Source organism: Staphylococcus gallinarum, from assembly GCF_029774255.1.
In the GTDB taxonomy this organism is placed as follows: Bacteria; Bacillota; Bacilli; order Staphylococcales; family Staphylococcaceae; genus Staphylococcus; species Staphylococcus gallinarum.
In genome coordinates, this window is sequence record NZ_CP069082.1 from 1,268,771 (window position 1) to 1,326,441 (window position 57,671).

59 protein-coding genes, 1 other RNA gene, 3 pseudogenes and 2 other annotated features (2 of these 65 running past the window's edge) are annotated in these 57,671 nt (G+C 31.7%); of the genes and pseudogenes, 56 read left to right on the forward strand and 7 right to left on the reverse strand.

The window, feature by feature from the left end:
• From JN168_RS05900 to JN168_RS05920, 5 genes are all read left to right on the forward strand, one after another.
• Window positions 1-546, forward strand: partial view of a uroporphyrinogen-III synthase gene (locus tag JN168_RS05900; RefSeq protein WP_107511960.1) — the 3' portion only. The gene continues 141 nt to the left of window position 1, outside the view; the window shows 546 of its 687 coding nt (coding positions 142-687); its start codon lies off the left edge, out of view; the stop codon is at window positions 544-546.
• A complete protein-coding gene (hemB, locus tag JN168_RS05905) occupies window positions 536-1,513 on the forward strand; it encodes a porphobilinogen synthase (protein ID WP_107511959.1) in 978 nt (325 codons plus the stop codon). The genes JN168_RS05900 and hemB overlap by 11 nt, the downstream gene beginning before the upstream one ends.
• 13 nt (window positions 1,514-1,526) lie before the next feature.
• The gene (gene hemL, locus JN168_RS05910; protein ID WP_232138592.1) at window positions 1,527-2,810 is read left to right on the forward strand and encodes a glutamate-1-semialdehyde 2,1-aminomutase; all 1,284 of its coding nucleotides are present in this window, start codon (window positions 1,527-1,529) and stop codon (window positions 2,808-2,810) included.
• Window positions 2,811-2,900: 90 nt separating this feature from the next.
• Window positions 2,901-3,977, forward strand: a complete 1,077-nt coding sequence (locus JN168_RS05915) for an AbrB family transcriptional regulator (protein ID WP_042738471.1) — start codon at window positions 2,901-2,903, stop codon at window positions 3,975-3,977.
• 347 nt (window positions 3,978-4,324) lie between these two features.
• Window positions 4,325-5,719 (forward strand): MFS transporter, encoded by a 1,395-nt coding sequence (locus JN168_RS05920; protein WP_042738472.1) that lies wholly within the window; start codon window positions 4,325-4,327, stop codon window positions 5,717-5,719.
• A 130-nt stretch (window positions 5,720-5,849) separates the two neighbouring features.
• On the opposite strand, the gene JN168_RS05925 is transcribed toward JN168_RS05920, so the two are convergent.
• Window positions 5,850-6,410 (reverse strand): DNA-3-methyladenine glycosylase I, encoded by a 561-nt coding sequence (locus tag JN168_RS05925; RefSeq protein ID WP_279526233.1) that lies wholly within the window; start codon window positions 6,408-6,410, stop codon window positions 5,850-5,852.
• 59 nt (window positions 6,411-6,469) lie between these two features.
• Window positions 6,470-6,710: a binding site (T-box leader), on the forward strand.
• Window positions 6,711-6,752: 42 nt separating this feature from the next.
• On the opposite strand from JN168_RS05925, the gene JN168_RS05930 reads away from it, so the two are divergent.
• Both JN168_RS05930 and JN168_RS05935 read left to right on the forward strand, forming a co-directional pair.
• On the forward strand, window positions 6,753-9,383 hold the full coding sequence (locus JN168_RS05930; protein WP_119624539.1) for a valine--tRNA ligase: 2,631 nt from the start codon (window positions 6,753-6,755) through the stop codon (window positions 9,381-9,383).
• 83 nt (window positions 9,384-9,466) lie between these two features.
• Window positions 9,467-10,657, forward strand: a complete 1,191-nt coding sequence (locus JN168_RS05935; RefSeq protein ID WP_371664061.1) for a bifunctional folylpolyglutamate synthase/dihydrofolate synthase — start codon at window positions 9,467-9,469, stop codon at window positions 10,655-10,657.
• Between the two features lie 592 nt (window positions 10,658-11,249).
• Here the strand turns inward: JN168_RS05935 and JN168_RS05940 are convergent.
• Window positions 11,250-12,068, reverse strand: coding sequence for an alpha/beta fold hydrolase (locus tag JN168_RS05940; RefSeq protein ID WP_042738476.1), 819 nt, complete (start codon window positions 12,066-12,068; stop codon window positions 11,250-11,252).
• 174 nt (window positions 12,069-12,242) lie between these two features.
• Here JN168_RS05940 and JN168_RS05945 point away from each other — a divergent pair, with 174 nt between their 5' ends.
• The 9 genes from JN168_RS05945 to JN168_RS14005 all read left to right on the forward strand — a co-directional run bounded on the left by JN168_RS05945 (window position 12,243) and on the right by JN168_RS14005 (window position 20,653).
• Window positions 12,243-13,223, forward strand: coding sequence for a ketoacyl-ACP synthase III (locus JN168_RS05945; RefSeq protein ID WP_232138596.1), 981 nt, complete (start codon window positions 12,243-12,245; stop codon window positions 13,221-13,223).
• 416 nt (window positions 13,224-13,639) lie between these two features.
• The gene (locus JN168_RS05950) at window positions 13,640-15,982 is read left to right on the forward strand and encodes a CDP-glycerol glycerophosphotransferase family protein (RefSeq protein WP_279526234.1); all 2,343 of its coding nucleotides are present in this window, start codon (window positions 13,640-13,642) and stop codon (window positions 15,980-15,982) included.
• 6 nt (window positions 15,983-15,988) lie between these two features.
• On the forward strand, window positions 15,989-16,951 hold the full coding sequence (locus JN168_RS05955; RefSeq protein WP_042738479.1) for an XcbB/CpsF family capsular polysaccharide biosynthesis protein: 963 nt from the start codon (window positions 15,989-15,991) through the stop codon (window positions 16,949-16,951).
• A 79-nt stretch (window positions 16,952-17,030) separates the two neighbouring features.
• Window positions 17,031-17,537, forward strand: coding sequence for a GNAT family N-acetyltransferase (locus JN168_RS05960; RefSeq protein ID WP_107642482.1), 507 nt, complete (start codon window positions 17,031-17,033; stop codon window positions 17,535-17,537).
• Between the two features lie 769 nt (window positions 17,538-18,306).
• The gene (locus tag JN168_RS05965; protein ID WP_158001719.1) at window positions 18,307-18,447 is read left to right on the forward strand and encodes a hypothetical protein; all 141 of its coding nucleotides are present in this window, start codon (window positions 18,307-18,309) and stop codon (window positions 18,445-18,447) included.
• A 14-nt stretch (window positions 18,448-18,461) separates the two neighbouring features.
• On the forward strand, window positions 18,462-18,872 hold the full coding sequence (locus JN168_RS05970) for a GNAT family N-acetyltransferase (RefSeq protein WP_232155054.1): 411 nt from the start codon (window positions 18,462-18,464) through the stop codon (window positions 18,870-18,872).
• Window positions 18,873-18,959: 87 nt separating this feature from the next.
• Window positions 18,960-19,445, forward strand: a complete 486-nt coding sequence (locus tag JN168_RS05975) for a DinB family protein (protein WP_232155053.1) — start codon at window positions 18,960-18,962, stop codon at window positions 19,443-19,445.
• 29 nt (window positions 19,446-19,474) lie between these two features.
• Window positions 19,475-19,831, forward strand: coding sequence for an MmcQ/YjbR family DNA-binding protein (locus JN168_RS05980; RefSeq protein ID WP_042738483.1), 357 nt, complete (start codon window positions 19,475-19,477; stop codon window positions 19,829-19,831).
• Between the two features lie 123 nt (window positions 19,832-19,954).
• The gene (locus tag JN168_RS14005) at window positions 19,955-20,653 is read left to right on the forward strand and encodes a prepilin peptidase (RefSeq protein ID WP_411841324.1); all 699 of its coding nucleotides are present in this window, start codon (window positions 19,955-19,957) and stop codon (window positions 20,651-20,653) included.
• 40 nt (window positions 20,654-20,693) lie between these two features.
• Here JN168_RS14005 and JN168_RS05985 read toward each other — a convergent pair whose 3' ends face one another.
• Complete coding sequence (locus tag JN168_RS05985) at window positions 20,694-21,173, reverse strand: GNAT family N-acetyltransferase (RefSeq protein WP_042738484.1); 480 nt, start codon at window positions 21,171-21,173, stop codon at window positions 20,694-20,696.
• A gap of 314 nt (window positions 21,174-21,487) precedes the next feature.
• Here JN168_RS05985 and JN168_RS05990 point away from each other — a divergent pair, with 314 nt between their 5' ends.
• From JN168_RS05990 to JN168_RS06040, 11 genes and pseudogenes are all read left to right on the forward strand, one after another.
• The gene (locus JN168_RS05990) at window positions 21,488-21,997 is read left to right on the forward strand and encodes a MepB family protein (protein ID WP_232155052.1); all 510 of its coding nucleotides are present in this window, start codon (window positions 21,488-21,490) and stop codon (window positions 21,995-21,997) included.
• A 406-nt stretch (window positions 21,998-22,403) separates the two neighbouring features.
• Window positions 22,404-22,625, forward strand: coding sequence for a VraH family peptide resistance protein (locus JN168_RS05995; protein WP_042738486.1), 222 nt, complete (start codon window positions 22,404-22,406; stop codon window positions 22,623-22,625).
• Between the two features lie 5 nt (window positions 22,626-22,630).
• Window positions 22,631-22,858 (forward strand): annotated as a pseudogene (gene elxI1 / locus JN168_RS06000) (epilancin biosynthesis-related protein ElxI1); the annotation flags it as partial.
• A gap of 1,181 nt (window positions 22,859-24,039) precedes the next feature.
• Window positions 24,040-24,288, forward strand: a complete 249-nt coding sequence (locus JN168_RS06005) for a hypothetical protein (protein WP_229367272.1) — start codon at window positions 24,040-24,042, stop codon at window positions 24,286-24,288.
• A 601-nt stretch (window positions 24,289-24,889) separates the two neighbouring features.
• Window positions 24,890-25,054 carry a hypothetical protein gene (locus tag JN168_RS06010; protein ID WP_229367271.1) on the forward strand — a complete coding sequence of 55 codons (165 nt, stop codon included), beginning with the start codon at window positions 24,890-24,892 and terminating at the stop codon, window positions 25,052-25,054.
• 278 nt (window positions 25,055-25,332) lie between these two features.
• Window positions 25,333-25,560, forward strand: a complete 228-nt coding sequence (locus tag JN168_RS06015; protein ID WP_229367270.1) for a DUF2089 domain-containing protein — start codon at window positions 25,333-25,335, stop codon at window positions 25,558-25,560.
• A 15-nt stretch (window positions 25,561-25,575) separates the two neighbouring features.
• Window positions 25,576-25,787, forward strand: a pseudogene (locus JN168_RS06020) (hypothetical protein).
• A 371-nt stretch (window positions 25,788-26,158) separates the two neighbouring features.
• Window positions 26,159-26,410, forward strand: a complete 252-nt coding sequence (locus JN168_RS06025) for a hypothetical protein (protein ID WP_279526235.1) — start codon at window positions 26,159-26,161, stop codon at window positions 26,408-26,410.
• Window positions 26,411-26,502: 92 nt separating this feature from the next.
• The gene (locus JN168_RS06030) at window positions 26,503-27,015 is read left to right on the forward strand and encodes a hypothetical protein (protein WP_232155049.1); all 513 of its coding nucleotides are present in this window, start codon (window positions 26,503-26,505) and stop codon (window positions 27,013-27,015) included.
• 15 nt (window positions 27,016-27,030) lie between these two features.
• On the forward strand, window positions 27,031-27,219 hold the full coding sequence (locus tag JN168_RS06035; protein WP_232138608.1) for a hypothetical protein: 189 nt from the start codon (window positions 27,031-27,033) through the stop codon (window positions 27,217-27,219).
• A 79-nt stretch (window positions 27,220-27,298) separates the two neighbouring features.
• Window positions 27,299-27,559: pseudogene (locus JN168_RS06040) on the forward strand (VOC family protein); the annotation flags it as partial.
• Between the two features lie 427 nt (window positions 27,560-27,986).
• Here the strand turns inward: JN168_RS06040 and JN168_RS06045 are convergent.
• Entirely contained in the window at window positions 27,987-28,439 is a 453-nt protein-coding gene (locus tag JN168_RS06045) for a 2-thiouracil desulfurase family protein (RefSeq protein ID WP_232138609.1), read from the reverse strand.
• Window positions 28,440-28,903: 464 nt separating this feature from the next.
• Here JN168_RS06045 and radC point away from each other — a divergent pair, with 464 nt between their 5' ends.
• The gene (radC, locus tag JN168_RS06050; protein WP_042738489.1) at window positions 28,904-29,581 is read left to right on the forward strand and encodes a RadC family protein; all 678 of its coding nucleotides are present in this window, start codon (window positions 28,904-28,906) and stop codon (window positions 29,579-29,581) included.
• A gap of 204 nt (window positions 29,582-29,785) precedes the next feature.
• A complete protein-coding gene (locus tag JN168_RS06055; RefSeq protein WP_279526236.1) occupies window positions 29,786-30,067 on the forward strand; it encodes a hypothetical protein in 282 nt (93 codons plus the stop codon).
• Between the two features lie 206 nt (window positions 30,068-30,273).
• On the opposite strand, the gene JN168_RS06060 is transcribed toward JN168_RS06055, so the two are convergent.
• Window positions 30,274-30,453 carry a hypothetical protein gene (locus tag JN168_RS06060; RefSeq protein WP_082039180.1) on the reverse strand — a complete coding sequence of 60 codons (180 nt, stop codon included), beginning with the start codon at window positions 30,451-30,453 and terminating at the stop codon, window positions 30,274-30,276.
• Between the two features lie 150 nt (window positions 30,454-30,603).
• Between JN168_RS06060 and JN168_RS06065 the strand changes: the two genes are divergently transcribed.
• The 24 genes from JN168_RS06065 (at window position 30,604) to JN168_RS06180 (ending at window position 54,271) form a co-directional block, all read left to right on the forward strand.
• On the forward strand, window positions 30,604-31,065 hold the full coding sequence (locus JN168_RS06065; RefSeq protein WP_042738491.1) for a DUF4930 family protein: 462 nt from the start codon (window positions 30,604-30,606) through the stop codon (window positions 31,063-31,065).
• 69 nt (window positions 31,066-31,134) lie between these two features.
• Window positions 31,135-31,287 (forward strand): hypothetical protein, encoded by a 153-nt coding sequence (locus tag JN168_RS06070; RefSeq protein WP_107527229.1) that lies wholly within the window; start codon window positions 31,135-31,137, stop codon window positions 31,285-31,287.
• 281 nt (window positions 31,288-31,568) lie between these two features.
• Window positions 31,569-32,411 (forward strand): rod shape-determining protein MreC, encoded by an 843-nt coding sequence (mreC, locus tag JN168_RS06075; RefSeq protein WP_229367264.1) that lies wholly within the window; start codon window positions 31,569-31,571, stop codon window positions 32,409-32,411.
• Entirely contained in the window at window positions 32,411-32,929 is a 519-nt protein-coding gene (mreD, locus tag JN168_RS06080) for a rod shape-determining protein MreD (protein ID WP_042738493.1), read from the forward strand. Before mreC ends, mreD begins: the two co-directional genes overlap by 1 nt.
• A gap of 35 nt (window positions 32,930-32,964) precedes the next feature.
• Window positions 32,965-33,038: a sequence feature (ribosomal protein L21 leader region), on the forward strand.
• Between the two features lie 12 nt (window positions 33,039-33,050).
• Window positions 33,051-33,359, forward strand: a complete 309-nt coding sequence (rplU, locus tag JN168_RS06085) for a 50S ribosomal protein L21 (protein WP_042738494.1) — start codon at window positions 33,051-33,053, stop codon at window positions 33,357-33,359.
• A gap of 2 nt (window positions 33,360-33,361) precedes the next feature.
• Window positions 33,362-33,682: a ribosomal-processing cysteine protease Prp gene (locus JN168_RS06090; protein ID WP_042738495.1), complete on the forward strand. Its 321-nt coding sequence runs from the start codon at window positions 33,362-33,364 to the stop codon at window positions 33,680-33,682.
• An 11-nt stretch (window positions 33,683-33,693) separates the two neighbouring features.
• Window positions 33,694-33,978, forward strand: a complete 285-nt coding sequence (gene rpmA / locus JN168_RS06095; protein WP_042738496.1) for a 50S ribosomal protein L27 — start codon at window positions 33,694-33,696, stop codon at window positions 33,976-33,978.
• Window positions 33,979-34,108: 130 nt separating this feature from the next.
• Window positions 34,109-35,401 carry a GTPase ObgE gene (gene obgE, locus JN168_RS06100; protein ID WP_042738497.1) on the forward strand — a complete coding sequence of 431 codons (1,293 nt, stop codon included), beginning with the start codon at window positions 34,109-34,111 and terminating at the stop codon, window positions 35,399-35,401.
• Between the two features lie 11 nt (window positions 35,402-35,412).
• Window positions 35,413-35,868, forward strand: coding sequence for an ACT domain-containing protein (locus tag JN168_RS06105; protein ID WP_042738498.1), 456 nt, complete (start codon window positions 35,413-35,415; stop codon window positions 35,866-35,868).
• A gap of 12 nt (window positions 35,869-35,880) precedes the next feature.
• Window positions 35,881-36,483: a Holliday junction branch migration protein RuvA gene (ruvA, locus tag JN168_RS06110; RefSeq protein ID WP_042738499.1), complete on the forward strand. Its 603-nt coding sequence runs from the start codon at window positions 35,881-35,883 to the stop codon at window positions 36,481-36,483.
• Between the two features lie 33 nt (window positions 36,484-36,516).
• On the forward strand, window positions 36,517-37,518 hold the full coding sequence (gene ruvB, locus JN168_RS06115) for a Holliday junction branch migration DNA helicase RuvB (RefSeq protein WP_042738500.1): 1,002 nt from the start codon (window positions 36,517-36,519) through the stop codon (window positions 37,516-37,518).
• Window position 37,519: 1 nt separating this feature from the next.
• Complete coding sequence (gene queA, locus JN168_RS06120) at window positions 37,520-38,545, forward strand: tRNA preQ1(34) S-adenosylmethionine ribosyltransferase-isomerase QueA (protein WP_042738501.1); 1,026 nt, start codon at window positions 37,520-37,522, stop codon at window positions 38,543-38,545.
• Window positions 38,546-38,566: 21 nt separating this feature from the next.
• Window positions 38,567-39,706 carry a tRNA guanosine(34) transglycosylase Tgt gene (gene tgt / locus JN168_RS06125; RefSeq protein ID WP_279526237.1) on the forward strand — a complete coding sequence of 380 codons (1,140 nt, stop codon included), beginning with the start codon at window positions 38,567-38,569 and terminating at the stop codon, window positions 39,704-39,706.
• Between the two features lie 16 nt (window positions 39,707-39,722).
• The gene (gene yajC / locus JN168_RS06130; protein WP_042738503.1) at window positions 39,723-39,983 is read left to right on the forward strand and encodes a preprotein translocase subunit YajC; all 261 of its coding nucleotides are present in this window, start codon (window positions 39,723-39,725) and stop codon (window positions 39,981-39,983) included.
• Between the two features lie 284 nt (window positions 39,984-40,267).
• The gene (gene secDF / locus JN168_RS06135) at window positions 40,268-42,544 is read left to right on the forward strand and encodes a protein translocase subunit SecDF (protein WP_042738504.1); all 2,277 of its coding nucleotides are present in this window, start codon (window positions 40,268-40,270) and stop codon (window positions 42,542-42,544) included.
• A gap of 474 nt (window positions 42,545-43,018) precedes the next feature.
• Window positions 43,019-45,298: a single-stranded-DNA-specific exonuclease RecJ gene (gene recJ, locus JN168_RS06140; RefSeq protein WP_042738505.1), complete on the forward strand. Its 2,280-nt coding sequence runs from the start codon at window positions 43,019-43,021 to the stop codon at window positions 45,296-45,298.
• A gap of 12 nt (window positions 45,299-45,310) precedes the next feature.
• Window positions 45,311-45,829 (forward strand): adenine phosphoribosyltransferase, encoded by a 519-nt coding sequence (locus JN168_RS06145; protein ID WP_042738506.1) that lies wholly within the window; start codon window positions 45,311-45,313, stop codon window positions 45,827-45,829.
• Between the two features lie 346 nt (window positions 45,830-46,175).
• Window positions 46,176-48,365, forward strand: coding sequence for a RelA/SpoT family protein (locus tag JN168_RS06150; RefSeq protein WP_042738507.1), 2,190 nt, complete (start codon window positions 46,176-46,178; stop codon window positions 48,363-48,365).
• Between the two features lie 13 nt (window positions 48,366-48,378).
• Window positions 48,379-48,831 carry a D-aminoacyl-tRNA deacylase gene (gene dtd, locus JN168_RS06155; protein ID WP_042738508.1) on the forward strand — a complete coding sequence of 151 codons (453 nt, stop codon included), beginning with the start codon at window positions 48,379-48,381 and terminating at the stop codon, window positions 48,829-48,831.
• Window positions 48,828-49,703, forward strand: a complete 876-nt coding sequence (locus JN168_RS06160) for an N-acetylmuramoyl-L-alanine amidase family protein (protein WP_042738509.1) — start codon at window positions 48,828-48,830, stop codon at window positions 49,701-49,703. The genes dtd and JN168_RS06160 overlap by 4 nt, the downstream gene beginning before the upstream one ends.
• Before the next feature lie 335 nt (window positions 49,704-50,038).
• The gene (gene hisS, locus JN168_RS06165) at window positions 50,039-51,301 is read left to right on the forward strand and encodes a histidine--tRNA ligase (RefSeq protein ID WP_042738510.1); all 1,263 of its coding nucleotides are present in this window, start codon (window positions 50,039-50,041) and stop codon (window positions 51,299-51,301) included.
• A 12-nt stretch (window positions 51,302-51,313) separates the two neighbouring features.
• Window positions 51,314-53,080, forward strand: a complete 1,767-nt coding sequence (aspS, locus tag JN168_RS06170) for an aspartate--tRNA ligase (protein ID WP_229367257.1) — start codon at window positions 51,314-51,316, stop codon at window positions 53,078-53,080.
• Window positions 53,081-53,151: 71 nt separating this feature from the next.
• A non-coding RNA gene (gene ssrS / locus JN168_RS06175) (6S RNA) lies at window positions 53,152-53,342 on the forward strand.
• 155 nt (window positions 53,343-53,497) lie between these two features.
• Window positions 53,498-54,271 carry a tRNA threonylcarbamoyladenosine dehydratase gene (locus JN168_RS06180; RefSeq protein ID WP_042738512.1) on the forward strand — a complete coding sequence of 258 codons (774 nt, stop codon included), beginning with the start codon at window positions 53,498-53,500 and terminating at the stop codon, window positions 54,269-54,271.
• An 86-nt stretch (window positions 54,272-54,357) separates the two neighbouring features.
• Here the strand turns inward: JN168_RS06180 and JN168_RS06185 are convergent, their stop codons facing one another.
• Window positions 54,358-55,641 (reverse strand): replication-associated recombination protein A, encoded by a 1,284-nt coding sequence (locus tag JN168_RS06185; protein ID WP_042738513.1) that lies wholly within the window; start codon window positions 55,639-55,641, stop codon window positions 54,358-54,360.
• Between the two features lie 86 nt (window positions 55,642-55,727).
• Between JN168_RS06185 and cymR the strand changes: the two genes are divergently transcribed.
• The 3 genes from cymR (at window position 55,728) to JN168_RS06200 (ending at window position 56,705) form a co-directional block, all read left to right on the forward strand.
• The gene (gene cymR / locus JN168_RS06190) at window positions 55,728-56,147 is read left to right on the forward strand and encodes a cysteine metabolism transcriptional regulator CymR (RefSeq protein ID WP_042738514.1); all 420 of its coding nucleotides are present in this window, start codon (window positions 55,728-55,730) and stop codon (window positions 56,145-56,147) included.
• Window positions 56,148-56,320: 173 nt separating this feature from the next.
• Window positions 56,321-56,503, forward strand: coding sequence for a CsbD family protein (locus JN168_RS06195; RefSeq protein ID WP_042738515.1), 183 nt, complete (start codon window positions 56,321-56,323; stop codon window positions 56,501-56,503).
• A 43-nt stretch (window positions 56,504-56,546) separates the two neighbouring features.
• Window positions 56,547-56,705 (forward strand): hypothetical protein, encoded by a 159-nt coding sequence (locus JN168_RS06200; protein WP_162846333.1) that lies wholly within the window; start codon window positions 56,547-56,549, stop codon window positions 56,703-56,705.
• Between the two features lie 137 nt (window positions 56,706-56,842).
• On the opposite strand, the gene JN168_RS06205 is transcribed toward JN168_RS06200, so the two are convergent.
• On the reverse strand, window positions 56,843-57,671 hold the 3' portion of the coding sequence (locus JN168_RS06205) for an LLM class flavin-dependent oxidoreductase (protein ID WP_279526238.1). 185 nt of this gene lie beyond the right edge of the window; 829 of the gene's 1,014 nt are visible here — the last part of the coding sequence; its start codon lies off the right edge, out of view; it ends in the stop codon at window positions 56,843-56,845.

The window sequence follows — 57,671 nt, forward strand, 5'->3', positions numbered from 1 at the left end:
TCGTCTAAAAAAGCAGTGGAGTACTTTTTACCATATTTTACACAAACACACGTTAACCATGTTGCAGTAATTGGTAAAAAGACTGCAGAATATTGCCAATCTAAAGGGATTCAAGTTGATTATTGCCCTAAAGATTATTCACAAGAAGGTTTTATTCAAGACTTCCAAGGTGAAAAACATAGTAAAATATTAATTCCTTCTAGCCAAGCTGCTAGGCCATACTTACAATATGCATTAGAAGATCAATCATTTTCAGTTCAGAAAATTGACTTATATCAGCCTATTCCACATACTGAAAATATAAATAATGTTATACAGCTTTTATCAAATAATGCAGTTGATGCAATTACATTTGCGAGCTCATCAGCAGTAGAATTTTTCTTTAATCAAGCCGGTGATATCGACTTTAATCATTATTATGTAATTGGAGATCAAACATTAGCAACAATTAATAAATTTGATATTCAAGCTACAAAAGCCAATATACAAACACTAGATTCACTAGTAAATAAAATCTTAGAAAGTTGGAAAGATAATGCAATTTGATAGACACAGAAGATTACGTAGTAGTAAGTCAATGAGAGATATCGTTCGTGAAACACACGTTCATAAAGAGGATTTAATATATCCGATATTTGTAGTAGAAAGAGATAACGTTAAGGAAGAAATCGTCTCAATGCCTGGTGTATATCAATTGAGCTTAAATTTAGTAGAAGAAGAAATTAAAGAAGCATATGAATTAGGTATTAGAGCCATTATGTTCTTTGGTGTACCCAATGAAAAGGACCATGTAGGTACAGGTGCATATGACCATAACGGAATTGTCCAAGAAGCAACACGCAAGGCTAAATCATTATATAGTGATTTACTTGTAGTAGCTGATACATGTCTATGTGAGTATACAGATCATGGTCACTGTGGTGTAATCAATGAACAGACAAAAGATGTGGATAATGATAAATCATTACCATTATTAGTGAAGACAGCAATTTCTCAAGTTGAAGCGGGCGCAGATATTATTGCACCAAGTAATATGATGGATGGATTTGTTGCTGCGATTCGTGAAGGATTAGATGCTGCTGGTTATCAAAATGTACCAATCATGAGTTATGGTATTAAATATGCATCAAGTTTCTTTGGACCATTTAGAGATGCTGCGGAATCAACACCACAATTCGGAGATCGTAAGACATATCAAATGGACCCAGCGAACCGAAGAGAGGCTATGCGAGAGCTTGACAGTGATTTAGCTGAAGGTGCTGATATGATGATTGTCAAACCGGCATTAAGCTTTTTAGATATTATAAGAGACGTTAGAAATACAACGAATATTCCAGTAGTAGCTTACAATGTAAGTGGTGAATATAGTATGACGAAAGCTGCTGCATTAAACGGTTGGATAGATGAAAAGGCTGTTGTTATGGAACAAATGATTTCTATGAAACGTGCAGGTGCAGATATGATTGTCACTTACTTCTCAAAAGATATTTGTCGTTATCTAGACGAACAATAAGGAGGATAAATTAATGAGGTATACGAATTCTGAACAGGCGATGCAAAAAGCTGAGACATTGATGCCAGGTGGTGTCAATAGTCCAGTTAGAGCTTTCAAATCAGTAGATACACCAGCAATATTTATGGATCATGGCAAAGGATCAAAAATTTATGATATTGATGGAAATGAATATATAGATTATGTCTTAAGTTGGGGACCGCTTATTCTAGGTCACCAAAATAAACAAGTGATTGATAGTATTCATCAAGTGGTAGATAAAGGTACTAGTTTTGGTGCTTCAACATTACAAGAGAACAAACTAGCTGAGCTCGTTATCGAACGTGTTCCTTCTATTGAAAAGGTAAGAATGGTGTCATCAGGCACAGAAGCAACATTAGATACTTTACGTTTAGCACGTGGATATACTGGACGAAATAAAATTGTTAAATTTATAGGCTGTTATCATGGGCACAGTGATTCTTTATTAATCAAAGCTGGTTCAGGTGTGGCGACCTTAGGTTTACCTGATTCACCTGGTGTACCTGAAGGTATTGCAAAGAATACAATAACTGTACCTTATAATGATTTAGATGCAATTAAAGTGGCTTTTGAAGAGTTTGGTGACGATATTGCAGGCGTGATTGTGGAACCTGTTGCTGGAAATATGGGTGTTGTACCACCAGTAGAAGGTTTCTTACAAGGATTAAGAGATATCACGACTGAATATGGTTCTTTATTGATTTTTGACGAAGTCATGACAGGCTTTAGAGTTGGATATAACTGTGCACAAGGTTACTTTAATGTTACTCCGGACCTAACTTGTCTTGGTAAAGTGATAGGTGGCGGATTGCCAGTTGGTGCATTCGGTGGTAAAGCAGAAATAATGGATCAAATTGCGCCACTTGGTGATATTTATCAAGCTGGTACGCTTTCAGGTAATCCATTAGCGATGACAAGTGGCTATGAGACATTAAGTCAACTTACACCAGAATCATATGATTACTTCAATGAACTAGGAGATATACTGGAAACAGGTTTAAAAGAAGTATTCAGTAAACATAATGTACCTATCACAGTTAATCGTGCTGGTTCAATGATAGGGTATTTCTTAAACCCGGGGCCAGTGACTAACTTTGACGAAGCAAATCGTAGTGATTTAGAATTGTTTAGCCAAATGTATAGAGAAATGGCTAATGAAGGCGTATTTCTACCCCCATCACAATTTGAAGGTACATTCCTTTCAACTGCACACACCAAAGAAGATATTGAACAAACAATTAAAGCATTTGATACTGCATTAAGCAGAATTGTATAATTTTCAACAATGTGCCCGGACAACAGAAGCGTTGAACGGGCATTTTTTATTGCTTGAAATGACAAAGAAAATAACGAAAGTTGTGAAGTCATGAATAAACATTTAAGAAACAATTTAATTGTTTTGGGTTTAGCCATTATACTCAGTTTGCTATTGCATTCAGCACACATTTTACTACCGTTTATGTTTGGCCCGATTATAGCAAGTGTAATCTGTATCAGGTTCTTTCATTTAGATATCAAATGGCCATTTTGGCTTAGTCAAATTGGACTCATTCTCTTAGGGGTACAAATTGGAAGCACATTTACTAAGAAAGTAATTTATGATATTAAAGACGATTGGTTAACAATTGTTTTAATTACCATTATGTTATTAGTCTTAGCATTAATAATTGCATATTTCTTTAAGAAAATTGCGAAAGTTAATACCGAGACAGCCATTTTAAGTGTAATACCTGGTGCATTAAGTCAAATGCTAGTCATGGCAGAAGAAGATAAAAAAGCAAATATCATGGTTGTTAGTTTAACACAAACGTCACGTATTATATTTGTCGTTGTATTGGTCCCATTTATTTCTTATTTTTTTAGAGACAGTGGTGGACATGCAGGTGCTGTTTCTACTGCTAGTCAGAAATTAACAGAAGCATTAAACTTACCTAATATAGCTTTATTAATTGTAGCTATTGCTGTTGTTTATTACTTAATGGGTAAAATCAACTTTCCAACTAGACAGTTACTTGCCCCAATTGTAGTATTAATTATTTGGAACATGATGACTGGAATAACATTTACATTAGATAATTACATCATTGCTGCTGCGCAAGTTATTTATATGATTAGAATTGGTGTTCAAATTGCTAATTTATTAAATCAAATGAAAGGTCGTATAGCAGTAGCTATCGCTTTTCAAAATGTAATGCTTATCCTATTAGCATTTGTAATGGTTTATATTATCTCATTGGTGTCAGATCATTCTATAAATGAGTTGTTCCTAGGTGCTGCACCAGGTGGAATGAGTCAAATTGTGTTAGTAGCTATAGAGACTGGAGCCGATGTAGCCATGATATCTAGTTATCATATCTTTAGAATATTCTTTATATTATTTTTAATTGCTCCTTTATTGAAGTATTATCTGCAATATAGAGCACATTCACGTACTAAAAATTAATTAATAATAACTCCTAATAACCATTCATTTTGTTATTAGGAGTTTGTTTTTAATTGTGATTGTTTCATGACATTTTATAGAAAAAATACATTTTGTACTATATAAGTTGATTACATTAAAATCAGGATACACTATTAATCTTGGTGTAAATATACTCATGATATGTTATTTTTTACCGATATAATATTCCGACTTTTCTGACTGTTAAAAAATTTTTAAACGTTTCTAACAACACGCCTCACTGTAAGTAACCGCTTACGCATTGATTTTTATTGTAAAATCAACTGTTGACGTTTAGTTGATACATGCTAAAATGACTTCTTGTAAATAAAAGGAGTGTATATGTCATGAAGTTTAACAAGCATAAAATTAACACCGTAGACATAAATCAGGCAAAGAAAAGTGTATTTGCGACTGGTATCGGTAATGCTATGGAGTGGTTTGATTTTGCTTTATATTCATATTTAGCCGTAATTATAAGTAAAAACTTTTTCAGTCAAGTTGAAAATGATGAAATCAAACTTATATTTACATTTGCCACTTTTGCGATAGCGTTCTTATTACGTCCTGTCGGTGGCATTGTATTTGGGAAAATTGGGGACAAATATGGACGAAAAGTTGTACTAACATCGACCATCATTTTAATGGCGATTTCTACATTTATCATTGGTATTTTACCTACATATGATCAAATTGGAATATGGGCACCAATTATTTTATTATTAGCTCGTATAATGCAAGGTTTTTCAGTAGGTGGAGAATATGCAGGTGCAATGGTTTATATTGCAGAATCGTCACCTGATAACAAACGTATTAGATTGGGAAGTGGATTAGAATTAGGTACTTTATCTGGTTACATTTTTGCTTCGGTATTAATCACTATTATGTTTTGGTTGATTCCATCTGAAAGTATGCAATCTTGGGGTTGGCGTATCCCATTTTTCGTAAGTATTCCAATTGGTTTATTCGGTTTATACTTAAGATCACACTTAGAAGAATCGCCAATATTTGAAAATGACTTAGCAAATCATCAAGAAGATGAACCTGGTTTCTTACAAATCATTAAAGAAAATAAACGTGACATTTTATTATGTGTAGTATTTGTTGCTTTCTTCAATATTACAAACTATATGTTACTAGGATATATGCCTTCATACTTAGATGAAATTGTCGGCATAAAAGATACAATCAGTACACCGATTACAGCAGTTGTACTAATTATTATGTTACCATTTGCTATTATGTTTGGTCGCTTAGGCGATAAGAGTGGTAACAAGAAAATTATCAGCGTTGGTTTAATTTTAGGTATTGTCTTCTCAATCATTTCGTTCCAATTTTTAAATGGCGGAAATTTAGGTTTCTTATTTATTGGTTTATTAATGATTGGAATTGTCTTATCCGTATATGAAGGAACAATGCCAGGAACATTGCCAACATTATTTTTTACAAATGTGAGATATAGAACATTATCATGGACGTTTAATATCGCCGTTTCAATATTTGGTGGAACAACACCATTAGTTGCTTCTTGGTTAGTACATGTTACAAATAATAACTTAGCACCTGCGTTTTACTTATTAGCAGTAAGTATTATTGGTTTATTGGTTGTATTGTTCTTATTTAAAGATACATCAAAACAATCATTAAAAGGTTCTTATCCAACAGTTGCTACAGAGAAAGAATTTGAAATGGCCGTAGAAAATCCAAAAGATTCACTATGGTGGAAATCAGAAGTTAAATAATCAATATAGTTAATGTTTATCAAGAATTAAGTAGAGCAGACCTGAAATTTTATTTCGGGTCTGCTCTTTATTGTATACTTATTATATTGTAGAAACGGTTGTTACATATCTTGTTTAATAGCTAAATTGATTATAGATATTTAGGGTTATTAGGGCATGATTGTAGATGTGCATTATACAAACCCGCAGCTTCAAGAAATGAAAATACAGTGACTGGTCCTAAAAACTTAAAGCCATAACGCTTTAAATCCTTAGATAATTGTCTTGCTCTATCGTCTATAGTAATACGATCAGAACTGTGTTTGTAGTTAAAATCAATAGGTTGATGATCCACATATGACCATAAGAAATCACTGAAATTACCAAATTCATTTTCTATTTTCAAAAAACCCTTAGCTTGCTCAACAATAGCTTCTAATTTTTTACGATGGTGAACGATATTTGGAAAGTCCATAAGGTTATCTATATCTTTAGATGTCATCTTTGATACGATTACTGGATCAAAGTTATGAAAAGCAGCTTCATATGCTTCTTTTTTCTTTAAAATAGTTAGCCATGATAAACCGGCATGTTGAGATTCAAGTGCTAACAATTTGAATAATGCATGACTATCGTATAGCGGTTGTCCCCATACTTCATCATGATATTGTATGTAAATTGGATCCTTTGTGCCAAAAGCGCATTCATTCATAAATTTTCCCCCTAGTGCATTGACTTATTGCTCTATCCATTATACTATAATTAAGGAAATAAATATTGTCTTTTGGGAAGAGTAAATAGAGTTAGATTTGACAGAGAGTACACGGTAAGCTGAAAGTGTATAGTTTAACTTATTGAAGGTAGCCCACATTGAACTTTTACTGAAATACGGCGTTTGTCGTTTGTAGATTAGGTTAAAGCGTGTTTGAGCGTTAATCATATAATGAGTGCATGGATTAAGTATAACTTGATTCATGAATTTAGGTGGTACCACGGAATATCCGTCCTATATTATTAGGACGGATATTTTTTATTTTAAGGAGGATTTTATCAAATGGAAATGAAACCAAAATATAATCCGAGCGAAGTTGAGTCAGGACGATATGACCAATGGGTAAACAATGGATATTTTAAAGCTGCAGAAGATAATTCAAAGGAAACATATACAATCGTTATTCCACCACCAAATGTAACGGGTAAATTGCATTTAGGACATGCATGGGATACGACATTACAAGATATCATCACACGTATGAAACGTATGCAAGGTTACGATACACTGTATCTACCAGGAATGGACCACGCAGGCATTGCAACACAAGCTAAAGTTGAAGCGAAGTTAAATGAACAAGGTTTATCTAGACATGATTTAGGTAGAGAAAAATTCCTTGAAAAAGCTTGGGAATGGAAAGAAGAATACGCAAGCTTTATCCGTAACCAGTGGTCTAAATTAGGATTAGGTTTAGACTATAGTAGAGAAAGATTCACTTTAGATGAAGGTTTAAGTAAAGCTGTTAAAAAAGTATTCGTTGATATGTACAATAAAGGCTTAATTTATCGTGGCGAATATATTATCAATTGGGATCCAGTTGCACGTACTGCGTTATCTGACATCGAAGTAATCCACGAAGATGTACAAGGCAAATTCTATCACTTTAAATATCCATATTCCGATGGTGAAGGATACATTGAAATTGCAACAACAAGACCAGAAACAATGCTTGGTGATACAGCAATTGTTGTAAACCCGAATGATGATAGATATAAAGATGTTATCGGTAAAAAGGTCATCCTACCAATTATAGGTAAAGAATTACCAATATTAGCTGATGAATATGTTGATATTGATTTTGGTAGTGGCGCAATGAAAGTAACGCCTGCACACGATCCAAACGACTTCGAGATAGGTAACCGACATGATCTTGAACGCATAATTGTTATGGATGAATCTGGTAAAATGAACGATAAAGCTGGAAAATATGAAGGCATGGATCGTTTTGAATGTCGTGAACAATTAGTTAAAGATTTGGAAGCAGAAGGCTTAGTAATTAAAATTGAAGAGCATGAACATTCAGTAGGTCACTCTGAGCGTTCTGGTGCAGTTGTTGAACCTTATCTATCAACGCAATGGTTTGTAAAAATGAAACCTTTAGCTGAGCAAGCATTAAATAATCAAGATACTGATAATAGAATTGATTTTGTACCAGCACGTTTTGAAAAAACTTTTAACCGTTGGATGGAAGAAATCAGAGACTGGACGATCTCTAGACAATTATGGTGGGGACATCAAATTCCAGCATGGTATCATAATGAAACAGGTGAAATTTACGTAGGTGAAGAAGCTCCTGACAATCCAGAAGAATGGACACAAGATGCTGATGTATTAGATACATGGTTCTCAAGTGCTTTATGGCCATTTTCAACTTTAGGTTGGCCAGACGTTGATGCTGACGATTTCAAACGTTACTTCCCAACCAATGCATTGGTTACTGGGTATGATATTATCTTCTTCTGGGTCGCACGTATGATATTCCAAGGCTTAGAATTTACAGGTGAGAGACCATTTAATGATGTATTATTACATGGCTTGGTACGTGCTGAAGACGGCCGTAAGATGAGTAAATCATTAGGTAATGGCGTTGATCCAATGGATGTTATTGATGAATATGGTGCTGATAGCTTGAGATATTTCTTAGCGACAGGCTCATCACCTGGTCATGATTTACGTTATTCTACGGAAAAGGTTGAATCAGTTTGGAATTTCATCAATAAAATTTGGAATGCAGCAAGATTTAGTATCATGAATATAGGTGAATCATTTAATGTTGATGATGTTGATCTTTCAGGCAATTTATCATTAGCAGATAAATGGATCTTAACACGCTTAAACGAAACAATTGCCAATGTTACAGAACTTAGTGAAAAATATGAATTTGGTGAAGTTGGGCGTGCATTGTATAACTTTATTTGGGATGAATTCTGTGATTGGTATATTGAAATGAGTAAAATACCAATGAACGGTGAAGATGAAACTCAAAAACAAGTGACAAGATCAGTATTAACTTATGTATTAGATAATACAATGAGAATGCTACATCCATTTATGCCATTTGTTACTGAACAAATTTGGCAAAACTTACCACATCATGGTGAAACAATTGTCAATGCAGCATGGCCAACAGTTGACGAATCACTTATTTTTGACGACAGTAAAGAAACAATGCAACAACTTGTTGAAATTATCAAATCTGTAAGACAATCTAGATTAGAAGTAGATACACCGTTATCAAAGGCTATTCCAATCTTTATTCAAGCAAAAAATGAAAACACAAAGGAAACATTAGTCAATAACTCTAATTATATCGACAGATTCTGCCATCCAAGCGAACTAACGATTGAAACTTCAATTGAAATACCTGAAAAGGCAATTACATCGATTACAACAGCTGGTGAAGTTGTATTGCCGTTAGAAGGACTCATTGATATGGATAAAGAAATTGCTCGTTTAGAAAAAGAGCTAGATAAATGGCAAAAAGAATTAGATCGTGTAAATAAGAAATTGGCAAATGAAAATTTCGTAAACAAAGCACCTGAGAAAGTAATCAATGAAGAACGAAATAAACAAACAACTTATCAAGAAAAATATGATGGTGTTAAGTTACGAATTAAACAATTAAAATCATAGGAGTCCTAAACATGAATTACCTTGACAGCTTATATTGGATACATGAACGAACTAAATTTGGTATCAAACCAGGCGTTAAACGTATGGAATGGATGCTAGAACGACTGAACAATCCACAATTTAATATAAATGGTATTCATGTTGGTGGGACAAATGGTAAAGGTTCTACAGTGGCTTATTTAAGATCAGCGTTAGTTGATAATGGATATGAAGTTGGAACCTTTACTTCACCATTTATTGAAACGTTCAATGAAAGAATTAGTTTGAATGGTGTTCCAATCAGCGATGACGAAATTGTTGAACTTGTTCAAAGGGTTAAACCTGTTAGTGAATTATTAGAAGTTGAGACGGATTTAGGAACGGCCACTGAATTCGAAATCATTACTACGATGATGTTTTTATACTTTGGCGAACTACATCCCGTCGATTTCGTAGTAATAGAAGCAGGGCTTGGAATAAAAAATGATTCAACAAATGTATTTAAACCAATATTATCAATTTTAACGAGTATCGGCTTGGACCACACGGACATTTTGGGTGACACATATGCAGATATTGCAAGAGATAAAGGTGCAATTGTTAAACCTGAAACACCTGTTATTTATGCCGTTAAGAATGAAGACGCATTGCATATTATTCGTGAATTGGTTGAACAGCAAAGTGCTGACGGTATTGAATTCGAAAGAGATATAAGTATTATTTCAGAAGACGAAGAATTTACTTACCGTTATAAAGACTATGAACTTGAAACATTGATGCTTAATATGTTAGGTGAACATCAAAAGGAAAATGCTGCACTTGCCATTACTGCTTTAATTGAATTAAATGAAGCGGGTATTGTTGATTTAGACTTTAACAAAATGATCGATGGTATAGAATCTGTAACTTGGACAGGTAGAATAGAACAGGTTAAAGAATCACCATTGATGATTGTTGATGGCGCACATAACAATGAAAGCATTGAAGCATTGATTGAAACGATTAGAAATTATTATCATAGAGATAAACTCGATGTATTGTTTGCCGCAACTAAAGGTAAGCCAATCACTTCTATGGTTGATCAATTGAAAGAAATCACAGATACTTTTTATGTTACGGACTTTGACTTTCACAAAGCGTTAGACAAACAAACAATTTTTGATGAAATTAAGGTAGATGATAAAGTATTAGTTGATGATTGTGTACGCTTTATTGAAAATTATGAAGGGGAAGGCCTGTTGATTACAGGTAGCCTTTACTTTATAAGTGAAGTTAAAGCAAAAGTGACATTTTAATTTTAAGTATTTAAAGCGAAATGCTAGTTTAAAGACTAAAATTTGTTCAAAACAAATAACTAAATAACTAGAGTCCAGAACATAACGTTTTTGGATATTTGAAAAATGGCAATTTCTATTTTAAATAATATAGGAATTGTCTTTTTCATTTTTAAAATTATGACTAGTTTGTTGCACTATTACTTTTCATATATTAAATATTATGAAAATAATGGCAGTTTAATTTTTGACTTGGTTTATAACTAGAGTCGATATTTAAATTAAACGCAAATTACTGTATAAAGCCAAAGCTTTTGTTTAAACTAGGTTTTGAAATATACTTAGTTCAAAATGCTGACTATTTTTTTTAATAATTTTATTGTGAAACATAATTATTTGGAAGTATTTTGACGAGATGCTTAATGTAGCACTAACAGTCGATGACCGAGATAGAGAAATACTCTAAGGTAGTGAGCGAATAATTCAAAATATATATAAAGCACTCAGATAAATTGAAAACAACTATCTGAGTGCTTTTTTCTAGGAATCATGTATATGTTATTGTTGTTAAATTTGAAATAGACTATGTCGTTGCATCTTTGTATAATATCTTTCATTCTGTTAATCTTTGTAAGAAATTATCTATAAACAATTTGTTAAAATCATATAGGTCTATAAAGAAATTGTGTCCCGCATCACTAAAGACGGTATAACTTGATTTAGGAAATGACGTAAAGAAATCTACTTGATCTTGATAACCAACGACATTATCATATTTACCTAGTAATAAAGTGATAACAGTATTGTTGGCAATATTTATGTCATCTTCAAAGCTAAATTTGTAATATTTATCATTGTCTCTTCTAATATTATCCATAAACGGTTCGTCAGCGCTTTGATATCCAGGCACTATCGTATTTATATAATAATCCCACGTTTTTTGATTGATTCTTGTAGTCGTATCGAGGTAGTCAGCTAAATAATCACTTTCTTCTGGTAAATCAAAATGTTGATCAATGATCTGCTTTCCTTCTGGTATGCGTCTTTGTTTATCTTCTGCATAGACTACTGGACACGTTAAATATAATCCCGCAACTTTTTCCTGTAATTTATGTGCTAAGCCAATACTTAAATAACCACCATAAGAATGACCGATTAATGCTAAAGGCTCAGTTAAATTTAAAGCATCAATAAACTTCATTATGTACGCTAACATTTCATCAGAATTTGTAATATTAGGTGTGGATGGGGATTCTCCCATACCAGGCAAATCTAGGTAGATTCTTTGAAATTGTTGACTGTCCTGTAATAATGGTTCATAAATCTTATCCATACTATCAATGTTAAGTGCATTTCCATGAATGAATAATAAAGGTCGACCTTCGCCATAGATTTTATAGTTTAATGATATATCGTTTATTTTAATTTTCATCAAAGTCCCCCTTTAAAGTAGTTGATTATTAAGCATTATAGCACTTAGAAATAATTTGCAAAACAAAATAGGTTTTAATATTTTGAAAATTCAAAATATAATATCATTATATTTGAATTAAAAAGAAATATCTATACAATAAGAGGTACTTAAAATATATAGGTAGGTGCAAATATGAAGTCTATGGCAAAAATAACGGCACAAGGTGCTTATGTGCCTGAAAAGGTGTTGACTAACTCAGATTTTGAAAAAATAGTTGAAACTACAGATGAATGGATACAACAAAGGACTGGTATTATTGAACGTCGTATTACAGCTGATGATGAATACACGAGTGATTTAAGTTATAAGGCAGTGCTTGATCTACAACAACGTTATAATGTAGACCTTTCTGATGTTGATTTAATAATTAATGCAACGATGACACCAGATTATAAAACACCTAGTGTTGCTTCATATGTTCAAAGTAAATTAGGTCTAAAAAATTGTGGTGCGATTGATATTAATGCGGCCTGTGCAGGATTTACATATGCATTAAACTTAGCAAATGGTATGATCACATCTGAACAAAATAAAAAGGTACTAGTCATTGGTGCAGAGTCATTATCTAAAGTTACAGATTATAGTGATAGAAGTACATGTATTTTATTTGGAGATGGCGCAGGTGCATTTCTAGTTGAGTTTGATAGTGAAACATCAAGCTTCATAACTAGTAAATCAGGTTCCGATGGAGATAAAGCATTGAATCTATATTGCTCTGATTTATCACAAGAAATGTTTAATGAGTCGTTGGATAATCCAGAATACATTGTACAAAATGGTCGTGGTGTATATAAATGGGCTGTAGGTAATATACCTAACATAATTGAACAAACTATGATGCAGGCCAATTACAATATTGATCAGTTAAATTGGTTGGTGCCACATAGTGCAAATGCGCGTATGATTGAATCGATTTGTAATCGTGCCAATATACCATTAGATAAGGCCTTAATGAGTTTACAATATTTTGGTAACACTTCTTCAGCAACCATACCCTTAGCTATTGATTTAGCTGTAAAACAAGAGAAAATTAAAAAAGATGATTTACTCTTATTAGTTGGTTTTGGTGGAGGTTTGTCTTACGCTTCAACATTAATAAAATGGACACTTTAACAAATAATAAATTTAGCTAGCTTATTCATTTACTTACAACAATTTTATAGAATTTAAAGAGAGATAATGGGCGATTGGTTGGCCTATTATCTCTTGTTTTTTAACTACTGTTTTATGTTTGGCAATGGGTTTGTTTTCTCATTTTTTTAAATTTATACAATCATATATTGTTTCGTTCTTTAAAGTATAATTTACAAAAATGTAAACTAATTTTAAAAATGTCGTTTATTTTTTATAAATTAGGAAATAAAATATATAAAAACTAATTATGGCAACCTAAATTTATACTTTGTTTATTTATATAGATTAAATAAATATTATATAGTATTATATAATTAGTCGATAATAATAATTGATAATTGGGGAATTAGTTATAACTTGAGAAATTGTAAATTTTAAAGGGGAGTTTTTAACAGATGCGGATAAACATACTCGGATACAATATTTTCTCTAAAGGTGGCACATCGAGAAGTAATATAAACTTAATCAAAACCTTTTTAGAAAAAGGACATATAGTACAGTACTTTAACAGTCAACCATTTGAAGATAGTGATATAACAAGACTGATTATTCATGAAGATATAAGTTCAGCAAATTTCACAATATTTAGTAGTCAATATGAAGCTAAATTATCGACAGGGGACGTTTTAATCATTACGCGTGAAGATTTATTTAAATATTCACGAATTATAAAACAACATAATAAAGAAATTAAAATTGTAGGCGAGATACATGGCCCACTTGAATACATAAACGACGAAATTGATTTGGCATTAGATTCAATAGATTGTATCAGAGTGAGCACTGAATCAATAAAGAAAAAGTTTCAAGAAAAATATAATTATGATGCAGTATTTAATAAATATGTAAATGCACAACATATCGATATAAATTGTAAGCCTGCGAATACCAAGCGCAATTTGTTGATTAAGTCTCGTTTTGAAGATGGTATTAAAGATATTTCATATGTTATAAAACTAATTAATTATATTAAGAAAAATACATATAAGACAGACATTCAATTATATATTGTTGGGTACGGACCATCTGAGAATTTATATAAAAATTTAGTAGCATACTATAACTTACAAGATAATGTGCATATTAATGAAAAGGAACCCCTAAATTATGTATATGTTTCAACATCTCCTTATGAAACATTAGGGTACTCTATATTGGAAACCATTGGAATTGGTAACCAAGCCTTGATATATGCAGGTAATGATAACGTATTAAAAGAAATATACGAAAAATATCATGGTATATCATTTTTAACCAAACATTTTCAAAAAGATAGTGAAAAGTTAATAGCTGTGTTAGATGGTAAGTATACGAAAGAGCAACGAAATGAAGATATAGAAAACTTGAAACTTGATTTTACTAATGAAAATTACGCAGATGATTACTTGAAAAAAATTAGTAAAATGAAGGTTAAACAGGCAAAAGAACATAAATTACCAATTTATAAATTTAAGAAAAAAAGAACTCATGTCAATAAAATACAAAAGTTAGATCGAAAGCGTGATTTGTATGAACAATTAAAGAAAACAGCGATGTTTAAATTATTATTAAATAATAATATCTTCTTTAATAGAATGAAAAAAATGTATAACTTTAGAAAAGAACGCTTAGAACGCAAATTAATGGAAGGTATTGAACCAGATAGTAACAAAGTGTTCATTGAATCATTCCATGGTAATAACTTTAGTGGTGACCCTAAATTTTTAGCTTTAAAAATTAAAGAGCAATACAAAAATAAAAAAATCTATGTTAGTTCAGTTAATTCTTTAGTAGATATTGAAGTTAGAAATGCAGGTCTCATTCCGATTCGGTTCGGTAGTACAATTTATAAAAAAATTTTCCGATCATGTAAATATGTCTTTATGAATGGAAATTCCTTAGACAAAGTTTATAAACATAAAAATCAAGTTTTTATACAAACTTGGCATGGATTTCCATTAAAGAAAATGGTTAACGACTTAGGAGATAAGAAAGAAAAACAATTGCAACTTAACAAATTCATTCCACGTATGAAAAAATGGGACTATTTAATTACTGCCTCGAATTTAAACACATTATTATTAAAATCTGCCTTTAAATTAGAGAAAAATGAAAATTTAACAGTATTAGAATTAGGATCTCCACGCAACGAATACTTGATTAATCACAATACGGAAATGGAATGGCTACGAATTCAACGCAAATATTTATTTACAAATGATAAAAATATAAAATATATCTTATATTGTCCTACTTGGAGACAAGGCGAGAGAGAGAGTCTAACGCAAATTGATTTAATTGAATTATTAAATCAACTACCAAAAAATTATAAAATTATTGTCAAACTTCATCCGAATGAAGCACGATTAAGAAATAAATATAATGCATTAGATGCAAGGATACATTGTTTTTACAATGAGTTTGTAGATATCCAAGAGTTATATATTTTATGTGCTGCCATGATTACTGATTATTCATCGACAATTTTTGATTATGCACATTTAAATAAACCCATTTTCTTATTACAAGAAGATAATTCACAGTATAAGAAAGATGTTGGGTTTTATTTTGATATTAATGAAGTAGGCCGTTTTCCTGAAGCGGCATTAAATGAAACGAAATTAGCAACTCAGTTAACTCGTGTAGGTGCTATTGATTATAGTCAAATGATTAGTCGATTAATGAAAAATGATAAGTCTAACAGTTCGGAAAATATATTAAAATATATCTTCACGGATAATATTGAAAAAAGTGGGTAAATCATCATGATAGAAAATAAAATTTTCAATTTAAATGATAAGATACCATTTAAGAATCAAAAGCGTATTATGATAGACACAGGTGATGCTGAAAATTATATACAAAAAGCAAGAACTTCAGCTGAAATATATGGAAAATATATTGAATTACTTAAACAAGATTATATTTTGTATTTTCATGAACATACTGTTTCAAAGTTTTATAAGCGTACACACGTTGAAGCACTATTTCAGCGCAAAGATTTGATTAGGCATCATGATATTTTCTATACATTAGATGCGCCTCAAGGTAGAAAATGTAACAAATTCGAATCCGAGAAATTATTAGTATTATTTACATGCATGCCAAACGCACAGAATTACGATAGTTCATTAATACCAAAACGTATGTTTCCTAAATTCTTTGATGGTATTGAACGAAATTTAATGAAAAATATAAATACCATGCGTATCATGGATTTAAATGCATCTCATGGCTCGCATTATATCAATACTGTTAATAATGACACATTTGAAGATGATATAGTCAGTGCAATTCGTCAAGTACAGAAGGAACTAGATATTTCAGATGAAAACACTGTATTATATGGGGCTTCAAAAGGTGGTACGGGTGCATTGAATTATGGTGCAAGACTAGATTTAAAGTGTTTAGCAGTTGATCCGATTATTAGTACAGAAGAGTATAACGTGTCTGATGAACATTTTTTAAAACATATTAGAGAAGAAGATTTGAGTAATAAAATAAATCAATATTTGGCCAAGGGGAGTAATCAAAGTAAATATGTGATCAGTTCAGAGAATGTAGTATTTAACTTTGCAAAAGCTCAAGAAATAAAGGGTGATAATCTACAGTTAATTAATAAGAAAGACACACATATTACAGCTCACCCCGAGGTATCAAGAAATACCGTTCCAGAACAAATGACAATTTTAAATATGCTTTTTTCTGGAGAAACATTGATAAAATAATAAAAATGAGCGCCGCAGTGATAATGACTGAGGCGCTTTAGTTTAGTTGTAATTTAAGCAACAAGTAAGAGGTGTTAAAATGTTAGAAACTGATAGATTACTCATTGTAAAACCATCATTTCAGTATACGCAAGAACTATTTGAAATCCATTCCAATATTTCCAGTACACTATATACTCCAGCCGGTAAGCACAATACAATTAATGATACTAAGTTAATGATAGAGTACTGGTTAGCAGATTGGAACAATTTTGGATACGGCTACTTTTTATTTTTAGATAAAGCTTCAAATGAATTGATTGGTAGTGGAGGTATTAAAAATATCCATTTAGATCAAAGTAAAGTACTCAATTTATATTATCGACTACACCCTGAATCAACGGGTTACGGATATGCTTATGAAGCAATGCAATCAATTATTGAATGGATATATAGTATAGTCACAAAAGATTTAACAATGCTCATTAGAACAGATAAACACAATCATAAATCAATAAAATTAGCTGAAAAATTAGGATTTATCAATGATAAAAAATATGATGGTTATATAGCCAAAGATGATATTTTTTATTTTAGAGATAGATGAATATAGCATTTTATAACGAAATCCATAAAGTTTGTAGCGATATATTTAATAATGATATACAATATTAATATAAAGTTATTAAAATAACTGTAATAGAATGAATAGTATTATAGAATGCTTGGTTATTAAACTTTAGTAATATTATAAATTATCAATAAAAAAGTTGTTGATGATGTTCAACGACATAGAGAAAAGAAGGTATTAGCTTGAATAGCTATAGTTGGGCAAACTTATTTCCTGTATTATGTTTAATAATTACGATAATTATACTGATTGTAAATATCATTATTATTAAATATTTAAATCATTAAATGAAGTATTTTTTAGATATGCTATGGACTATTCAGTAGCTAGTTAATATCATTCTTCATTAATTTATAAAAGTTAAAACAATATTCAACTCTAGTATGATTTATGATACTTTCGATTGATAGCAAATAGTAGCTTAAATAAGCATTAATTATTTTAAAGGCAGAAAATGATAAGTAATAATAACTAAAATAATTAAAACAACAGAGAATAGTGCGCTAGGGAGTGAAATAATGAGCGTAACATCAATAATCATAATAGCCTTTATTTTGACAATTTTAATTAAAGTATTGAAAACTATTCTACACTTTTTAATTACTATTATTTTTGCTGTTTTCTACATATATTTTCTAGTGAAAGTTATGACTTGGTTAATCGTTAACTCAAGTTGATATTTACGAATTGATAGCAATTACAATGACATCTAACATTAGAGATTACAATAATAGGAGTTTTGAAGATGAAGAAAGTTATAGGTTCGATTACATGGATGGTTGTATTAGCTTTAGGAATGACACTATTTCTTGGGTTCCCCATTGGAACGATAATAGGTATAGTTTTAGGCGCAATGATCAGTAAAAAATTTACCAAAGAAACATAGGTTAGGGTGATTTAATGTATTATGAACAAAATAAAGTTCCGACCGAAAAAGAATTAAAGGAATTATATCATTCTGTAGGTTGGTTTAATTATTTAACAGATGAATTTACATTAACAACATTACTGAATCAATCAAGTTTCTTTATAACAGTTAAAGATAATGAACAATTAATAGGATTGATACGTGTGATTACAGATGACATTTCAATTGTATATATCCAAGATTTAATTGTGTTACCTGCATATCAACGCCATGGTATTGGTAGTGAGTTATTGAATCAGGTATTGAATAGCTTTCAACATATAAGACAAATTGTATTATTAACGGATAATGAACAAACCAAAAGAAAATTTTATGAAAAATCAGGATTATTTGAAGTGTCGCAGAATAATTGTTTGGGTTTCATGAAATTAAATACAATTTAAATATTTCATAAGTCAGACCATCAATAACACACTTATTGAAGGTCTTTAATTTTTATAGTTACATTTAAACAATTTGGAGGTTAAATGATGAATGAACAAGTTTATGCATGGGTAAAAATAACTCGAGATATATTATTAAATCAATGTTCTCAATTGACTGTTGATGAGTTGAATAAGGAATTTAATATTGGATTAAAAAGCATTAAACACACATTAGTTCATATAGCAGGTTGTTATCATGCATGGTTAGGTTCTTTTATCCTTCGAAATACAGATACGCCATTATATTCATTGCAGCAAATTAATGATTTGAATTTTGATGATATTCTTAGTTACTTTGAGCAAGCTGATGCTTATGTAGATCAAATATTAAATTTTAGTAATCACGACTTATCAGAAATAGTTATGAAACAAGTACCTTGGAAACAAGATGACACATGCCATGAAAATTCGGCATATCAATTATTTGTACATTCAGTAACACATGAGTTTCATCATAAAGGACAAATTGTGTCCATGTTACGTTTGTTAGGATATGAAGTGGAAAGTACGGATATTCTAAATATTAGATAGGGTTAACTAGTAAAGAAAGAAGGTTTATTATGGTTAAGAGGATAGAAGTTTTAGATTATATTGCAACTAAATATCAAATCGATCCTGATTATCCATGGAACAGATATAAAAATTATGCAGTGTGTAGACATAATAGTAATAATAAATGGTTTGTATTAATTATGGATGTTACAGCGGATAAAATTGGATTAAGTGTAGATAATAAGATTGATATATTAAATATAAAAGTTGAGCAAGCATTTATTGGTTCACTGAGACGCAAAAAAGGAGTTTATAAAGCCTATCACATGGATAAGTCAAATTGGGTATCAATTAACTTAAGTGAAATAGCTTCAATAGATGAAATTGCTAATTGGATTGACGATAGTTTCGATTTAACTTGTTAATGGTTGAGTAATTATAAAAATATTAATTATTTCTATATGTTTTGGTGATATATTCAATAACTGAGAATTTTCTTAACCCAAGAAGGACAACATGCTATATTCAAAGTAGGGGGTAATAGCTTGTTGTATCAATTCATACTTTGTCCAATATTATTTAGTTTTTTATATCAACTGTGCCATATAGACTCGCTGTCATTTAAATATTTAAAATCAAGATCCCGTTGCGATTATTGTAATAAAGTATTAGACTTTTACTGTTTAATTCCGATAATAAGTTATATTTTATTAAAAGGTAAGTCGCGGTGCTGCAAACATCGATTGAGTTTAACATATATCATAGGAGAGTTATTATCTCTGTCGCCATGCATTCTACTTACTTCCTCTCATTTGCCAATCACTTTAACTACTTATTTATTAAATTTCATTTTTCTATTAGTTTTGTCGATTTGTGATTACGACAATTACGCTATACCATTACATGTTGTTGTAATATATATCATTTGTGCCATTTTTCTTTGTGAAGGGCATTTCATAAACTTTTTGATTATATCTACTATTTTACATTGTTTATTCTTTATTTTTAAACAAGCAATAGGGTATGGAGACATCTTAATATTTTCTCTACTATCATTTATACTGCCATTTCAAATGTTTTTTCTAACATTACAGTTAACTTTTATAATAGCAGGTATGCTAACGTTGATATTAATGATGCTTCAACGACGTAAGATCAATAAAGTGCCCTTGATTCCTTATATTTTACTTGGTTTTATTACTGCTAACTTAGTTCCTTCATTTTTCAAGATTTCCTCTATATTTTAATACTCAAATATTGTTTGATTGTTCGATTGATTATAATGCTTTAATCCAGACATTTTTGCAAAAGTCTTTGCTTAACTCTGTGCTTAGTAATTACTACACCTGTATCTTTAAATCCTAATGATTTATAAAGTTTATAGGAAACATCATTACATTCATTCACAACCAATGCAATATGATGCATATTTGGATAATTCCTTTTTATATACATATTTAAAGACTTTAAGCATGATTTTGCATACCCTTGTCTTAAATAGCGCTTGTCAGTGGAAAATGCTCTAAAAAAAATCGTTGAATGATTTTCAGTAGTAAAGTGTTGAGCATATTCACTTTCGTATTGTAAAACAAAGAATGAAACAAGTTGTTTATTTTGGTTGAAAGCCATGATACAGTGCAGATTGTTATTCGTTTTTGCCTTCTCTATATGATATAAAGGTGACTTTGGGAAGTGAATATGATCTTGTTGTAATTGAAAGTTTCGAATAATAGATAAATAGTTATTGTTATATTTGATTAACTGCATAAAAAACGCTCCTTAAGTAAAATGAAAAATGGTATTCAAGCTAATAATGTTGGAGAATAAATTGTATACTTTACAAATAGAAGGAAAATTCAGATAATTTAAACGCTAAAGCATCAGTTGTCTATGATGAACATGATTTTTAAAATATACTAATTATAACTATAAATGTATATAAATACAATGGACTATTTCAATATTTTAATTTTGGAGAATAAATTGTAAATTTTGAAAGCGAATATAGTGCTTGTGTGAAGTAAAATGAATGATAAAGTAAAATGAGTATATGTAAATAAATAATGAAATGAGGTGTTATCGTGAGTGAACTAAATAGCATTGTACTATTTAAAGAAATCGACAGAGCTATTTCATCATTCAATATACAGGAAATACATGAAGAATATTGGAATAAAGAATATGAAGCAATAAATTTATCTATAAATAAAATATCTATCAAAAGTCGCTTAGCAAAGAAAACACCTAAAAAGAGGGGCTATTTTCTAGCTTTATGGAAAAAAGCTAAAGAAAATATTAATGTGCCATATCAATATGAGGAATTTAAAGACTTGCTAATCGTAAATATATTAGATGAGCAGTATAAAGGCCAATTTGTATTTCCGAAAGCAGTATTGGCAAAACACAATGTGTTGTGTACCAATAAAGCCAAAGGTAAAATGGCATTTCGTGTTTATCCTTCATGGGAAGAAAATTTAAATACTTCAGCAACGAAAACACAAAAATGGCAATCTCCATATTTTATTGACTTAACACATAGCATAGATAAAGGTAAAGTGAATTATTTATACTTCGGTAGCAAGGAAAGTTAAGCCATTTTGTAATATTACTTATATTCTGAAAAAACTATTATTTAAATTTTCTGATATTTAATATAAAATAAATAATGTAAGTAAGTATGGGAAACTTACTTGCGTTAATTCTCAGACATTCTATTTATAAACATATCTGTATTCATAATTTTATCCATACCGTTTTATGATTAATGAAAAAATTTATGTTTAAAAGCTGTAAGTTACTCAGGCTTACAGCTTTTTTATGTCTTATTATATTGGAAAACTTATTAATCTATTTTATAATTAAATTGTGAAACTGATTAACAGATTAAATATTATATTTTGTGATAAGTGCAAATTTTTTTAATTGAGATAACACTTTTACTTAATAAAATTATTTGTAAAATCATACATATTTTTATTAAAAGAATAGGTGATATATATGACCATAATTGATATTAAAGAAAAATTGTTAAATAAGAAATGGGATATAACAGATTTAATTTTTCTATTGCTATTTATTGTATTGGCTTGTACTTTTCTGACACCAATTTTGGGTGTACCAATTGGTATTATTGTTTATTTATTGCTATTTTTAGATGATGAAAACGATATTACTGATGAGATTGAAACAATGAATCAACAAAAAGATAAAAAGGACTGAAAAAATTGACTCAATTAACTAAACTATTGGATGGAATGGCGTGGCTTTGTATGGCTTTACTCTTTTCTAAATATGCGATTCATTGGGCAAATTTGATGTTTGATTGGCATTTACGATGGTATTTCTTAGAGAATATACCATATTTAGCACTAATTCTATTTATCTTAATGTTTATATTTGCTATTCCTTCTGAAATGATAAAAGATAAGCAAAAAGAGAAAAATGATAATAGTTATGAAGCACTCAAAAATAAACTAGATCATGTAATCTGTGGAGATGAAAAAACAAAACAAGAAGCTAAAGAAAATCGAACAACACCAGAGGCAGTAAAAGCAGCAAGACATGCACAAAAAGCGAAACCCGAATAAAAATTTAGGGTTATTAATTGAGTAGCTAAAAAACAATGAAATCACATGTAAAATTAATTATGTATTTTGACATAAATCATAGTTTGGTAATGTTTAACAATAAACAAGGATATTATAAAGATAGGCAACTACTAGATTAATAAATCTTAGTAATTGCCTATTTCAGTGTTTATACTTATTTTCACGAACAGTATGTCATAAATATATTTTGATACTAATAACCTATTTTTTTAATTATTCAAGACTGCTAATAATCAGATCATTAATTTTTTGCATTCGCATTAAATGTTCTAATCCTTGTGTATGTCCGTGTCCAAGATAAATTAATCAGGTATTAGATAAAAGCTCCTACCTTGGAGCAGGGAAACATGAACATTTAGAATTTATCGTTGAATATGTTGTTTCTGGAAATTTGGGTATGATTTATAATTGGCTTGAGAACAATGAAACTATAGGTGATACTGAAATAGCATCATTTTCATTAAAAATGGGAGTGAATAGTGGGTTACGATTATTAAAATAATTTGTGAGCATTAAAAAATATTAATTGTCGCACTTAAAAATGTTATGAATAAATAAAGAGTCTATTTATAACTTTTAAAAATTAATTGGAAATGACATATATTTATTATATAATTAAGTTAGGTTATTAACATATTGCATTTGTTTACGAAAATACAGGAGGTATTTGTATGTCACCCAAAATATTAATTGTACTTTTAATCATATTTTATCCAATTATAATTAAAAAGGCTAAAAGCCGACAAAATAGCACATTTTCTGACTTTCCAAACAAAAGAAATTAATTATTCACTCTTAAGTAATATAAAATAGAATATACATATTGATTTGGAATTGGAAATGGCTTTTCGAAGTGAAATGTCTGAAAATTATAAAAATAAGACCAAGTGAAAGACTTACTTCCTTATATGAATATGAAGAATCATAATATCTTTGCTTTTTATATTGTAGGAAGTTAATTTGCTTAATTCATATTGCTTTGAATTTAATTTCATCAATGAGGTATTCTACAAGGGGTTTTAATCTTGAATAAACGTGTATTAAGTGGACTTAAAGTGGGGTTAACAGTGCTACTTTGTGTGATTCTAGTAGTACTAATTTTAAATTATATCGGTGTTGATGTAGATCATAATAGGATATGGAACAACTTAGGAGATTTAGGTTTAATTAATATTTTTGTGAATAAGGAATTAAATGGTCTAATTATTTTAGGGCTTATTTTAATTATCTTATCCTTTGCATTTGGATACAATTATCCAAGTAACAAGAATTAATTATATAGTATAGTAATACTTAGATTTGGTACATATGTAGTTTAAAGTTTCTTAAATGACAGGAGAATTAACATCAATTTAAAATACAGATTATTAGAAGAAAAAGTTGCATCAATGATTGTATTAACGCATGCGCTTATTTGGATAGTTATGCTCTTCTTTTTGCCAAATGATATCGTTATGCAAAAGAAGAGTGATGGTAGTATTTCATACACGCTACCAAAACAAATAGCAGCAATATTTTGTATAATCATCGCAGTCATAGTTTACATATTATGTTTGTTACCTAAAGTGGAACACGGAAAAGTTACGAATAATTATCAAGACCACTTCGTCATTATTTCTATACAGATAATGATGCTCATCGTCAGTGTTTTTATAATTATAAATGCGCTGATACATTGATATATATTGTTTTATGTTGTGGTGTATTTGGCTTTTATATAATATTTTTCAATTAAAGCAAATAATCATAAATGATTTTAAGGAATGAATCAAATGAAGATATTTTTATTTATATTAATATCTGGTGTACTCAGTTACTATAAATTGCAATCAAAGAATGCAAAATAACTTTACTTATGCATAAGGGAGGGGTTAGATGGTAAAGTATATTAGTTGGATCCCATATATGTTGATTTTATCGTTAGGTTTTTGTTACTCACACGGATTAATTACTGGTATTGCAATTTCAGTTGTGGTTGGATCTTTAATAGGAACAACTGTTGATATGGATAAAAAAAGAAAGTTGAGAAACGTTAAATAAGAGTGGGATTATTTTCAACTTTTGTGAACCGTATTGTATTAATAAAATTATTTAAACTGAGTTAATGAAATATGTTGTATTATCAAATATTGGAAGGCTTAATCACGTCGATTAAGTCTTTTTTTATGCATTTGAATTTTTAAATTACACAAAATGTAAATACATAATGTTTAAAAATGTGCTGTTTTATATATGAGGAGTGGTGATTAGTGGATCGTGAAATCAACCAAAATGGTTAAACAACTTAGAAAATGAAGGTTTGGAGTGTATCAAGAATTTTGTATTATATTCCAAGCTCTTTAAAAGGATTAGCTTCTTTTTATGAGGTGTCTTATCCAACTGTTAGAAATAGACTTAATATAGTTATAAAAAAAGTCGAGACAACTCAAGAAAATGATGTAGATTCAATTGTTAACTTTATTCGGAAGTTGGCTGTTGAAGATAAATTAGATTTAGATGATGCTAAACACCTATTGAAATTACATAAAAATGAAAAAGGAGAATGAACTTTTGAATTTATAATGAGTTTTTTACCAGTGTTAATTTATGCAGCTATTTTAGCTTTACAATATTTCTTGTCTAGAACAGGGAATAAAATAATAGGCTTGTTATATTGCCTATAGTTTTAATCATTGTAAGCATCTATATGTATAATACAGGGATAATTAAATTAGGACTCATACCTACACTGATATTAACTGTAATAGCCTTATTATTTTTATTAGGTCAATGATTAGAAGCGCAAAAAGCAAATGAGAAAAAATCTGAAAATGAATTAGAAAAAATGAAACGAAAAGATTTAAATTAATAATATAAGGGTGAGTATTTTGAAAAAGGCCTTGATACTTTTATTAGATGAATGTTATCGAAGCGGAGTTAGTTGATATAGATTTTTCTAATGTTGAGTACGAGGTCGATTTTCAATGGGAGAATTATTTAGATGTCGAAGTTTTAAATAAATTAGGGCTTAATAAAGATATGTGGTGTAATGGTATAGATAAACCATTAATCTATCTAAAGAACTTTGTTGTACGCTAAGAAAACTTAAAGTTAATAGGAAAGACAGGTAATACTTTGAAAATACAAATACAAGGTGTAGATTGTGTGAAGTTTTTCTTGAAAGAAGCGGAAAAGCTTGAGGTTACAACAGCTCCAGATTTATTGTATTTAGGTATAATTTGTACTGTATCAGTTAATACATCCAGAGGAATGAATACTCCACAATTGATGATTGAGGAATATAGGATCAGTGATGGAAATGATTATATAAAGAATAACCTATGTGAAAATGATTTCCTTTTTAAAAAAATATGGGTAAAATATAGATTTTTGCGCGTAAATATTCAAACGAAATAATTTTACAATAATTTATATAAAAAAATTAAATAAAGTATATAAATATATCATATTTTTTGATATTATATTGTTTGGAATAGGAGGAGGACAACATGATAAATACTGTCAAAGATGTTAAAGGTAAAGGTTTAGTTATCGCAATAATAAGTGTATTATTACTTGGATATATTACAGCATTTCATAATGCTAATGCAGAAGAGAATAATTATGCTTTAAATCTAAGTCAAAAAAATGAAAGCACATTACATATGGATTTAGGTAAGGGTGTTAGTGTTAGTAAAGATAAAGAAAGTAATTTAGTTCTAACTGACAAAAATGGAAAAACTGAGAAACTACCTAGAAATACAAAAGACAGAGATGGAAATGCTGTATATTTGGTTTACAAAAAAGCTGACAATGGATATGATATCGAAGTACATAACAAAGTACAAAATGAAGGTTGGGCTAAATGTACATTAGGTACAGCTGGTGGCGCAGGTGGCGGTGGCCTAGCAGGAGCAGGTATTGGTACAAGTGTCCCTGTTATTGGTACTGCTGCTGGAGCTATTATTGGTGGAGTTTCAGGTGCTGCAACAGGTGCTGCAACATCTTGTTTCAAATCGTGAAAAGAGGTCTGAATTATGAAGAAATCAATATTTTGGTCTAAAGGTTTTATACCAGTATATTTTATTGCGGCAGTCATACACTTGATTATATTTAGGGTTATTATTGATACTAATAATTACTCAATTTATATATTTACATTAATATTATTTGGTCTAGGTATTGCTTCAATTATGTATAATAATATTAAAACTGAAGATTCATAAAGATTAGCACGTACATTTATAATAATGTGCGTGCTTTTAAAATTACTCCTATTTTATAGGTGATTGATTAGACTAAACGAACATTCCGAGAGATGAAATTGAATATTCCTATACACATATAGCTTTTACAATATCGGATAATGAATTTGATTGTTGGTATAGTTGGTTAAAAGAAAATAATGTTAATATCCTTAAAGGAAGAGATAGGGATTTTAGGGATAAGAAATCTTTATACTTTACAGATTTAGATGGGCATAAACTAGAGTTACATACTGGGAATTTAGAAGATAGATTGCAATATTACAAAGAGGTTAAACCTTATTTGAAGTTTTATGTATAAAATGATAAAGTCGATGCTTTATCAAATTCATAAGTTTGAATTCTTTGGTTGAAAATATGATTTTCTAGATGATTAAAATTTAATAAGGGTACTAGTGTTGAAGTGGGTTATATCTGGTGTACAAATAATTTTAGTGATTATATTAGCTTATATTGGATATATGCAAATGTAACAAGACTATTTAGATTCATGTTTTATTTTATTTATGCTATTAACCTCTTTGCTTGTATTTTGGAATACACGTAAAAAATTCAAACTAATTCATTAAAGTTTGATCATTAGAAATTCATAGAATTCGTAATTAGCTATTTTGAACTTAATTTAAAACGACTGTTACATATATTTAGTGATTAGTATCGTAAAATTTTAGATATAAAAAAGGCTATCTATAAGTTTAAGCGAGGATTTCGATCTTGAATTAAGTAATTTATAAGAGAATGTAATTTTTTTCGTCATAGACTTTTATACCGTTTTTTATTAATAAAGCAGCAAATACTCCGACACCTTGCTTTTTTGTATTATTAAAGTTCCCAGAATAAATATTTTGTGAACTACAAGTTGGACTATCTGATTTTAAAATCAATGTTTTACAATCCATTTTTTGGCAAATATCTAAAGCTATCATAGCCCCATTCAAATAGTCATTTGTAACATTATTACCTTGTATATCAATTATTTCAGCTTTATTTTCTAAAACGTCAAAACCATCTCCTCCTCTGATTTCTGCAGGATTTCTTGGAATTGTCAATCCACCTAAAATTTCAGGGCAAATTGCCATTGCTAAACCTCTATCTGTGAGTTCCTTTAATTTGGTGTCATGTTTGTTTGTTTCATCATATCGGACGTTTTGACCTATTAAACATGCACTAATTAATATCATCCGTTTAACCTCCTAGGTGTTTGTTTTTTAAAACGCTTTTATATTAACCATTATAGTATAGATTCTATAAACATATAGTATATAATTTTAAATCAATGTTTTGCATAAATAGAATAGCGTTATTCATATTTTTAATACATGAAATTTTAAATTAATAGTTATCTGAATTTAAAATAATCACTTTTACCACTGTGTTAAAAGTTTAAAAGTGATATTTTTCTCTTAAATTTGTTGTGCACTTGTTATAATTAGTTTATACAGCAATAAAATTTCACAATGTATTTATTTTATAATCACGCACTGATAGGCATTTGATTTTCATCTCCTTTAATTTCTTCAAATTTATAACATTCCTCAAAAAAAGATCGTTCATCTATAATCAAATTTAATCTTTTTATAATATCTAGTTTGTTTACACATCACTTCTTTATATCATCTATTTTTCCTAATGGAGGTCTAATTATTTGAAACTTAATGAATTAGCTACTACACAAAAGCCTAGAGAACGCATGTTAAGTGCAGGGGCTGCTTACTTATCTCACGCAGAGTTACTGGCCATATTGATTAATACAGGAAGAAAGGGTGCGTCTAGTCTTGATATTGCCAATGAATTATTGAAATCGGTCAGTAATTTAAAGGAATTAAAGTCATTATCTATAAATGATTTGAAGAAAGTCAAAGGAATGGGTATTTATAAATCGCTGATATTAAAAGCGGCGTTCGAATTGGGAGAACGTATGCATTCGGGTAGTGTGGAAGAGAAGATTCAAATTAATTCACCTAAGGATGTTGCAAATTATATGATGGCGAAAATGGAACATTTAAAGCAAGAGCAATTTGTTGTACTGTTTCTAGATTCTAAAAATATCGTATTTAAGCAACAGGTGATTTTTATTGGTACCTTAAATTCATCAATAGTTCATCCACGGGAAGTATTTTCTGAGGCAGTTAAGATTGCCGCTAATGCAATCATATTATTGCATAACCATCCTTCGGGGGATGTCACACCATCTCGTGAGGACTTAATTACGACTGAGCGTTTGCGTGAGTGTGGTGATATTATTGGTATCGATGTATTAGACCATTTAATTATTGGTGATCATTGTTATTTAAGTATGGTGGAAGCGGGTTACTTTGAGTAATTGATTTTTAATTTGAGTATTTTTATTTTTGATGCGTATTGTACAATTTTAATCGTTCCTCGCTTGTGATTTGAAGTTTTATTAAGAGGTTGTTTCATATGTAATTTTATTTACTGTTATTCAAATGTACGTATATATGATAAATCTTTCTCGTTATTAAAGATTAAGGTATACTTAAATTGAATTGTGAGGAGGATTGCAAATATGGGGATAATTTTAATCATAGGTTTATTGTTTCCGATGATTTATGTAATGCAATTAACTAAAAATAAGCAACAAATTACTTGGAAAAAGACGGGTGTAGCTATTATATTAGCTGTCATAGGTAATTTAATCGTTACATTGATATATCAGATTATACAACAATCTGGTGTTAATATATGGTTGGCACTCGGTAGTTCTATTATAGTTGCCATTGTATGGGCATTACTCTTATGTGGGAGTTATGCAGCATATCAAATATTGTCAAATAGTATTAATAAATAGTGTTAAATATAGCTGTATATAAACCTTTTGTAAACAGTATATCTATAGTAATGGCATTAGTAGCACACATGTTTCAGTGTTTAGCATGAAGTTCAAGATGATATTAAGACTAATTTTGTTAGTATTTCTTTTTCACTAAACACATAACAACAATTTCAAAGAAAAATAGCGCTTAATTGACCATTGTCAAACTAAGCGCTAAAATTTTATTTTATGAAATTAAAATACATATTAAAGTTATCCATCAACCAAAGGATACCTTGATAGCCTAAGTATATACATAAGATGATGATACCGACATATATGATAAATCTTAGTAAGGATAATCCAACTCTAAATAGTAGAATTACTAAGAGCGCTAATAAAATAATTGAAATAAGACTCATAGATATATTCACTCCCTTTGTAACTTATTGTACTACATAATATATGCGTGTTGCATCGGTCTATAGTAAAGTTTTAAATACACCTATAGACTGATGTTTAAAGGTGTTAGATGGATTTATAATGTAAATGTTGAAGTAGGAGGATGGTTCATGCGGTTTATATTTAGTCTGATAAAAAATATTATAGCTGTCATTGCAATAATTATAATTGTGTTTTTCGCATTGAAATATGCCCCTTTTTTAAAGGATCAAGAATGGAATCCTGTCCATAATAATAGACCTCCTATGAGTGAAAATGCACCACCTGAAGGTCAATTAAATGGTGGGCAAAGGTATACGTTAGAGGAAAATGATTTATTAAATAACGTGCCGCTTAGTCAAACTAAAAATATGTTTAATTGGATTAATAAGAAGGAGTTTATGTCTGTATCTGGTATTGGCAGAATGGGATATAATGATAAATATTTAGCTGGTCAACGTGGTGACCAATTTATTATTTATAAATTTGGCTCTGATAGTATAAGAGTTTATAAAACAGAAATCGAGATGCAACAAGATTTAAATAAACTTGGACAACATATTGAGTTACGTCCACCGTCAAGTTTCGAGTAACACGTTTGAATTCTGTCATGAAATGCGTTAGCCTTATTATGAAAATAGTTAAAGGTTGGTGTATAAATTATGAGTGAACAATCTAAAGAAAAGAAAGCAGACGAACAAGCGAAAGCACAAAACTTGTTTGCACGTTGGCGTAAAGAGGAAACACTGTATAAAGAAGATGAAAAAGAAGAAAAAGCATCAGCTGAAACTGAAGATTCTGATGATAAAGCATAATTTCAAAATAAATTGATACGTCTCTATGGTTAGAGGCGTATTTTTTATGCTTAAAATTAAAGGGAGTCTTATTACAAGTCTATTGAATTTAGTCATGTTTTATATTGAATATTTCAGGGCACTATTTAATAGATATTGTTGTTTGAAATGTTATTTATTGTTTAATAGAAACTGGAATAAATTTTTATTCTACAATATTAGGGTTCGCGCTTTATTTCAGGCTATTTGTAATATAAAATGATATCAGAACATAAAATAGTAGGTTAATAGAGGTGTTTAGGTTGTCAAAGTTCTTTAAAAATAACAAAGCGATTGTTATTTTATGTGCAATCATAGTGTTTATAGCCTTGATTGGCGTATCTTTGCGCTCTCAATCGCAATCACCTGTAGAACAATATGTAGGTGATTCGGTCTCATTTGGGCAAAGAGTAGTAAGTTACCCTGTTCAATTTGTAACAGGATCTATTGGGAATTTGTTCTCTGGCGATAGTTCCGAGGAGCAAAGTAGTAAAATTAAGAAATTGGAAGCGGAGAACGAAAGGCTTGAAGGGGAGAATAAGAAATACAAAAAGGAATTAGATATTGATGATATTTCTAAATTTGATCCTATTTCAAGCACCGTTTTATCTAGGAATCCAGATCAATGGATGAATACCTTAGTTATCAATCAAGGTTCGAAAGATGGAATAGAAAAGAACATGGCTGTATTAACTTCTGAAGGTTTAGTAGGGCGCATCTCTAAAGTAAATCAATTTTCATCTCAGGTTGATTTGATATCCACGAACACACGATCTAACCGATTGTCTGTTAATATCCAACATAAAGGTAAAAATGTATTTGGACTCATAGACAATTATGATGAAAAAACAGACGAACTTGTGATTACGGATATCGATAATAAAGATAGTGTTAAAAAAGGAGATAAAGTAGTTACAAGTGGATTAGCTGATCAGCTTCCTAGCGGTATTTACATAGGTGAAGTGGAAAAAGTTCAAAAAGACGAATATGGTTTATCTAAAGAGGTCAAAGTGAAAACTGCAGCAAATTTGACTGATTTAAATCATGTATACGTTGCTAAGAGAAATCCTTCCACAATACCAGATAATGAAAGCGGTGGTAATTAATGCGTTCACTGTATTACTTTCTAATTGGTATTGTGCTATTTTACATCGATACTGTAATCGGATTAGTAATTCCGATGCAAATTGGACAAAAGGATATTATTTTTGTTCCACATCTTACATTGATGTATATATTAATCATCTGTGTATACAGAAGTTTTAATGTTGCTATGATATTAGGTGCTGTACTCGGTTTGATTACGGATATTTATTTTGGAAGTTTCTATGGCTTGTATTTATTTGGTTATATATTACTCGTTGTGTTGATGGATTTTTTCTTTAGATCATTTTATCGAGACAAAGTCATGTTATTTATAGCTACTTGGGCTTCAATACTAGTGCTAGAAATTTATGTCGCTATCATATATGCAACTTTAGGATTGATACATTTTAATTTAGTGGATTTTGTATTATTTAGAATTTTACCAACATTATTATTAAACTTTTTATTATTATTAATTGTATTTCCATTAATCACAAAATTTTTGAGAAAAGTTCAAATCAAGATTGACAGTAAATAGTTGTGATGCTAAAATGCAGTAGTTGAGTAGTTTATAGCTACATACAACCGCTCAGATTCAGGTTCAAGTACAAGATTGTCACCTGTCTTTGGCGTGACTTAAATTATAGGAGGTGCAAAGTATGTTTGCTATTATTGAAACAGGTGGAAAACAAGTTAAAGTTGAAGAAGGTCAAGAAATCTTCGTTGAGAAATTAGAAGCAAATGAAGGAGATTCATTTACTTTTGATAAAGTCTTATTCGTAGGTGGAGACGCAGTTAAAGTTGGTGCGCCAACAGTTGAAGGTGCTACTGTTACTGCTACAGTTGAAAAACACGGTCGTGGTAAGAAAATCACTGTATTCACTTACAAACGTCGTAAAGACTCTAAACGTAAAAAAGGTCATCGTCAACCTTACACTAAATTAACAATCAACAAAATCAACGCATAATAATGATTTCAGTTGATGTTACACTGAATGATGCAGGTCAAGTTACTGACGTAGTTATGGATGGTCATGCTGATCATGGTGACTATGGTCACGATATTGTTTGTGCCGGAGCATCTGCAGTGCTATTTGGTAGTGTGAATGCTATTATGGGATTGACATCTGAGAAACCAGATATCAATTATAATGACGATGGCGGGCATTTTCATATTAGAAGTGTCGATACCAATAATGAACAAGCGCAATTAATTCTTCAAGCAATGTTAGTATCTTTACAAACAATTGAAGAGGAATATAAAGAAAACATTAGACTAAATTATAAGTGAGGTGCAACCAAATGTTAAAATTAAACTTACAATTCTTCGCATCTAAAAAAGGGGTAAGTTCTACAAAAAACGGACGTGACTCTGAATCAAAACGTTTAGGTGCTAAACGTGCTGACGGTCAATACGTTACTGGCGGTTCAATCTTATTCCGTCAACGTGGTACTAAAATCTACCCTGGTGAAAATGTAGGTCGTGGTGGCGACGATACATTATTCGCTAAAATCGACGGCGTTGTTAAATTCGAACGCAAAGGTCGCGACAAAAAACAAGTTTCTGTATACGCAGCAGCTGAGTAATTTTGTCAACGTTAACACCAGAAGTGATTACTTCTGGTGTTTATTTTTTGTCTTTATTTCTAGTTTTTTGAGATAATGCTATAATATATAAGAATTAAAAAAATAAAATGAATGAAAAAGAGGTGAAATCATGTTTGTCGATCAGGTTAAGATATCACTCAAAGCAGGTGATGGTGGTAACGGTATAACTGCATACCGTAGAGAGAAATATGTTCCGTTTGGTGGACCAGCAGGCGGTGACGGCGGTGATGGTGCTTCAATAATATTTGAGGTAGATGAAGGTTTAAGAACTTTATTAGATTTTAGATATCAAACGCATTTTAAAGCTAAACGTGGCGAAGGTGGCCAAAGTAGTAACATGCATGGTAAAAATGCTGAGCATTTAGTATTAAAGGTTCCACCTGGTACAATTGTTAAAAGTGTTGAAACTGAAGAAGTATTAGCGGATTTGGTAGAAGATGGTCAACAAGCTGTTGTGGCTAAAGGTGGCCGCGGCGGACGTGGTAATTCACGTTTCGCTTCTCCAAGAAACCCAGCACCGGACTTTAGTGAAAATGGTGAACCAGGTGAAGAGATCGAAGTAACGCTAGAGTTGAAATTATTAGCAGATGTCGGTTTAGTTGGATTTCCAAGTGTTGGTAAATCTACATTATTATCTATTGTGTCTAAAGCAAAACCGAAAATTGGTGCGTATCATTTCACAACGATTAAACCTAATTTAGGTGTAGTTTCTACAAAGGACCAAAGAAGCTTTGTATTAGCAGACTTACCAGGTTTAATTGAAGGTGCGGCTGAAGGTGTAGGCTTAGGTCATCAATTTTTAAAACACGTTGAACGTACAAAAGTAATTGTTCATATGATTGATATGAGTGGTTCAGAAGGGCGTGATCCTTTCGAAGACTACAAGGTCATTAATGACGAGCTGAAAGCATATGAACAACGTTTGGAAGATAGACCTCAAATTGTTGTGGCAAATAAAATGGATATGCCGGATGCTGAAGATAATTTACAATTGTTTAAAGAACAAGTCGATGATGACAGTGTGGAAATCATTGCAATTTCAACATTTACAAGAGAGAATATAGATCATTTATTATATGCTATCGCAGATAAACTAGAAGAAGTGAAAGATGTCGATTTCAATAAAGAAGACGAAGATTTAGGTGTTAACCGGGTATTATACAAACATACACCAAGTCAAGATAAGTTCACAATTACTAGAGATGATGATGCGGCATATGTTGTAAGTGGTAAAGCAATTGAACGTATGTTCAAGATGACTGATTTCAACAGTGATCCTGCAGTACGACGATTCGCACGTCAAATGAGGTCTATGGGAATCGATGATGCATTAAGAGCGCGTGGTTGTAAAAATGGCGATATCGTAAGAATTCTTGGTGGAGAATTTGAATTTATTGAATAGGAGTGCTTGAAATGGACGAAAAAGATTATAAAAAGTTTTATTTAATTAGGGAAGATGTGCTACCAGAATCGGTCGTGAAAACTCTTAAAATTAAAGATCTTTTAAAGAATGATCCTTCTATGTCCATTTTCGAAGCAGTTAAGAAATTCGATTTATCTAGAAGTGCTTTTTACAAATATCGAGATACTATTTTTCCAATTGATGAAAAAATGGAAGAAACGCGTGAGTTTACTTTGATATTATATGTAAATGATATTGTGGGGATGCTTGCGGGTGTATTGAATACGATTTCTCAATTGAGTTTGTCGGTGCTAACAATACACCAGAGTATTCCAATGGAAGGTAGAGCAACCATTACGCTCTCATTAGATGCAAAAGGTACAAATTTAGAAGTAGATGATGTTATTCAGGCATTGAATAAAGTTGATCAAGTTTCTAAAGTGGATTTAATTAGTATGACCATATAAGGAAGTGTAAATGTGTACGCATATATTAAAGGTATATTATCAGAATTGCACCCAACTCATGTTGTGTTAGAAACGGCGGGCATCGGTTATGAAATTCAAACACCTAATTCATATCGTTTTCAAAAATATTTAGAACAAGAAGTCATTATCCACACTTCTTTAATAGTTAGAGAAGATGCACAATTATTGTATGGATTTATGAATCAAGAAGAAAAGGATATGTTCTTAAGTCTAATCAAAGTAACAGGTATTGGACCTAAATCTGCATTGGCGATTCTTGCCAGTAGTTCTCCAAATGAGGTTAAAATTGCTATCGAAAATGAAAATGATGCATATTTAACTAAATTCCCAGGAATTGGTAAGAAAACTGCACGTCAGATTGTTTTAGACTTAAAAGGTAAAGTGCAAATTAACGATATTGATGAACGACAACAATTAGACTTAGGTGTAGAAGACGATAGTGCTTCACAAGTTATAAAGGAAGCTTTACTAGCACTTGAGGCACTTGGTTATTCTAAGCGTGAATTAACTAAAGTTGAGAAAGCTTTAAATAAAGATACATTTGAATCAGTGGATGAAGCAGTCAAACGTGGTTTACAGTTATTAGTTTCCTAGATATGAATTTATAAATTTAGAGGGGGGATAAATGTGGATGAAAGAATGGTAGATCAATCAATGCATGAAGATGAAACGTCATTTGAATATTCTTTAAGACCGACTAAACTAAGGCAGTATATAGGCCAATCAGCGATAAAGTCGAATTTAGAGGTGTTTATCAAGGCGGCAAAACTACGTCAGGAACCATTAGATCACGTATTGTTATTTGGTCCCCCTGGTTTAGGAAAAACAACTTTATCTCATATTATTGCAAATGAAATGGATGTAAATATTAGAACAGTTTCGGGACCTTCAATCGAGCGCCCTGGCGATTTAGCTGCAATATTATCAGGATTACAACCTGGCGATGTTTTATTTATTGATGAAATACATAGATTGAGCAGTGTTGTTGAAGAAGTATTATATCCTGCAATGGAGGATTTCTTTTTAGATATCGTAATCGGTAAAGGTGAAGAAGCAAGAAGCATTCGTATTGACTTACCACCATTTACATTAATTGGAGCTACAACAAGAGCAGGTAGCTTATCTGCACCCTTAAGAGATAGATTTGGCGTACATTTAAGATTAGAATATTATAAAGAAACTGAATTAAAGGAAATTATTATTCGAACTGCTGAAGTACTTGGAACTTCCATTGATGAAGAAAGTGCAATTGAATTGGCAAAGCGTAGTAGAGGTACACCGCGTGTTGCAAATAGATTGTTAAAACGAGTTCGTGATTTCCAGCAAGTGAATAATGATGAGATTATTCATATTGATACAACGAAGCATTCGCTTGAGTTATTGCAAGTTGATGATCAAGGATTAGATTATATTGACCATAAAATGATGAATTGTATTTTACAACAGTATAGTGGAGGTCCGGTTGGATTGGATACGATTGCTGTATCAATAGGTGAAGAACGAGTTACGATTGAAGATGTTTATGAGCCGTTTTTAATTCAAAAGGGCTTTATTGAAAGAACACCTAGAGGTCGTAAAGCAACGGCATATGCATATGAACATTTTGGAAAGAATGAAAAGAGGGACTAAGTTGGATATTGAAGCGTTTGATTACCATTTACCTGAGTCACTAATTGCTCAAACACCATTGAAAAATAGAGATGAGAGCAGACTTTTAGTGTTGGGTAAAGATTCTGGAGACATTGAACATAGACAATTTAAAAATGTGATTGAATACCTAAATGAAGGAGACACGTTAGTCTTAAATGACACGCGTGTAATGCCAGCAAGGTTATTTGGTTTGAAAGAAGATACTGGAGCCAAAGTTGAAATGCTTATGCTGACACAAATAGAAGGCAATGATTGGGAAGTATTATTGAAACCTGCAAAAAGAATTAAAGTAGGTAATAAGCTATCCTTTGGTGACGGGAAAATTGTTGCAGAGTGTATGGAAGAGCTTGACCAGGGTGGACGTATAATGCGATTGCATTATGAAGGTATATTGCAAGAACGTCTAGATGAACTTGGTGAAATGCCTCTACCGCCATATATCAAAGAACGTTTAGATGATCAGGAGCGTTATCAAACAGTTTATGCCAAAGAATCAGGGTCTGCAGCCGCACCAACAGCAGGATTACATTTTACAGATGACTTATTACAACAAATCAGAGATAAAGGTGTTAACATTGCCTTTGTTACACTACATGTAGGTCTTGGAACGTTTAGACCTGTTAGTGTGGATAATATAGATGATCACGAAATGCATAGTGAATATTATCAAATTAATCAAGAAACTGCAGACTTGTTGAATGCTACAAGAGCACAAGGTAAACGTATTATTTCAGTTGGAACAACGTCAACTAGAACATTGGAAACAATCATGCAGTCCAACGAATCGTTTGTTGCGCAAAGTGGTTGGACAGATATTTTTATTTATCCTGGTTTTGAATATAAGGCAATTGATGGATTAATTACTAACTTCCATTTGCCTAAATCAACGCTAGTGATGTTAGTATCTGCTTTTAGTTCACGTGATTATATTATTAATGCATATCAAAAAGCAGTTGAGTTAGAATATAGATTCTTTAGTTTTGGAGACGCAATGTTAATTATTTAAGGGAATTGAGAGGAGATTATTATGCCAGCAGTTACTTATGAACATATTAAGACTTGTAAGCAATCTGGTGCGAGATTGGGTATTGTTCACACACCGCATGGCTCTTTTGAAACACCAATGTTTATGCCAGTAGGAACAAAAGCAACGGTAAAAACAATGAGCCCTGAAGAGTTAAAGCAAATGGAAGCTAAAATCATCTTAGGAAACACATATCATTTGTGGTTACAACCAGGAAATGATATCATCAGAAAGAGTGGGGGCTTGCATCAGTTCATGAACTGGGATGGTCCGATACTGACTGATTCTGGTGGTTTCCAGGTGTTTAGTTTGAGTAATTTAAGAAATATTACTGAAAAGGGCGTTGAGTTTCGTCATCATACTAATGGTTCTAAGTTATTCTTAAGTCCAGAGAAGTCGATGGAAATTCAAAATGATTTAGGTTCAGATATTATGATGGCTTTTGATGAATGTCCACCAATGCCAGCTGAATACCAATATGTAAAGGATTCAATTGAACGAACAACAAGATGGGCTGAGAGATGTTTAAAGGCACATAAGAGACCTGAGGATCAAGCTTTATTTGGTATTATTCAAGGTGGGGAATACAAGGATTTAAGACAACAAAGTGCTGAGGAATTAGTTGCTTTGAATTTCCCTGGATATGCAATCGGTGGTTTGTCAGTTGGTGAACCGAAACCTGTTATGTATGATATGGTTGAGCATACAGAACAATTCATGCCTAAAGATAAACCGCGTTATTTAATGGGAGTAGGATCTCCGGATGCATTAATTGAATGTAGTATTCGCGGTATGGATATGTTTGATTGTGTGTTACCTACACGTATTGCACGAAATGGGACATGTATGACATCCGAAGGCCGATTAATTATCAAAAATGCTAAATACGCAGAAGATTTGCGACCACTTGATGAGAATTGCGACTGCTATACATGTAAGAATTATAGTAGAGCTTACATAAGACACTTAATCAAAGCAGAAGAAACTTTTGGTATCCGTCTTACTACTTATCATAATTTACATTTTCTGCTTAAATTAATGGAATATATACGACAAGCTATTCGTGAAGATCGTCTTCTTGATTTTAAAGAAGAATTTTTTGAGCAGTATGGGCTTAATGTAGAGAACCCAAAAAACTTTTAAAGAGGAGCAATAAACTATGCAATTTACTTCATTGATATTACCAATTTTATTATTAGTATTAATGTGGTTCTTCTTAATCAGACCACAACAAAAGAAAGCCAAAGAGCATCGTGAAATGATTAGTCAAGTAACAACTGGTCAACACGTAACAACAATTGGCGGTATTAAAGGGACTGTACGTAGTGTAGATGAAACTACAGTAGTACTATCATTAAATAGTAATGGTACTGAAATTACTTTAGAGAAACCAGCAATTAAACAAGTGGATCCATCATAATTTGGATTATTTAGAACCGATGCCTGACATCGGTTCTTTTTTTATGATTTATAGCTAATCGTTTCGTAAGAGGGTATGGAAATAGATAAAGGTGTAAAGGGTTTGTTATATAAACGCTTACAATATGTTTTTTAATTTACAAATAGTTGAGTTGGTTTTTCCTATGGTTGTAATATGTTAAGATATATAAGGTCATACAGTTAGATTTCAAAGCTTTATAAGACTTGCAAACAAACGTTTTAATCAAGTATTCTTATAACATAAGCTAACAATGAGGTGTTTAAGTGAAAAAAGGTAGTAGAATAGTTGCATTCTTATTACTTGTAGTCCTTCTTTTTGCAGGAATGGGACTTACATATAAGAATGTAGTTAAAGATGTCAACCTTGGTTTAGACCTCCAAGGTGGTTTTGAAGTCTTATATCAAGTTAATCCTTTGCAAAAAGGTGACAAGATAGACGATAAAGCGGTAAAAGCAACCGCTAAGACACTAGAGAACCGTGTCAATGTTCTCGGGGTTTCAGAACCTAAAATACAGGTCGAAGATAAGAACAGAATTCGTGTTCAACTTGCTGGAATTAAGAATCAATCACAAGCAAGAGATATCTTATCATCACAAGCTAATTTAACGATTCGTGATGCTGACGACAATGTTAAATTAACAGGTAAAGATATTCAACAAGGTTCTGCTAAGCAAGAATTTAAACAAAATACGAACCAACCTGCAGTTACTTTCAAATTAAAAGATAGTGATAAATTTAGAAAAGTAACAGAAGAAATTTCTAAAAAAGATGAAAATGTAATGGTCGTATGGTTAGATCATCAAAAAGGAGATACGTATCATAAGGAAAAAGATAAAAAAGATCCTAAATACGTTTCTGCAGCATCAGTCGATAAACCTATCAACTCAGATAGTGTAGAAATTTCTGGTGGTTTTAACGGCGAAAAAGGTGTAGAAAAAGCAAAACAGATTTCAGAATTACTTAATGCAGGTTCTTTACCTGTTGATTTAAAAGAAATTTATTCTAATTCTGTTGGTGCCCAATTCGGCCAAGATGCACTAGATAAAACTGTACTTGCGGCATTTGTTGGTGTCGGTATTATTTATCTATTTATGTTAGGCTTCTATCGTTTGCCAGGTCTAGTAGCGGTTATCGCATTAACTGCTTATATCTATTTAACGCTTGTTGCGTTTAACTTTATTTCTGGTGTGTTAACACTACCAGGTTTAGCCGCACTAGTATTAGGTGTAGGTATGGCAGTCGATGCTAATATCATTATGTATGAACGGATAAAAGATGAGTTGAAGATAGGAAGGACGCTTAAACAGGCTTATAAACGAGCGAATAAAAGCTCATTCCTTACAATTGTCGATGCTCAGCTAACGACAGTAATTGCAGCGGCAGTGTTATTCTTCTTTGGTGAAAGTTCAGTTAAAGGTTTCGCAACAATGTTGCTATTAGGTATACTAATGATCTTTGTAACAGCTGTGTTCCTTTCTAGAGCACTCTTATCATTATTAGTATCATCTAACTTCTTTAAGAAATCTTATTGGTTATTTGGTGTTAAAAGGAAAGAAAGATATGATATTAACGACAGTAAAGATGTCCATGACTTAAAAACACCTTATGAAAAAATAGACTTTGTTAAATTAGCCAAACCATTAATATCTTTAAGTATATTAATATTAATTGTTGGGGCAATCATTCTATTTATCTTCCGATTAAATCTAGGAATTGATTTCACAAGTGGTACACGTGTTGACTTTGAATCTGATCATAAAGTATCAGACACGAAAATTGAAAAGACACTGGCAGCTAAGGATTTCAAACCTGATCAAGTTTCATTGGGAGAAAATGGTAAAAATGCTACTGTCCAATATAAGAAAGACTTATCTAAGGAAGATGTTTCAAAAATTAAAAACATCATACACAGTAACTATGGTCATGACCCAACTGTAAATACGGTTTCACCGGTTATCGGTCAAGAGTTGGCTAAAAATGCAATGTTAGCATTGCTATACGCTTCTATTGGTATAATTATTTATATTTCATTCCGATTTGAATGGAGAATGGGACTATCTTCAATCTTAGCATTGTTACATGATGCGTTTATGATAGTCGCAGTATTTAGTTTATTCCGTCTCGAAGTTGATATCACATTCATTGCTGCAGTGTTGACAATCGTTGGTTATTCTATAAACGACACTATTGTTACGTTTGACAGGGTACGTGAGAACTTACACAAAATAAAAGTAATCACAAAAACATCGCAGATTGATGATATTGTAAATAGATCGATTAGACAGACGATGACTCGCTCAATCAACACTGTATTAACAGTAGTTATTGTAGTGGTTGCATTATTATTATTTGGAGCACCAAGCATCTTCAACTTCTCATTAGCGTTACTTGTTGGTTTGATTATGGGTGTATTCTCATCTGTATTTATTGCAGTACCGTTATGGGGCATTATGAAGAAACGACAACTTAAGAAAACAGATAATCATAAATTAGTTGTATATAAAGAAAAGAAATCTAATGATGAAAAAATCTTAGTATAAAAGAATAAGTCAAAGTTTTTGAATATAGATTTTTAAGCTTGAAATGAAGAATCTTATTTGAATACGATATACTCCCTTCATAGTTGACACTGACAAATGTTGACTATGAAGGGAGTTTTTTTATCACTAAGTGAAATTGTATGTTACATAAAATGCAGTCGTTGAATTTTACCTAATATTAATATGTGAAATCAGAACTTTTACGAAGTGTGTAAATAAAGTGCATATCTCAATAATGTCATTCAATGGTCTATTGTTGAGCTGGTATTTCTTTAGTTTGTCTTCAAAATGAAGTTCTATAAATATAATAAGTGTTAAAAACTGTTAAATATATTAACAAGTGAATTATCTAAGATTTATCTCCTATGGGCTTTTCTTTAATGATTTTATAATTGACAAGCTTCATTAAATGTAAGTACTTTTTATTTTGTTATTTCTTTTGTATAATTGCTTGTGGAAATGAGGGATAATCTTATGATTAAATCGAAGTATGCTTGGGATATTAAACATCCCGAATCAAAGATTACGGATGATATAGCATCAAAATATAAACTAACTCCAATTGTAAAAAAGATATTAGAAAGTAAAGGCCTTACAGATGCTAATACGATAGAATCACTTTTAAGTGATGATGGTGTGCTACATAATCCGATGGCAATGAGTGATATGCAAAAAGCAGTTGAACGTATCAATTTAGCTATCGATCAAAATCAAAAAATACTTGTATATGGGGACTATGATGCGGACGGTGTGACATCGACGACCATTTTAGTTACGGCATTAAGAGAGTTAGGTGCCCATGTAGGTTGGTATATACCTAATCGCTTTACAGAAGGTTACGGTCCTAATGAGATGGCCTTTAAAAATGCATACGACGAAGGTGTATCATTAATTATTACTGTAGATAATGGTATCCAAGGACATAAAGAAATTGAAATGATACAGGAATTAGGTGTTGATGTGATTGTAACAGATCACCATGAAATAGGTGAAACACTACCTAACGCTTTTGCAATTGTACATCCAATGCATCCTGATTTTGACTATCCATTTAAGTATTTATGTGGCGCGGGTGTAGCGTATAAATTAACTCAATCATTACTTGAACAACCTCCAGTGTCATTTTTAGGATTAGTGGCAATTGGTACGATCGCAGATTTAGTTTCATTAACCGATGAAAATAGAACTCTAGTTAAACAAGGTTTAAATGTATTAAATGATCATTGTCCACCTGCTATTAAGGCGCTTTTAAAGCAAGCTGACTATAACGATGAAATTAATGAAGAAACGATTGGATTTATTATTGGGCCTAGGTTGAATGCTGTAGGAAGATTGGAAGATGCAACTTTAGCTGCAGAATTATTAATGTGTGATAATGAAGAAGAAGCTGAATTTTATGCTGATCAGGTTGAATTTTTCAATCAAGAGCGAAAGGATATCGTAGCGCAAATTACAGAAGAAGCATTACAGGTTGCCGAAGAACAAGTGCAAAATGGCAATAAATTCTTAGTATTAGCACAAGCTGATTGGCATGAAGGTGTACTAGGTATTGTTGCTTCAAAAATAGTGGAAACCTATGCATTGCCAACTTTAATTCTAAATATTGATGAGGCACAACAACATGCTAAAGGATCTGCAAGAAGTATTGAACAAGTATCAATGTTTGAAATTTTGACTGAGCATGCATCGTTAATTGATAAATTTGGTGGACACCATATGGCTGCTGGAATGACGTTAGCAATCGAGAATGTAGAACCATTACGTCAAGCTCTTAATGCCTCTATGGCAGAAATTGAGCAAACGACATCATTAGAGCCACGAAAGCATGTAGATACAACTATTGAGGAATCTGAAATTACATTGAAAAACATTCAAGATATACAAAGGTTGAGACCGTTTGGTTCGGATTTTACCAGTCCGTGTTTTGAATTAGAAGATGTAATAGTGCAACAAGCAAAAGCGATTGGGCAAGATAAGAAACATTTGAAATTGACAATGGGTGAAGAGAAATTACAAGCTATATTTTGGCAAAATGGCCATTTAGTTCAAGAGCTTGGTGACGGGCAACCAATTAATGTGATTGGAACATTGCAAATTAATGAATGGAATGGCTTTCAATCACCACAATTTATGATTCAAGATTTGGCTAATAATAGTTTGCAAATTTTAGATTATAGAAGTAAAAGCAAAGTGAATCAATTTCAAGGTGATGAAGCAGATATTGCATATTTAGTCCATCAATCAAGTGACAAAGTTGCTGACAACTATTATGTTTATGGTGAAACGATAGAACAAGATTATAATAAATATGTCTTAAGAGATTTGCCGAAATCAATAAATCATTTAAAAAATACACTAAAAAGTATCAATGTTTCACAAATTTATCTTGTGTTAAATCATGAGCGTTCGGTATACTTTGAAGGTATGCCTAAAATGGAAACTTTTAAAAATTGCTTCAAAGCAATTGCATCGAAAGGGCAAATTAATTTAGCAAAAGATGGCATGCATCTATGTCAGTTTCTAAATGTTGAGCCAACAATGCTCAAGTTTATCTTGAAAGTTTTTATGGACTTGGACTTTATAAAAGATGAAAATGGTATAATATCTATGAATCAAACTTCAACTAAAAGGGAAATTGAATCAAGTAAATATTATCAAGGTAGACTCGATAGAATAGCAGTTGAAAAACTCATGCTTTATGAAGATTTTAGTAATCTTAAACAGTGGATTAAGGCAGAATTGAAAGATAATTAGGAGGAACTATGTATGGATTTAAAACAATATGTCTCTGAGGTTAAGGATTGGCCAAAACCAGGTGTAGACTTTAAAGATATTACAACGATTATGGATAATGGTGAGGCATATGGTTATGCTACCGATCAAATCGTAAACTATGCGAAAGAACGCAATGTTGATGTGGTAGTCGGTCCAGAAGCTCGTGGATTTATTATTGGATGTCCAGTAGCATATTCGATGGGGATTGGATTTGCTCCTGTACGTAAAGAAGGCAAATTACCAAGAGAAGTTATACGTTATGAATACGATTTAGAATATGGTTCGAATATTTTAACGATGCATAAAGATGCGATTAAACCAGGACAGCGTGTCTTAATAACAGATGATTTATTGGCAACTGGCGGCACAATTGAAGCAGCGATTAAACTTGTTGAACAATTAGGTGGTATCGTAGTAGGTATTGCATTTATCATCGAATTAAAATATTTAAATGGTATTGAAAAAATTAAGGATTACGATGTAATGAGCTTAATTTCATACGAAGACTAAATCATTTAAATAAAAGTCAGATGAAGACATTTAAGTATGTAAGTGTAGTCATTTGGCTTTTATTTTATAGCATTAAAACCTAAGTCATTTATTAGAATTTGACAGAATTTTTTGTGTTCTTGTTACACAGTAATTGTAATCGAGTTAAATTTTTAATACATTTTATTATTAGTAGTGGGAACTCATTTATTTATTTTAAAACATGTAGTATCATATAACTATTATTCGAATTTTGTATAAAATGAGTTAAAATACGATTGAATTAAACAGTTGCTATTAATAGCTCACAATGATAAATAAATTGACGTTAATTTAAAAAATAATCAAACGTGTGGGGGTGTCTAATGTGAATAATGAATATCCATATAGTGCTGACGAGGTATTATCCAAAGCAAAATCATATCTTTCAAAGGAAGACTATCAGTATGTATTAAAGAGTTATCATCTTGCTTATGAGGCACATGAAGGTCAATTTCGTAAAAATGGACTACCCTATATTATGCATCCTATTCAAGTGGCTGGTATCTTAACAGAAATGCATTTAGACGGACCTACGATTGTTGCAGGTTTTTTACATGACGTAATTGAAGATACGCCATATACATTTGATGATGTAAAAGGTATGTTTAATGAGGAAATTGCGGTTATCGTTGAGGGTGTAACCAAGTTAAAAAAAGTAAAATATCGTTCAAAAGAAGAACAACAGGCTGAAAACCATAGAAAACTGTTTATCGCTATTGCAAAAGATGTTCGTGTTATTTTAGTAAAATTAGCCGACAGATTACATAATATGAGAACACTTAAGGCAATGAAAAGAGAAAAACAAATCAGAATTTCTAAAGAAACTTTAGAAATTTATGCACCTTTAGCGCATCGTTTAGGTATCAATACGATTAAATGGGAATTAGAAGATACATCTTTAAGATATATTGATAGTGTGCAATATTTTAGAATCGTTAACCTCATGAAAAAGAAACGTAGTGAGCGTGAAGAATACATTCAAAATGCCATTGAAAACATTCAACAAGATATGTCATCTATGAATATACAAGGTGATATCAGTGGTAGACCAAAGCATATTTATAGCATATATCGAAAAATGGTTAAACAGAAAAAGCAATTTGATCAAATCTTTGATTTATTGGCAATAAGAGTGATTGTTAATTCTATCAATGATTGTTATGCCATTTTAGGTTTAGTACATACATTATGGAAACCCATGCCAGGCAGATTCAAGGATTATATTGCCATGCCAAAACAAAATATGTATCAATCATTACATACGACGGTAGTTGGTCCAAATGGAGACCCATTAGAAATTCAAATTCGTACATTTGAAATGCATGAAATTGCAGAACACGGGGTTGCAGCACATTGGGCTTATAAAGAAGGTAAAAAGGTTAATGAAAAGACACAAAGCTTTAATAAAAAATTAAATTGGTTAAAGGAATTAGCCGAGACTGATAATACAACTTCTGATGCTGAAGAGTTTATGGAAACGTTGAAATTTGATTTGCAAAGCGATAAAGTTTATGCCTTTACGCCTGAAAGTGATGTTATTGAGTTGCCATATGGTGCGGTGCCAATTGATTTTGCTTATGCAATTCATAGTGAAGTTGGAAACAAGATGATAGGTGCGAAAGTTAACGGAAAAATTGAACCAATTGATTATGTCTTACAAACCGGTGATATTGTTGAAATACGTACGAGTAAACATTCATATGGTCCAAGTCGTGACTGGTTGAAGATTGTTAAGTCATCTAGTGCCAAAAGTAAAATTCGAAGCTTCTTTAAAAAACAAGACCGTTCATCAAATATTGAAAAAGGTAAATTTATGATTGAGGCTGAAATCAAAGATCATGGATTTAGAGTAGATGATGTGTTGACTGATGACAATATCGAAATTGTTAATGATAAATATAACTTTGCTAATGAAGAGGACTTATTTGCAGCCGTAGGATTCGGAGGCGTAACTGCATTGCAAATTGTCAACAAATTGACAGAAAAGCAAAGAATATTAGAAAAGCAAAAAGCTTTAAATGAAGCACAAGAAATCACAAAGTCAGTTCCAATAAAGGATGATATAACTACTGATAGTGGTGTATATGTTGAAGGTATCGAAAATGTCTTGATCAAACTGTCAAAATGTTGTAATCCAATACCTGGAGATGATATTGTAGGTTATATCACTAAAGGACACGGTATCAAAGTACATAGAACAGATTGCCCGAATATAAAAAATGAACATGATCGTCTTATTCATGTTGAATGGGTACGTTCAAAGGATTCTACACAAAGATATCAAGTAGATTTAGAAGTTTCTGCATATGATCGCAACGGGCTTTTAAACGAAGTATTACAAGCTGTAAATTCAACGCAGAGTAATTTAGTTAAAGTTTCCGGACGTTCAGATGTAGATAAAAATGCCGTAATTAATATTAGTGTTATGGTTAAAAATGTGAACGAAGTATATCAAGTAGTTGAAAAAATAAAACAACTTGGTGATGTTTACACGGTTACAAGAGTTTGGAATTAGAGGTGCAACATACATGAAAATAGTGGTTCAAAGAGTAAAAGAAGCTTCAGTTTCTAATGGAACAATAGATAATCAGATTAAACAAGGTTATTGTTTATTAGTTGGTATTGGTAGCGAATCCACAGAAGCGGATATTGAAGCATTAGCTAAAAAAATCGTTAATGCAAGACTGTTTGAAGATGAGCAAGGTAAGCTGAATCTCAATATTCAGCAAATAGAAGGTGAGATCTTATCTATTTCTCAATTTACATTATATGCAGATGTGAGAAAGGGAAATAGACCAGGATTCTCACGTTCTATGCCACCAGAACAAGCAAATGAATTTTATGAAAAGTTTAATGACGCATTGCGTTCTTATGGAGTCAATGTATTGACGGGAGAATTTGGTACAGACATGCTCGTTAATATTGCCAATGATGGCCCTGTAACAATTATATATGAAAGTCAGGATGGCAAAATCATATGAAAAAATTCAATACTTGGTTAGAAAATAATAATCTCAGAAACATTCCCACACTAATTGTCGTAGTAGCATTTATTATCTTTATTTTTATGATCATTTCTTTCTTAAATCATAATAGTGAAGATGGCAGTACAATTTATGTTACAGAAGATGCGGAATTAAGAACTGGACCGAGCGCAATTTATCCAGTGATTGATCCAATTTACAAAGGACAAAACTTCCATAAAATTAATAAGTCAGGTAAGTGGATTCAGGTAGAATCCAGTAATGGTAAAGAGAAAGGTTGGGTAGCAGGTTGGCATACGAATTTAGATATTCAAGCAGATGCCAATCCGAATGCTAAACCTTTAAAAGATAAAACAATAGTACTTGACCCTGGTCACGGCGGTAGTGATCAGGGAGCTTCAAGTAATACAAAAAAGCATAGTAAGGAAAAAGTGTATACTTTAAAAACTGCAAAGGAATTAAAGGCCTTGTTAGAAAAGGAAGGCGCAGTAGTAAATATGACACGTGAATCCGATGTTTATGTAAGTCTTGACGATAGAAATATTAAAGGTGACGCATATATAAGCATACATAATGATTCTTTAAAATCATCAAAGGCTAATGGTAGTACCGTATATTGGTACAAAGATAACCAAGAAGCTTTAGCAGAAACAATCAGTGCAAGCTTGCAGAAGAGAGCTTTATTAACTAATAAAGGTGCAAGACAAGAGAATTTCCAAGTATTGAGACAAACCAATGTACCTGCCGTATTACTAGAATTAGGCTATATCAGCAACCCAACAGACGAAGATATGATTCAAGATCAACTTCATCGTCATATTGTGGAAAAAGCAGTCGTAGATGGACTGAAATCTTATTTCTCTCAATAAAAAAGGTTGCATATTGATAATAAAGTCGTTATTATTGAATATGAATTCTATATTAAAACCGTTATGATTCTTGAAATTACTAAATGAAAGAGGTAGCATTTTAACAAATGTGTAGAGACATAATTCGTGGCTGAAAGATTATGCTGAGTAACTTAGTAATATAACACAAGAAGAGGTGCTTTATTTTATAAAGTCGTGTAACGAACGTTATTTCGTTTTAAAGTGGGTCATAAGAAATTTATGGCCAATTAGGGTGGCAACACGGAGAACATCGTCCCTTGTATGACTATAATGTCATGCAAGGGACTTTTTTATTGTTAAAAAGGAGAGATTCTATGATAAATATACCTAGAGGTACTCAAGATATACTGCCAGAAGAAACAAAAAAATGGCGTTACATTGAAACTAAATTGGATGAATTGATGGAATTTTACAATTATCAAGAAATTAGAACACCAATTTTTGAAAGTACAGAATTATTTGCACGCGGTGTCGGTGGTTCTACAGATGTCGTTCAAAAGGAAATGTATACCTTTATTGATAAAGGTGATAGAAGTATGACACTTAGACCAGAAGGTACTGCCGCCGTGGTACGTTCATACATTGAAAATAAAATGCAAGGATTGCCAAACCAACCTGTAAAGTTATATTACAATGGGCCAATGTTCCGTTATGAAAGAAAGCAAAAGGGACGTTATCGCCAATTCACACAATTCGGGGTTGAAGCAATTGGTGCTGAAAATCCTGCAATGGATGCTGAAGTGTTGGCAATGGTGATGCACATTTATGAATCATTTGGTTTAAAACATTTAAAATTAGTCATCAATAGTATTGGTGATATCGATTCACGTAAAGAATACAATGAAGCTTTAGTTAAACACTTTGAGCCAGTCATCGACACTTTCTGTAGTGATTGTCAATCTAGATTGCATACAAATCCTATGAGAATTTTGGATTGTAAGGTAGATAGAGATAAAGAAGCGGTCAAATCAGCGCCAAGAATTACTGAATATTTAAATGAAACATCAAAAAATTACTTTGCTGAAGTGAAACAACATTTAGATGACTTAGAAATTCCTTACGTTGAAGATCCAAATCTTGTTAGAGGTCTTGATTATTATACGCACACAGCATTTGAGTTAATGATAGATAATCCAAATTTTGACGGAGCAATAACTACGTTATGTGGTGGTGGACGTTATAATGGATTGCTTGAATTGTTAGATGGTCCGAATCAAACTGGCATTGGATTTGCCTTGAGTATTGAGCGTTTATTAATGGCACTTGAAGAAGAAGGCATTGAATTAGACGTAGACAAAGACTTTGATTTGTTTATTGTAACTATGGGTGAACAAGCTGATCGATATGCGGTTAAATTATTAAATGATTTACGTAAGCAAGGTGTCCGTGCTGATAAAGATTATTTAAGTAGAAAAATTAAAGGTCAAATGAAACAAGCGGATCGTTTGAATGCAAATTATACTATTGTGGTTGGAGACCAAGAATTAGAAAACGACAAAATTAATGTAAAGAATATGCAAACAGGTGAATCTGAAGAAATTACATTATCTGAAATTGTTAATTATTTCAAAAAATAAGGAGAAGATGAAATGACTAAGCGTACAACATATTGCGGACTGATTACTGAAGCGCATTTAGAAGAAGAAGTAGTACTTAAAGGTTGGGTACACAACCGTAGAGACTTAGGTGGCTTAATATTCGTAGACTTACGTGATAGAGAAGGATATGTACAAATTGTATTCAATCCGGATTTTTCAGAAGAAGCATTACATGTAGCGGAAACTGTAAGATCTGAGTACATTGTTGAAGTAAGAGGGGTAGTTAAAAAACGTGATCCTGAAACAGTAAACCCTAAAATTGCAACTGGACAAGTTGAGGTACAAGTATCTGATATTCAAATTATAAACAAATCAGAAACACCTCCATTTGCTTTAAATGAGGAAAATCAAAATGTTGATGAAAATATCCGTTTAAAATATAGATATTTAGATTTAAGAAGACAAGAATTAGCTCAAACATTTAAAATGCGTCACCAAACAACACGTTCAATTAGACAATATTTAGATCAGGCAGGATTTTATGATATTGAAACACCAGTCTTAACAAAATCTACGCCAGAAGGTGCGCGTGACTATTTAGTACCTTCACGTGTACACGAAGGTGAATTTTATGCTTTACCGCAATCACCACAAATATTTAAACAATTGTTAATGATTAGTGGATTTGATAAATACTATCAAATCGTTAAATGTTTCCGTGATGAGGATTTACGTGCAGATAGACAACCTGAATTTACACAAGTTGATATTGAAATGAGTTTCGTAGATCAAGAAGACGTAATGGATATGGGCGAAGAAATGTTACAGAATGTCGTAAAGGATGTTAAAAACATTGAAGTTCCACGACCATTCCCTAGAATGACTTATCATGAAGCAATGGAACGTTACGGTTCGGATAAACCAGACACGCGTTTTGATATGGAGTTAATCAATGTATCAGAATTAGGCGAAATCATGGATTTCAAAGTATTTAAAGATACAGTTAACAACAATGGTCAAGTTAAAGCAATAGTGGCTAAAGGTGCCTCTGACCATTATACAAGAAAAGATATTGACGCATTAACTGAATTTGTTGGAATTTATGGTGCTAAAGGATTGGCATGGGTTAAAGTTGTTGAAGACGGCTTGAACGGACCGATTGCTAAATTCTTTGAACAAGATCATGTTGCAAAATTACAAGAATTAACTGAAGCTGAAGCAGGAGATTTAGTATTATTTGTTGCTGATAAACCAAGTGTAGTAGCGCAAAGTTTAGGTGCTTTAAGACTTAAACTAGCAAAAGAATTAGAATTAATCGATGAAACTAAATTAAACTTCTTATGGGTAACAGATTGGCCATTATTAGAATATGATGAAGATACTAAGCGTTATGCAGCAGCACACCATCCATTTACTGCACCGAAACAAGAAGACATTGCAAAATTAGATACTGAACCAGAAAATGCACAAGCCAATGCTTATGACATTGTCTTAAATGGATATGAATTAGGTGGTGGTTCAATCAGAATTCACAATGGTGAATTACAAGAAAAAATGTTTGAAGTACTAGGATTCACACCAGAACAAGCTAGAGAACAATTTGGATTCTTAATTGATGCATTTAATTACGGAGCACCACCACATGGCGGAATCGCGCTTGGTTTAGACCGATTAGTTATGTTATTAACAGGTCGTACAAATTTACGTGACACAATTGCATTCCCTAAAACAGCATCCGCATCATGTTTATTAACAGATGCTCCAAGTGAAGTATCTGATAATCAACTTGAAGAATTATCACTACGTATCCGCCATTAATTAATAAGTTATTTATAAAAGTCTTTATTCTTGCTTATTTCGAATTATGTGGTATGATATGTCCATAAGATAGTCATCTGTAGTGTTCGTATGTTTGCTTTTTATTTGGGCCTAACACTCTTTGATCAGGGAGCCCAATAGGTTTTCTTGCAGCGCACACGCCTCTAAAGGAGGACTTGCAACACAAGAAACAGGGCACCCACCTGTTTAGAACAGGCCGAATGATCAAGCACTTTACAACTACGGCACAGACGGACTCTATCGGTACGCAAGACTTCGGTCTTGCGTATTTTTTTGTATTTTAATATTAATCTAAATTATAAATTGGGATGTTACTATTTTTGTAAATTGAAAAAAGTGGTAGCATGATATAATAAAAGTGAAGTAAAAGTTAAATTTTTAATGAGGAGTATGACAATGAAACATCAATTTTCACGTAATGAATTGGCCTATGGACAAGAAGGCCTAGATTTATTAAAGGATAAAACGGTCGTAGTATTAGGTGTAGGTGGCGTTGGTTCATTTGCAGCTGAAGCCTTAGCGAGAACAAATATAGGTCATATTATATTAATTGATAAAGATGATGTGGATATTACCAATGTAAATCGTCAACTACATGCTTTAACATCTACAATTGGTCAAAGTAAAGTGACGTTAATGGAAGAGCGTATCAAATTAATTAATCCAGAATGTAAAGTCACGCCACTTCACATGTTCTATACTGAGGAAACATATGAAGATTTATTTAATAATTATGATATCGATTATTTTGTTGATGCAAGTGATACAATTATTTATAAAGTTCACTTAATGAAAGAATGTCTAGCAAGAGGCATCAAAGTAATTTCAAGCATGGGAGCTGCCAATAAAACTGATCCGACGCGTTTCCAAATTGCTGACATTTCAAAAACACACATGGATCCAATGGCAAAAATTATCAGACAAAAATTGAAAAAAGCTGGTATTAAAAAGGGGATACCAGTAGTTTTCTCTGATGAAAGTCCTATCGTTATTAGAGAAGACGTCAAGGAAACTGTTGGTGATGCGAATGCCCCTACGAGAAAGGGACAAATGCCACCATCCTCTAACGCCTTCGTCCCTAGTGTCGTAGGGTTGATATGTGCAAGCTACGTTGTCAATGATATTTTAAAAGATATATCAGTTACGCGAATTAAAGATAGAAAGCAATAGTATAATTTATGTACAGTTAAAAAATACAGCAGATTAGAACAAAGTGGATTAGATTGTTCTTGTCTGCTGTTATTTTTATAAACATGTTATTTTAGTTTTTGTTGAGAGTCTAAAATATTGTCGTATATTGTTTTAAATTGTTGCTCGGTTTTAGAAGTAGTTTTAGGTTGATAATAGATACTATGCTTTAATTTGCTTGGCAAATACTGTTGAGGTACAAATCCGTTTTCATAACTATGTGGGTATTTATAGCCAATAGCTCGGCCTAATTCTTTTGCACCGGCGTAGTGACCATCCTTTAAATGGTCAGGTATTTGTCCTATTTTGCCTTTACGAATATCAGATAATGCCGCATCAATGGCTGTTATGCCAGAGTTCGATTTTGGAGAGAGACAGAGTTCAATAACAGCTTGGCTTAAGGGAATGCGTGCTTCTGGAAAGCCTAGCCTTTCTGCTGATTCAATGGCAGCTAAAGTACGTTGACCTGCACTTGGTGATGCCAACCCAATATCTTCATAAGCAATAACGAGTAATCTTCGAACTATTGTTGGTAAGTCTCCAGCTTCAATCAATCTAGCTAGATAATGTAAAGCAGCATTCACATCACTTCCACGAATTGATTTTTGAAAGGCGCTCATCACATCATAGTGCATATCTCCATCTTTATCACTAACAAATGCACCTTTTTGTAAACAATCCTTAGCATCTTGTAATGTAATAATGCGTTGCTTATTTTCGCTAACCTCAGAACTTAATACTGCCAATTCTAGCGCGTTAAGTGCACTTCTTACATCACCTTGACTTTGTGTAGAAAAATAAGTCATTGCCTCTGAATCTACTACTGGATGATATTGTGCTAAACCACGTTCACTATCTTCTAGTGCACGTGTTAATGAAAGTTTAATATCATCGTCATTTAATGGATATAATTCAAAAATTTGTGCTCTCGAACGAATAGCAGGATTGATGGCATGATATGGATTTGAAGTTGTGGCGCCAATTAGCACAATCTTTCCATTTTCTAAATGTGGCAATAAAAAATCTTGTTTCGCTTTGTCTAATCTATGAATTTCGTCTAATAACAGAATCACTTGACCTGACATTTTTGCTTCTTCCACAATAAGTTGCATATCTTTTTTAGTATTTGTAACAGCATTAAGCTGTCTGAATTTAAATTGTGTACTTCCTGAAATGGCTTTAGCGATACTTGTTTTGCCGATTCCAGGTGGACCATAAAATATCATAGAAGATAATCGTTTTGTTTCAACCATCCTTCTAATAATGCCTTTTGGACCAACTAAATGTTGTTGAGAAATTATTTCGTCAATATTATTAGGTCTCATTCTTGAAGCGAGGGGTTCGTTTGTCACAATCTTTCACACCTTTCTAATTCTATATTAACGTAAAAAATGATAGAATGTTAATATATAGTATTCGAATTAAGTGAGGTTATATAATGAAAATTTCAACAAAAGGAAGATATGGATTAACACTAATGATATCCTTAGCTAAAAAGCAAGGCCAAGGGTGTGTTTCTTTAAAATCTATCGCAGAAGAGAATAATTTAAGTGATTTGTATCTTGAACAATTGGTGGGTCCATTGAGAAACGCTGGATTAATTCGAAGTGTTCGTGGTGCTAAGGGTGGTTACCAACTTAGAGTATCAGCCGAAGAAATTACAGCGGGCGATATTATTCGTTTATTAGAAGGGCCAATTACATTTGTAGAAAGTATTGAATCTGAACCACCAGCACAAAAACAACTTTGGATTCGTATGAGAGATGCAGTAAGAGAAGTATTAGATAATACAACACTAAAATATTTAGCTGATTATAAAGAGACAAATAATTTAGATGGATATATGTTCTATATTTAATTAATATAATGATTTGATAACATTGTTGTCTTTTAATCGATTATAAAGTAGATGGTTTCTATAAATTCAGCCTTATAAATTATTTAGCGTCTTTAAAGATTTAATTATTATGTTTAATCAAATTTTAAAAGTGGTATATAACAAACATATACATCGCTAAGGAGGTTTTTTAAATGGCTGATGAAAGCAAGATTGAACAAGCCAAAGGCAATGTAAAAGAAACTGTCGGTAATGTTACTGACAATAAAGATTTAGAAAATGAAGGAAAAGACGACAAAAAATCTGGCAAAGCCAAAGAAGTCGTTGAAAATGCAAAACAAAAAGCAAACGAAGCTATTGATAAATTTAAAAAATAAAATTTATATAACTTTAGTTTAAATCCGAAAGGGGAACATTACCATGGCTGAGAATTTCTTAGATAAAGCGAAAGAAGCTGCAAAAACAGTTTCTGACAAATTAAAGGATTCAGATAATGAAAAGGCGAAACAAGCGTCTGAACAAATTGACAAATTCACTGGTGGCAGTGATGATAATAAAGATAAAGACAACGAAAAATAAAATAGCTATTATATTTTAAAACTGTCGACAATATTGTTTTGTCGACAGTTTTTTTGCCTTATATAGCTTAGTTTATACAAGTTAATAAATAAACCAGCACATTATATTTTTAGCAATGTGCTGGTTGGTCATAGTTTTTATTTATTATCAGTGAAATGCGTGTCGATGATATTTTTAAGTTTTTTGTATGACTCTAATTGCGCATTTTGATCGTATACATAACTAATTGCCATTAGTTCATCTATTTCTCCATAAACCTCAATAAATGCTTCTAATTTTTGCTTTACTGTCTCTTCAGAACCAATTAAGGATTGATTTAATCTTTGTTGCGCCATTTCAAATTCTCTTGGTGTTAATAATCCTTTCAAATCATCAGTTGGTGGTTGTACAGGTTGCATTTTACCTCTAGTAATACTAACCATTACTTGTGCTTGAGTGGAAGCAAGGTAGTATGCTTGTTCATCTGTATCTGCAACTATTGCATTTAAACAAACTATCATATAAGGTTCTTGCAATACTTCTGATGGTTCGAATAATTCTTTATAAATTGACATTGCTTCTTTCATTTGTTGAGGGGCAAAATGTCCTGCAAATACATAGGGTAATCCTTTTCTTGCAGCTAAATGTGCAGAATCAGTAGAAGAACCTAAAATATAAAGAGGAACATTTTTATTCACTGCTGGGTATGCACGGACATATGACTGTTGGTTACTTGGTCCGAAATAAGTGGCTAACTGTTCTACCTCATCTGGAAATTCGTAAACGCCATTGTGTTGATCTCTTCTTAATGCACTTGCTGTCATCATATCAGTACCAGGTGCACGTCCCAATCCTAAATCAACACGGTTGGGAAAAACTGTTTCCATAGTACCAAATTGTTCAGCTACGATTAATGGCGCATGGTTTGGTAGCATGATACCTCCAGAACCAACTCTTATCTTAGATGTATGTTCTAAAGTGTGTTGT

What these genes read in the sequence shown, in the direction of transcription:
- hemB (WP_107511959.1), top strand. Translation starts at nt 536, where the DNA reads ATGCAATTTGATAGACACAGAAGATTACGTAGTAGTAAGTCAATGAGA.
- hemL (WP_232138592.1), top strand. Translation starts at nt 1,527, where the DNA reads ATGAGGTATACGAATTCTGAACAGGCGATGCAAAAAGCTGAGACATTG.
- JN168_RS05915 (WP_042738471.1), top strand. Translation starts at nt 2,901, where the DNA reads ATGAATAAACATTTAAGAAACAATTTAATTGTTTTGGGTTTAGCCATT.
- JN168_RS05920 (WP_042738472.1), top strand. Translation starts at nt 4,325, where the DNA reads ATGAAGTTTAACAAGCATAAAATTAACACCGTAGACATAAATCAGGCA.
- JN168_RS05925 (WP_279526233.1), bottom strand. Translation starts at nt 6,410, where the DNA reads ATGAATGAATGCGCTTTTGGCACAAAGGATCCAATTTACATACAATAT.
- JN168_RS05930 (WP_119624539.1), top strand. Translation starts at nt 6,753, where the DNA reads ATGGAAATGAAACCAAAATATAATCCGAGCGAAGTTGAGTCAGGACGA.
- JN168_RS05935 (WP_371664061.1), top strand. Translation starts at nt 9,467, where the DNA reads ATGGAATGGATGCTAGAACGACTGAACAATCCACAATTTAATATAAAT.
- JN168_RS05940 (WP_042738476.1), bottom strand. Translation starts at nt 12,068, where the DNA reads ATGAAAATTAAAATAAACGATATATCATTAAACTATAAAATCTATGGC.
- JN168_RS05945 (WP_232138596.1), top strand. Translation starts at nt 12,243, where the DNA reads ATGAAGTCTATGGCAAAAATAACGGCACAAGGTGCTTATGTGCCTGAA.
- JN168_RS05950 (WP_279526234.1), top strand. Translation starts at nt 13,640, where the DNA reads ATGCGGATAAACATACTCGGATACAATATTTTCTCTAAAGGTGGCACA.
- JN168_RS05955 (WP_042738479.1), top strand. Translation starts at nt 15,989, where the DNA reads ATGATAGAAAATAAAATTTTCAATTTAAATGATAAGATACCATTTAAG.
- JN168_RS05960 (WP_107642482.1), top strand. Translation starts at nt 17,031, where the DNA reads ATGTTAGAAACTGATAGATTACTCATTGTAAAACCATCATTTCAGTAT.
- JN168_RS05965 (WP_158001719.1), top strand. Translation starts at nt 18,307, where the DNA reads ATGAAGAAAGTTATAGGTTCGATTACATGGATGGTTGTATTAGCTTTA.
- JN168_RS05970 (WP_232155054.1), top strand. Translation starts at nt 18,462, where the DNA reads ATGTATTATGAACAAAATAAAGTTCCGACCGAAAAAGAATTAAAGGAA.
- JN168_RS05975 (WP_232155053.1), top strand. Translation starts at nt 18,960, where the DNA reads ATGAATGAACAAGTTTATGCATGGGTAAAAATAACTCGAGATATATTA.
- JN168_RS05980 (WP_042738483.1), top strand. Translation starts at nt 19,475, where the DNA reads ATGGTTAAGAGGATAGAAGTTTTAGATTATATTGCAACTAAATATCAA.
- JN168_RS05985 (WP_042738484.1), bottom strand. Translation starts at nt 21,173, where the DNA reads ATGCAGTTAATCAAATATAACAATAACTATTTATCTATTATTCGAAAC.
- JN168_RS05995 (WP_042738486.1), top strand. Translation starts at nt 22,404, where the DNA reads ATGACCATAATTGATATTAAAGAAAAATTGTTAAATAAGAAATGGGAT.
- JN168_RS06010 (WP_229367271.1), top strand. Translation starts at nt 24,890, where the DNA reads ATGGTAAAGTATATTAGTTGGATCCCATATATGTTGATTTTATCGTTA.
- JN168_RS06030 (WP_232155049.1), top strand. Translation starts at nt 26,503, where the DNA reads ATGATAAATACTGTCAAAGATGTTAAAGGTAAAGGTTTAGTTATCGCA.
- JN168_RS06035 (WP_232138608.1), top strand. Translation starts at nt 27,031, where the DNA reads ATGAAGAAATCAATATTTTGGTCTAAAGGTTTTATACCAGTATATTTT.
- JN168_RS06045 (WP_232138609.1), bottom strand. Translation starts at nt 28,439, where the DNA reads ATGATATTAATTAGTGCATGTTTAATAGGTCAAAACGTCCGATATGAT.
- JN168_RS06055 (WP_279526236.1), top strand. Translation starts at nt 29,786, where the DNA reads ATGGGGATAATTTTAATCATAGGTTTATTGTTTCCGATGATTTATGTA.
- JN168_RS06060 (WP_082039180.1), bottom strand. Translation starts at nt 30,453, where the DNA reads ATGAGTCTTATTTCAATTATTTTATTAGCGCTCTTAGTAATTCTACTA.
- JN168_RS06065 (WP_042738491.1), top strand. Translation starts at nt 30,604, where the DNA reads ATGCGGTTTATATTTAGTCTGATAAAAAATATTATAGCTGTCATTGCA.
- JN168_RS06070 (WP_107527229.1), top strand. Translation starts at nt 31,135, where the DNA reads ATGAGTGAACAATCTAAAGAAAAGAAAGCAGACGAACAAGCGAAAGCA.
- mreD (WP_042738493.1), top strand. Translation starts at nt 32,411, where the DNA reads ATGCGTTCACTGTATTACTTTCTAATTGGTATTGTGCTATTTTACATC.
- rplU (WP_042738494.1), top strand. Translation starts at nt 33,051, where the DNA reads ATGTTTGCTATTATTGAAACAGGTGGAAAACAAGTTAAAGTTGAAGAA.
- JN168_RS06090 (WP_042738495.1), top strand. Translation starts at nt 33,362, where the DNA reads ATGATTTCAGTTGATGTTACACTGAATGATGCAGGTCAAGTTACTGAC.
- rpmA (WP_042738496.1), top strand. Translation starts at nt 33,694, where the DNA reads ATGTTAAAATTAAACTTACAATTCTTCGCATCTAAAAAAGGGGTAAGT.
- obgE (WP_042738497.1), top strand. Translation starts at nt 34,109, where the DNA reads ATGTTTGTCGATCAGGTTAAGATATCACTCAAAGCAGGTGATGGTGGT.
- JN168_RS06105 (WP_042738498.1), top strand. Translation starts at nt 35,413, where the DNA reads ATGGACGAAAAAGATTATAAAAAGTTTTATTTAATTAGGGAAGATGTG.
- tgt (WP_279526237.1), top strand. Translation starts at nt 38,567, where the DNA reads ATGCCAGCAGTTACTTATGAACATATTAAGACTTGTAAGCAATCTGGT.
- yajC (WP_042738503.1), top strand. Translation starts at nt 39,723, where the DNA reads ATGCAATTTACTTCATTGATATTACCAATTTTATTATTAGTATTAATG.
- recJ (WP_042738505.1), top strand. Translation starts at nt 43,019, where the DNA reads ATGATTAAATCGAAGTATGCTTGGGATATTAAACATCCCGAATCAAAG.
- JN168_RS06145 (WP_042738506.1), top strand. Translation starts at nt 45,311, where the DNA reads ATGGATTTAAAACAATATGTCTCTGAGGTTAAGGATTGGCCAAAACCA.
- dtd (WP_042738508.1), top strand. Translation starts at nt 48,379, where the DNA reads ATGAAAATAGTGGTTCAAAGAGTAAAAGAAGCTTCAGTTTCTAATGGA.
- JN168_RS06160 (WP_042738509.1), top strand. Translation starts at nt 48,828, where the DNA reads ATGAAAAAATTCAATACTTGGTTAGAAAATAATAATCTCAGAAACATT.
- hisS (WP_042738510.1), top strand. Translation starts at nt 50,039, where the DNA reads ATGATAAATATACCTAGAGGTACTCAAGATATACTGCCAGAAGAAACA.
- aspS (WP_229367257.1), top strand. Translation starts at nt 51,314, where the DNA reads ATGACTAAGCGTACAACATATTGCGGACTGATTACTGAAGCGCATTTA.
- JN168_RS06180 (WP_042738512.1), top strand. Translation starts at nt 53,498, where the DNA reads ATGAAACATCAATTTTCACGTAATGAATTGGCCTATGGACAAGAAGGC.
- cymR (WP_042738514.1), top strand. Translation starts at nt 55,728, where the DNA reads ATGAAAATTTCAACAAAAGGAAGATATGGATTAACACTAATGATATCC.
- JN168_RS06195 (WP_042738515.1), top strand. Translation starts at nt 56,321, where the DNA reads ATGGCTGATGAAAGCAAGATTGAACAAGCCAAAGGCAATGTAAAAGAA.
- JN168_RS06200 (WP_162846333.1), top strand. Translation starts at nt 56,547, where the DNA reads ATGGCTGAGAATTTCTTAGATAAAGCGAAAGAAGCTGCAAAAACAGTT.